This is a genomic window from Lacihabitans soyangensis, assembly GCF_024343775.1.
GTDB lineage: Bacteria > Bacteroidota > Bacteroidia > Cytophagales > Spirosomataceae > Leadbetterella > Leadbetterella soyangensis.
In genome coordinates, this window is the sequence record NZ_RJUF01000020.1 from 1 (window position 1) to 57,671 (window position 57,671).

Below are 57,671 nucleotides of genomic sequence, written 5' to 3' on the forward strand. Positions count from 1 at the left end.
AAGAAGGAAAAACCGCCGAAGAAATCCAAAAAACCTGGGAACCGGATCTTTCAGAATACAAAAAAATGAGGTTGAAGTATGTTTTATATGATTGCGTGAAAAGGTTTGGTTGGAATAAATTGTATTATATTTAACTTCGGTAAAAGATATAAATTTAACTGAAAGAGGGCAAGAGCCTTATTAAACACATCACAGGAATAAATTATGTCATAAATAGCCTATATGAAAAACGTTATTTTACTATTTGTTTTCTTTGCCATTGTTAGTTCTTGCACAGAATCTAAAAAGAAATCCAATTTTGACGTAGCTGAAAGTTCATTTTTAAATCAAAATATAGATAGCCTTTTAAATATAGCTCTTAACCAAGGGTCTAAAAAGGCATTTGATAATGCGGCCTTATTGTTAGACTATTACGATGATATGGATAGATTATTCTTCGCATCCATTATAATGGCTAATAAATATAATTATTCAAAAGCTTATTATCGAGCTTTTATGTGTTTAAAAGAGGGATTTGATACAAACTATTCTAAAATAGAACTCAATAATGATTTGAATTTTTCTTTCGCAAAGTACTATTTGTTAAAAGCCAAAGAAATTGAAAAAAAAGATGAGGATCTTATTTTTTCAATCAATGTTGAATTGAAAACTTCTTTTAAAGAATACCCGTTGCTTCCTAATTCGGAAGATTATTTGCTTTCTGAATTAAAAAAAAGAAAAACCCTTCAATAAACTAATTTGCATTTCTTGATTCAAAAAAAGACTTATAGTCGAAGAAAATCAATCTTGGTTAGTGGTATTTTCCACCAAATTCAAACAAAACCCAGCTCTTCAACCAAACAACAAGCTCACCCTCAAATAAGTATAGCCTTCATTTCCAATGCATTCTGTCGCCAAAAAGCACCTGGGCTGATAAAAACTCCTTTTTCTTTGGGTAGCTCAATATTGGCATATTTGAAAGCCTCATAAATATATTCAGCACAGGTGTATTTTTCGTCATGAAAGAAATTATCAAAACCCCAAAAGCTTCGCCAGAGTATTCGCCAATATTCTTTTCGGTCATATTGTTTGGAGAGATTGTCGACACAAAACTCTTTGACGGCTTTTTGTTTGACTAAGTCGCTGGCCAAAAGTTCATGCTTTGCCCAAGCAACTCTGCCTTTGTAGGGTTTATTTTTTCCGTCATAATCTTTGTAAATAAACGACAAAGGCAACATTCTTACTCCAACTTCCAACACACTTTCAATCAAAAAAACTCTGTCCAATTCCTCGATCCTAACCACCATCCCTACATGGCTCCAAGCCGACTTACTACGCCAACGAATCAAGCCTGAGAGCCAATGGTCGCCTGAAAAAAATAGCAAATCGCCAGTTTTAAACTCACTACGCATGGCCTCATAAAAACGCAAATTTGTCCCTAAAGTTTGATATTCATATATTTTGTCCAGTATCCTTTTTGACTTTATTTGTCTCGCCATGAAACTTTTGGATTATAATTAAAGTTTTAATAGGAGTAAATATAAATTAATTTCGAAATGATTACGGTAACAGAGCAGGCAAAAAATAAAATTTTGGAATTAAAAAGCAAGGAAGGAAAAAACGAAAATCATGGTATCAGAGTTGCAGTAGAAGGCGGCGGATGTTCAGGTTTGATGTACGACCTCGCTTTTGATGCAGAACAACAGCCCAACGATCATATATATGAAGACCAAGGCGTAAAAATATTTGTAGACAAAAAGAGTCTTCTATATCTTATTGGAACCCAACTAGACTACAGCGATGGCCTAAATGGCAAAGGTTTTCAATTTAAAAATCCCAACGCCAGCCGTACTTGTGGCTGCGGAGAGAGTTTTTCGGTTTAGTTTTCATAAAAACATCATCAGTAGGCGGAGAATTTCTTCGCCTTTTTTTGTGGCTTAATAGATAGGTTTTTCAATTTAAATTGTAATTTAGAATCGTAAAACAGAATCACATTGTTTAACGATTTAAACTTCCTCCTTGCCCGACTGGCCTACTTACGTAGTGCTTGCTCGTTTGTGCCTGATTTTACAGCTTAATTCTATCTACTTTTTTAGCTGTCGCATTTACATTTCAACATAAATAAAAAATCATGAACACATTCAAAGATGGGTCGAAAATCCTCGTTATCGGCATGGGAAAAGTTGGCTCTTTGGTGGGGATTTTACTCAATAAACGATTCAAAGTAACAGGTTTAGACAAAAACCCACCACATTATGACCTAACCTTACCTTTTGATGTTCTTGAAGGTGATTGCTCCGATAAGATCTTTTTAGAAAACACCATTCCGGCATTTGAAGCTGTAGTTTCCTGTATGCCCTATTTCCTAAATCTCCCTATCGCTCAAATTTGCCACAAAAATGCCGTTCACTATTTCGACCTGACGGAGGATGTTCCAACCACCCAGGCCATCAGAAAAATGGCCGAATCATCCAAATCTATTATGGCTCCACAATGTGGATTGGCACCGGGTTTTATTGGTATTGTAGGTGCCGATTTGTGCAAAAGATTTGACAAAATCAGAGATATTGAGCTGCGTGTAGGTGCCTTGCCACAATTTCCTAACGGACTCCTCGGCTATTCATTTACTTGGTCTCCAGCGGGTGTAATCAACGAATACATCAATGACTGCGAGGTGATTCACAACGGACAAAAAAAGATGGTGCCAGCTTTGGACGGACTTGAGAAAATATACATTGGCGGCGAGGAATTTGAAGCTTTCAGCACTTCTGGCGGCCTTGGAACCATGTGCGAGACTTATGAGGGCAAAGTAGATACACTCAACTACAAAACCATGAGATATCCAGGGCATTGTAAACTCATGAAATTCCTGCTTTATGAGCTCATCATGAAAGACGACAGACAACAATTAGAACAAATCTTGACCAACGCCAAACCACCTGTACAAGAAGATGTGGTGTATGTCTATGCCGTAGTAGAAGGTTGGAAAAATGGCAAAATCAAACGTGAAGAGTATTACAGACCATTTCAACCGATTGTTATAGATGGAGAGCATTGGCGAGCCATTTCCTGGACTACCGCTGCCTCCATAGCTGCTGTGGTAGAAATGGTAGCCGACGACAAACTCACCAATTTGGGTTTTATTAAACAGGAAGAAATAAATTTTGAAGCTTTTTTGGAAACTACGAATGGGAAATATTTTTTAGAAAGGGATTTATAGGTGGCTTTGCTATTCCACAAAGGTTCACTAAGGAGGCACGAAGTTACACAAAGAAAATAGACGTTATCAAATATAGGAAAAAATTCACAATAAATTGATTGTTAAATCTTTAAAATACAAAGTCCAATTCTTAAAACCACTTAAATTTATGATTTTCTCAAACAAACTCTCTGCGAAACTTTGTGGATTCTTTGTGTGACTTTGTGTAACAACATTCTCCTGGACTTCAAAAAAAACTCATAAAAAAAGGCCTCACGGCCTTTTAATTATACTAATTCCTTTTTCGCTTCTTCTGAAAAACTGAAGACAATGGGCTTCTTTACTTTTTCTTCAAGAAGGGCTATTTCTAAAACCTCCTCCACGTAGTTTACATAATGGAAAGTCAAGCCTTTGGTGTACTCCTCTCCTATTTCCTCCACATCTTTTTGGTTTTTATAGCACATCACTATCTCCTTGATATTGGCTCTTTTGGCCGCCAATATCTTCTCTTTGATACCTCCCACCGGTAACACCTTGCCACGTAGTGTGGTTTCGCCCGTCATGGCAATATCTTTTTTTATTTTTCTTTGGGTAAAAATAGAGGCCATAGAAACCAACATAGTAATACCAGCAGATGGACCGTCTTTAGGCACAGCTCCCTGTGGAACGTGTATGTGCAAGTCATAATTTCCAAATACTCGGTAATCAATTCCCAAGTCTTCAGCGTGAGATTTCAGATATGAAAGTGCGGTTACAGCAGATTCCTTCATTACATCGCCCAGTTGGCCAGAAAGTGTCAGAGCTCCTTTGCCTTTGCTTAAGTTAGACTCAATGAACAAAATATCACCACCAACGGGCGTCCAAGCCAAGCCAGTCACTACACCTGCTAGGTCATTTCCTTCATATAAATCTTTGTCAAATATAGGCTGACCCAATAATCGCTCCACATCAGCTTCTTTGACGTTTGGATTGTATTGCTCATCCATGGCCACAAACTTGGCAATTTTTCTGACCAAACTACCCAATTTATGTTCTAAGCTCCTCACGCCAGACTCTCTGGTGTAACCCTCTATAAGCTTAACAATAGCTCCGTTTGTGATTTTGAACATACCAGGCGTAAGTCCATGAAGCTCAATTTGCTTTGGCAACAAATGCCGCTTGGCTATCTCCACTTTCTCTTCTACTGTATATCCACTCAATTCGATAATTTCCATTCTGTCTCTCAAAGCCGGTTGAATGGTATCTAAAGAGTTGGCGGTGGCTATAAACAAGACTTTAGAAAGGTCGTAATCGACTTCCAAATAATTATCCTTAAAGGCATTATTTTGCTCAGGATCAAGCACTTCTAACAAGGCACTCGATGGGTCTCCACGGTGGTCACGAGAAATCTTATCTATTTCATCCAAAATAAATACCGGATTACTTTTTTTAGCTTTCTGGATATTGTTGATGATTTTGCCTGGCATAGCACCGATGTAGGTTTTTCTATGACCACGAATCTCCGCCTCGTCATGTACGCCACCCAAGGCCATTCTTACGTATTCTCTGCCCAAGGCTTTGGCTATGGATTTACCCAAAGATGTTTTACCAACTCCTGGAGGGCCATAAAGACAGAGTAAAGGAGCTTTCATGTCGTTGCGAAGTTTCAACACGGCCAAATATTCCAAAATTCTTTCCTTTACTTTGGTCAGCCCAAAATGGTCTCCATCCAATATTTTCTTTGCCCTAGTCAAAGAAAAATTATCTTTGCTGTATTCATTCCAAGGCAAATCAACCAAAAGTTCGGCATAGCCCAGAGACACACCATACTCGGGTGCCATGGAGTTCATCCGCATGATTTTGTTGAGTTCTTTGTTGAAATGCTCGTTGATTTCAGGTGTCCATTTCTTTTTGGCTCCTTTGGCACGTAGCTTCTCTACTTCTTGGTCTGGAGAATCCATTCCAAGCTCTTCCTGAAGCACTTTTATTTGCTGACGAAGATAATATTCCTTTTGTTGTTGATCAATATCTGAAGACGCCTTACTTTGTATATCTTTCTTAATTTCAAGCACTTGCACTTCTTTCATCATGTGCTCGAGCAGTTTGGTAGCTTGCTCGTACCCATCAAAGGTTTCCAACAAGAGTTGTTTGTCCGAAATCCCAATGTTAAGATTTGACGACAGAAAGTGCGTCAGAAAATTCGGCGTGTCGATGTTGTTTATAGCTATTTGGGCATCTCTCGGAATCTCAGGATTCAGATTCAAGATATTCAATGCCGCTTCTTTCAAACTAGATATCAAGGCTTTAGTTTCCTTTTTCTTCGGATTCGGAAAATGGTCTTCAATATATGTTACCTTCGCCATCAAATGCGGGTCGGTTTTGGTAAACTCATCTACCTTAAATCTTCTCCTTCCCTGCAAAATGATAGTCACGTTACCATCAGGCAACACAATCATTTTGATAATATGAGCAATGGTTCCTACTTTATACAGGTCATCTTCCGAAGGTTCGTCGTTGGTTTGGCGAGCCTGAGAAATAATACCCAAAGTCTTGTCTCCCTTATATGCTTTTTTTACAAGTTTTGTCCCTTTAGCACGTGTTACAGTTACAGGTATCACTATACCTGGAAAAAGCACGGTGTTTCGAAGTGGTAAAATTGGCAGAAATTCTGGCAGGTTGTTGTCATCTTCCATAACCTCGTCTGGTGGTGAAATCTCAATCATCTCCACACTTTCAATGTTTTTTCCTGAAAGACCTATATTGTTAAAATTATCGAAATCTAGCATGTATGATATGTCAAACTCAATATTTGACGGTTTTATTTCTAAATGGTATAGTTCAATCGGTCAAACCTTATGCCATCAGATAACTTCATGGCAAAATGGCAGACTTTTGTAAAAGTAAATATACAAACGAAAAATTAAACGAGGTAGATTTTGACAATAATCCGATTTAAAGGTATTTTTTTATTGCTTTTTGTCAAACAATTCGCATCGGAACACCCCTCTCAGCCAAATATTGCTTTAAGTCTGGAATCGGAATTTCTCTAAAATGGAAAATACTTGCGGCCAAACCTGCGTCTGCTTTTCCTGCAGTGAAAACATCATAAAAATGCTCCATTTTTCCAGCTCCTCCTGAGGCTATCACAGGTATATGCAAATTTTCTGATACAAAAGAGGTAATATCTAGAGCAAAACCGTTTTTTGTGCCGTCAGCATCCATGGAGGTCAGTAATATCTCGCCGGCACCCAGTTCTTCTACTTGTTTCACCCACTGACGGGTACGTAGTTCGGTCGGTTTTCTGCCGCCGTGCGTGTGCACAATGTCTTCTCCCTCTACATGTCGGGTATCTATAGCCACCACAATACACTGACTACCAAACTCTTTGGCCAATTCATAAACCAGTTGAGGATTTTTAACTGCGGATGAATTTATAGACACTTTGTCAGCCCCTGCATTGAGCAATTTGGACACATCCGAAATACTTCCAATTCCACCTCCTACCGTAAAAGGTATATTGACCGCATGTGCCACTTTGTTCACCAAGTCGAGCAAAGTTTTGCGTTCTTCAACCGTAGCGGTAATGTCCAAAAACACCAATTCGTCGGCACCTTGCTGGGCATAAATGGCCGCCAGTTCCACAGGATCACCAGCATCTCGCAAATCTACAAAATTGGTCCCTTTTACAGTCCGGCCCTCTTTGATATCCAGACAAGGTATAATTCTTTTTGTTAGCATATAAATTTCTCCAGCTCTTTCAAACTAATTTTTCCTTCATAAATGGCCTTTCCCACAATCACTCCAAACACACCTTGCTCATTGAGCTTTTCCAAATCCTTCATCTCACTCACCCCTCCACTGGCTATAATATGTAGGTCAGCAAACTTGGCTTGCATTTTTTCATATAAATCAAAAGATGGCCCTTGCAAAAGTCCGTCCTTGGCTACGTCGGTGCTTATGGTGTACTTTATTCCTTTCTTTAGATACTCTTCAATAAAATCAAAAACCGAAACTTTAGTGGCTTCTTGCCAGCCAGAAATGGCTATCATTTCGTCTTTGGCATCGGCACCGAGTATGATTTTTTCTGGACCGAATTTCTCCAACCAACTCAAGAACATCTCTTGGTTTTTAACCGCTATACTTCCACCAGTGATCATTTTCGCACCAAAATCAAAGGCCTTCTGGATGTCGATATCCGACTGAATTCCACCTCCGAAGTCTATAATCAAATCAGTAGAATTGGCTATTTTCTCCAGAACCTTGTGATTGATAATCCTTTTCTCTTTTGCTCCGTCCAAGTCTACCAAATGGAGTCTTTTTATCCCCGCACCTTCAAACTCTTTGGCTACCTCAGCCGGGTCTTCATTGTAAATTTTCTTTTGTCCATAATCGCCCTGCGTGAGCCTAACACACTTACCATCAATAATATCTATCGCCGGAATTACCTGAATCATAAAGCTAAAAAGTTTTTAAATATTTGTTGTCCTACCTCGCCGCTGATTTCGGAGTGAAACTGACAGGCAAAGAAATTGTCTTTTTGTAAAATCGCCGAATATTCCAACACGTAGTCGGTTTTGGCTACCGTATATTTTGAAAGCGGAGCGTAATAGCCGTGGTTATAATACACGTACGAATCTTCTTTAACTGACTCACATATAGTTGTTTGTAAGTCATAAATATTGTTCCATCCCGTCTGCGGGATTTTAAAACCATCTGTTTTCGGAAATTTCAGAATCGGTATATCAAATACGCCCAAACATTTGGTATCACTCTCTTCCGAGGAATCACAGAGCAACTGCATACCTACACAGGTGCCCAAAAAAGGCTGCTTTAGTGTCGGAATGAGCTCATCCAATCCCGTTTCTTTCAAGCTTCGCATAGCCGAACCTGCCTCACCTACACCCGGAAAAATAATTTTATTGGAATTCTGAATACGCTCAGGGTCGTCTGTCAACTCATATGTGGCACCAATTCGCTCTAGAGCTATGATAACCGACATGATATTGCCCGCGTTGTATTTTATAATTGAAATCTCTGGTCTATTCATTCGGCAAAATTACGGCTCATTTTTGAGCAAACTCACTTTTGGTTTAAAAAATAAAACCCGACTAATTTGTCGGGCCTATTTGTTCGCTAAATTTGTCAGGAAAAAATCTTTTGTGTAATGGATTAATAAACAAGCTGATAATAAACGCTATGATGCTTTCACTTTTGTGAATCAGATGAGAAATTTTGTGTTTTTTGAGAAAAAGTTTTATTAGGAAAAACGCAAAAAGAACTCAAAATCTTCAAACCATAAGAATTTCAGAACCGCTAGTTTTGGTAATAGATTGATTATTAATATTTAATTTGTGCAAAATAAAATATACTTGAGCCAATTCCAAAATATTATCCCAATTAATGTACAAAAAAATAACATTTCAGGCTTAAAAAATTGAAATAATACAATAAAGGCTTCATTAATCTTAAACGCAATTAGGTAATTGTTTTATTAATAAATAAATTTGCTCAATTTTAAACAACCTGTAAACTCCCCTGTTACCAATTAGTAACAGAATCATAAATGGCCATTTCAATTGATGAAATACAGGCTCCCATCATAGAGGAGATGAATAGTTTCGAGAAGAAATTCAGAAATTCTATGAAAACGAATGTGATGCTTCTTGACCAAATCATGAAGTACATCATTCACCGAAAAGGGAAGCAAATCAGACCCATGTTTGTGTTTCTGACTGCCGGCACGGTGGGCCAAATCGCTGACTCTACCTACCGAGGAGCAGCTCTGATTGAACTTGTACACACCGCATCGCTCGTGCACGACGACGTGGTGGACGACTCCAACTACCGCAGGGGATTTTTCTCTATCAATGCTCTTTGGAAAAACAAAATCGCTGTTTTGGTAGGTGATTTCCTACTTAGTAAAGGCCTAGATCTCAGCCTAAAACACAAAGACTACAACCTCATGGAGATTGTTAACAACGCCGTAAAAGAAATGAGTGAAGGCGAGTTGTTACAAATAGAAAAAGCCAGAAAATTAGACATAACCGAAGACATCTATTTCGACGTAATCCGCAAAAAAACAGCCTCTCTGATAGCTTCTTGCTGTGCTGTAGGTGCAGCCTCCACCGGTGCCGATGAAACCATGGTAGAAAAAGCCCGACTTTTGGGCGAAAAAATAGGCATGGCGTTTCAGATAAAAGATGACCTGTTTGACTTCGGCACCGACGAAATAGGCAAACCTACAGGCATTGACATCAAAGAGAAAAAGATGACTTTACCGCTTATATTTGCCCTCAATAACACAGGATGGTTTACGAAAAGGAAGATCATCAATCTCATCAAAAACGAATCTGACAAACCTAACAAGGTGCTAGAAGTAATTGATTTTGTAAGAAGTTCAGGAGGAATAGATTACACCAAAAAAATCATGCAGAATTTCGTAAACCAAGCTTACGAAATCCTCGACACCTTCCCAGAATCCGCCCACAAAAACTCACTTAAAAATCTGGTGCAGTTCACTATAGAAAGGACGAAGTAGGGGTTTTATTGTCAAAGCAGTTTCTACTTTATTTCATTGGTTTTCAAAACGAATTATTTCTTATATTTGATCAAAAGAAATATTTATACACACCAGAATGCAACAATTCAGTGTAAAATTAATTCTGTTTTGCATTTATTTATGAGTTAGCATCTAAACTATCGACACTTTTCGACTACCAATCTGAAAATGAAAAGAACTTTAACAACAAAACAACTTCTTATTGAAGCTGCTGATTTTGTAGAAAGAAAATATGATAATCAACGTCAAAGAATAAATTTTACCGAATTTATCGAACATAACGAGTTTGAACTTGCCCTTGATTCCTAATTAGATTTTGCTGACGAAGTTGAAGACCGTATTGAATATGGATTTTGGCAGAACCTTGAACAAACAGCAAGTAAAATGAAGCTTTCAGACCACGAAAAAATCATAAAACAAAAAATTACTGACTCTCGGTATGATAAAGCAAAAGAATTTAAGCTGAGAAATCCAGAAATAGAATCAGAAATTTACTATTTGAAAGAAAGCCAAGGTGGTCTTTCAACATTTGTTTACAGCGGCTATCGAGGAACATTTTACTTTGAAGGACAATACAACGCTGCAGTTCAAGAATTTATAGGGCAAGTTAAGTGCAATCAAGGAGAAACTGTCAGAACTTTAATGTCTTTTGCTGTACCAGAGGTCCAAATTGGGAGACTGTACGAAGGACTAAAATTTGAAATTACGGAGGGAATCAAGGTTGTGGGAAGAGGTGAAATTATAAAAATATTGCGAATAGACTTGAACAAAACCTTCGTCCGTTCATAGTCTACCTTCAGGGAACTTTGAACCACACGGGAAAGCAATCTGATACATACAATTCATTCCGCAAAGTCCCTGCGGAGACTCTGCTGGAACAAAAAAATAACTTAAAAATTCTACAAATTGTATAATTTTACTTATCTTTGTATTACACAATGCAAAAATGAAAGTAAAAATCATTAGAGTTATCGATGGCCAAGTGGTTGATGCTCAAATAAAACAACCTTCTGGTCTGACTTTGCCTTCCCTTACAGATGGTTGGCGTTTTAATTTCAAAAAACATTCAAAAAATGCGGGCTTTGAGACATACATTTTAGTTTGTGAGGAATCTCCAAGTGTAATTGAGGCTTGTCTTACTTTTCATTTAAGAAACAAAGTTGAACCTTATATGGCCTATATTGAACTAGCTCCACACAATAAAGGAATAAGCAAACGATATGATAAAGTTGCAGCTTGCCTTATAGCTTATGCTTGCAGACTTAGCTTTTTATATGGTATTGAACACTTTAAAGGCTGGCTTGCATTTGATGTAATGGAGCAGAATAAGGAGGATGAATTAAAATTAATGGCTGTGTATTGTCAAAAGTACGGAGCATTAAAATGGGGAGAAACCACGATGGTTATTAGCCCAGAGGTTGGTGAGCAATTAATTGATAAATTTCTAAATTAAATACTATGGAAAATAAAGAAATTGAAATAACAGAAATTTGGAATGATAAAAAAAGTGATTCGCTGAAAGATTTTATAATCAGTCAGTCACAAAAGCTATCTAAAGAACGAAAGCTAAAAAATGACTTATTGGCGATACAATATCAAATTGAGGATTACATAGAAACTGAAACTACATCGGAAAGATTAAGAGTACTTGATTTTGTTAAACTTTACTTAAAAACATTCAATGTAACTCAAAAGAGATTGGCACATTTGTTTGAAATGAAAGACAGTAATCTCCACAAATATTTGATTGGCGAAAGGAAACTGAATGCCAATATCGTTTTAAAACTTAGTTCATTCTCGAATCTAAGTCCGGAATACTGGTTAAGAATAGAGGTCAAAAACGAATTGCTTGAGATTACTAAAGAAAAAGAAAGATATGCGGACTATTCAAAGTACGACTACAGAAACTTGTTTGTAGCAGCCGAAGAATAAGCTTGGTTATTTTGGAGTCTGCCTTTTGGGGACACTTCTGGCTAATCACTAATTTTAATACAAAAAAAGGAAATGAAATTTCTTATTGCCCTTAACGCAATTTTGATAATGGCCATTAATTTATCTGCAAATGCCCAATCTTTAGAAAAGTATCTAAAAGAACTCGATCCTGAGATAATGGTTTCTATGAAACTTCAAAATCAAAAGGGTGAGTTGCTTTTTGAAAAAAACAGCCGTAAGGTGGTTCCGAGTGCGAGTATTATAAAAATACCGATACTGCTGTCCCTGCTGAAAGCGAAAGGGATGAATCTTAACCACAAATATACACCTCTACCAAAGGACATTGTGGGTGGCTCAGGGGATATCCAGTATGAAGTTCCTTTTAAAAAATTCACTTACAATTATTTAGCTCAAAAAATGATAAGTGTTAGTGATAACACTGCCACCAATATTCTCATAGAAAAACTTGGCTCAGAGCAAATTCAAGACAACATAAATAACTGGGGATTAACCAACACCAAGCTCAATAGAAAAATGATGGATTTTGAGGCCATCAAAGCTGGAAAACAAAATTTTACGACTTGTGAAGATATGAACGGTTTGTTACTCAAACTTTTGAACCAACAATTACTCTCCAAAAAATCTGGCAAAAAAGCCATGGAGTTTCTTTTGTCTTGTGAAGACAGAACCACTATACCGAGAAATATCCCCGTAAATATACCCATCGCACACAAAACAGGGACGCTGGACTATGTCCGTGGCGATGCGGGTATAATTTTCTCCAAAAATATTTTGATACTTACCGTGTTTGTAGAAAACTTTGAGAGTCTTGAGCAGGCCGAAACGATTATCGGAAAAATAGCAGAATGCTGCGATAAAGACTTTGGGCAATAAAAAAAGCCCGCTTTCGCAGGCTTTTTCCATATAAATTAATCGGAAGATTCATGAAATCATTTCAATAAAGCAATCAAATCACAAAGGATTTTTTCTGATTCTGTTAGATACAAATCTTCTTCTTTGTCATTCTTACCGCTAGATTTATTGATTTTCTTAACGGCTTTTCTGTTATTTTCTGTTTCTTCTTTCTCTTTCTTACGCAATTCGTAATTCAAAGAATACTCCTTTTTGTCTTTTTGAGATTTGTATTCTTCCAAGTCTACCACAAGCTCTTTCAATGCTTCGTCACTCTTTAAGCGTGACTGAAATTTAGAATCTAACTTACTGATTATCTTCTCGTTGATATTATTAGTTTTTACGAAACCCGCATTTTCCACTTCGTCATAAGGTAGTGCAGTTGGCTGCGAACTCTCACCCATTTCGTCTGCATTAAACGGAGACGGCAAGGCCAAGTCTGGCTCAACACCTTTCAACTGGGTGCTGTTACCAGTAATACGGTAGAATTTCTCGGTAGTTAGTTTCAACTGACCAAAACGCTCTTTCGCTTCAAAACCAACACCTGATGAAACGCCGTTATTCTCCTTAGTTCTAGATGCTTGACGTGGTGAATTCAAGAATTGATCAAGGTCTACCAACTGTTGCACTGTTCCTTTTCCATATGATCTCTCACCTACTATCACACCTCTTTTGTAGTCTTGAATAGCTCCTGCAAAAATCTCCGATGCGGAAGCACTGAATCTATTTTGAAGAATCATAAGGGGACCCGCATAAACCGTTTCTTTATCAGTATCAGACTCTACGTCTACTTTACCACGACCAGTTCTACGTTGAACCACTGGGCCGTCAGGAATAAACAAACCCGAAAGATTGATGGCTTCTGTCAGTGAACCACCACCATTGTTTCTTAAGTCAATCAAAACCCCGTCAACACCCTTCTCTTCAAAATCCAAAAGGAATTTCTTCACGTCTTTGGTGGTACTTTGGAAATCTCCACCCTTGCGAGCATCCTCAAAGTCACGGTAGAACATCGGAATGTCTATTACCCCTATTTTGTACTCTTTTTTATCGTGTTTGATATCAATTACTTCACCTTGAGCTACAGCTTCTTCAAGCTTTATTTTCTCTCTAACAATTCTCAAAAGCTTTGGCTCTGTACCAGTCGGAGCATCTGATGGCAAAAGTTTAAGTCTTACCACAGTACCCTTTTTACCACGAATTAGCTTTACTGCATCGTCGGTCAACCAACCTATAATGTCTTGAAACTCGCCGTCATCACCTTGAGCAACACCCACTATGTAGTCATTTTTGCTACCTTGACCACTTTTAAACAATGGACCACCAGGCACTACATCCACTATCATCACATAATCACCTTCATTTCTTAGAGTCGCACCGATTCCTTCCAGCGACTGACTCATTTCTATATTAAACTGAGCCGCACTACTTGGAATCATGTAAGACGTATGCGGGTCTATAATTTCCGTAAAAGCGTTCATGAAAGTTTGGAAAATATCCTCAGCTCTCCATTTCAAAACTCTACTTTCGTACATGTCGTAGCGTTTGTTCAACGTCGCCACTATGGCACTGTCTGTGCTACCGCTGAGTTTTAAGCCCAATGCTTGGCTCAATATAATTTTATCCCAAACCTTGTCCAATTCCTTTTCGTCTTTGGCCCAAAGAGATGTTGTACGATTTACCTCATAGGTATCATTCGTAGTGAAATCCATTGGTTTTTTCAAAAACTCCTTGATGTAGGCGTGTCTGTTTTTATACTTTAATCTGTAAGCATTAAAAACATCAAAAGGTGCGTTTAAATCACCTGAAAGCATAGCCTCATCTATGGTAAATCTGTATTTTTCAAAAGAATCTATTTCTGCCTTTGTAAAATAGGCCTTCGAGCCATCCACGTTATCTATAAAACTCGACCATATTTTTGAAGACAATGAGTCATCCAAAACGAACTTCCTGTAATGGTAGTTATTGAGGAATTGGGTAACAAATGCTTGAACCTTAGCATGTGAAGCCGTAGGTTTCAGTGGGTCATAGCTGTACTTGGGAGTTTCTGTTTGTGAAAAGGCCAAGAAACTTGAAAGACCCAAAAAAGTAATTAAAAAGCTTTTTCTCATTTTCATAATTTGTGAATGTTCCCTGTTTTCAAGAAACTATTTAACGATTTCAATCAATTCTACATCAAAAATAAGTGCTTGGTTAGGACCAATAGATGGCGGGCCTTGTGGGCCATATGCCAAGTCCGAAGGAATATAAAGTGTCCATTTAGAACCTACTGGCATCATCTGCAACGCTTCAACCCAGCCCTTTATTACTTGTGTAACACCAAATGTGGCTGGCTCTCCCCTATTAACTGAACTATCAAAAACTGTACCGTCTATGAGTGTGCCATGATAATGTACTTTCACTTTATCCGTTTCCAGGGCTTTAGCACCCGTTCCGGCTGTTAAAACCTTATATTGTAAGCCTGAAGCTGTAGTCTGAACTCCAGCCTTTGTTTTGTTTTGTGCTAAAAATGCCTCGCTTTTTACTTTGTTCTCATTTCCTGCCTTGGAGGCTTGATTTTGGAAATAATTTTGAATAAATGCACCACAAGCTTCCGAGCTCATTATGTTTTTAGTGTTAGCTATGGCGTCTTTGATGGCCATCGCCAAAATATCCGCATTGACTTCCAATTTCTGATTTCTTAAATTATCTCCAACATTTATACCTATTGCATAACTAAGTGAATCTAATTTCGTTTTCAAAGATGTTTCTGTTTTGGAAACCGGTGCCTTAACTACCTGAGTTGCGTTTGCCGGTTTACCTGGAACTGTTGCTTTTTTCGTTACCTGAGCTTGGCCAATTAGAACCGCTAATATGTTGATTGTGAAAGTAAAAAATGCAATTTTTGACAAAATTTTCATATGTGTTTTTTAAATTTTTTGAAATATTTTATTGAAATACGTTAGAAAGACAAAAAAACGTAATAATTTTAACATTTTTAACATTAACATTAACAAATTTTTGGTTAAAAGATTTGTGGTATAGTTTTTGAAATTTCCAAAGAACATAATAATAACCTAATAAGATGTCGTTTTTAAAAAACATTACAAATTCCATTTCGTCTGTTTTTAATATATTCAAAAGACCCTATCATTCCTCCACATTAAGCTTTAGAGGTTTATTGCACTCGGCAGCAGTGGCAGTAGCCATTTTTGTTTTTTTGTTTATCCTTCAGCCTTTTGGTCTTGATACAATTAGCGAGTCTGAGAAAACCATAACATTGGCCCTTTGTGGTGGAATTGCTTTTGCGAGCATGTTATTTTGCCAATTTGTACTTCCTCTTTTATTGAAGTCGTTTTACGATGAACACCATTGGACAGGTAGCAAGCAATTGGTGCAGTTTCTAATTATGTCAGCGGTAGTTTCCTTGGCTCTAAATTTTTATCTCAATAAAGTTACTGGTACTGATTTCCCAATAGAGGGTCTGAAAGTTTTTGGATTTAGTATAATTCCGCTGGTTTTGTTGGTTTTTATCCAAGAATCAATGCACAACAATAAATTCAAACAAAAAGCCGAAAACCTCAACAGTGACCTTAAAAACAAAGGTGTGGTAACCTCTGATAATCCACTGAAAGTTTTGGTTTTCAAAGGAACTAATGCAAAGCTAAGTCTCATACCCAATCAGCTAATTTACGCCAAAATCGACAGCAATGTGAGTGAGTTTTATTATCAGAATCCGTTTGGTATTGATAAATCAGTGATGACCATTGATGAAAAACAAGTAAGAGATGAGCTGGTGGGTCATCCACAGTTTGTGAAGTTCTCTACCAATTTGATGCTCAACACCAACGCCATACAAAAAGTAAGTGGCTCAGCGAGAGGGTATGAAATAGCTATTGCGAAAGTCAACGAAGAGGTAAAAGTGTCTGGTAAGTTTAGAAAGAATCTCGAAAATCTGTAAAAAAAGAACATTAATTAATATTACAGAGAAGGGCGGAAAATTATTTTTTTCGCTCTTTTTTTTCGTATACTTTGTTCTGAAATTCGCTTGGACTGATGCTTTTGAACTGATTAAAGGTTCTGCTGAAATATGAGAGCGAATTAAACCCGCATAGAAAAGCAACATCAGATACGCTTTTACCTTCGGTTAGCTGTCGGCAAGCTTGATTTATGCGATATTCATTCAAAAAATCAGTAAACGAAACTCCAAAATTCTTTTTAAAGTAATTACAAAAAGCGGGTAAGGTTAAATTGCTCAAATCAGCCACCGATTGTGTGTTTATAACTTCAGTGTAGTTTTTTTCAACAAATTCAAAAATCCTGAGAACCCTATTTTGATCCTTCGAGAAAATGGACTGTTGGAAAAGGGCATTATTTAGTAATTGAAAATCAGTTTGTTGGGCTAATTTTTGTAAAATATTTATCAAAGCCAAATACCTTTCAAAAGATGGCAAGCTTCTCATTTCTCGAAAATCTTCTGCCAAGGCTTTCTTGGTTTCCGGTGAAAAAGCGACGCCAAATTGTGCATTTTTTAACATTCTATTTACTTTCTCAAACTCTACTGTATCTTGGATAAGTTCTTTTTTGAACTGAAGAACGATTTCTTCATGCCTACCTAAAGCCCCATATCCAAAACCCGAGTGTGGAAGATTGGAACCTATCAAAACTAGGTCACCGCCCTCATAAAAACTAACGTGGTTGCCTACATGTCGCCGGCCAATGCCATCAAAAACAAAAACAAGCTCAATTTCTGGATGATAATGGTAATTCCACAAGAAAACTTCGGGCAGAACATCATGATAAATGACCTTAAATGAGGAGCCTTCGTCTGGAATTATTCTCTCTAATGGTATCAAAATTTGAAAATATTAATACAGTACAAACATTAATTAAATACTTGCAAATATATGGTGTTATTATATTATTTCTTTGCATTAAAGAAATATACTTTCAAGAAATTAACCTATGAAAAAGAACAAAGCGAGTCAATAGACTCGCTTTACTTTTGTCAAAACCTACCAAACCTATGAATCATTTCAAACTGAAAGCATCGCTTTTTTTGAATTACTTTGTTTTTGCTATTTTGCTGAATAGCGTAGGTATTGTTATTTCAAAATCCATAAACGTCTATGGTGTCACTGAGAGCAATGCATCCATTCTTGAGGCCTTTAAAGACCTGCCTATCGCCATAGTATCGTTGTTAGTGGCATCCTTTTTACCTCGTTTTGGCTACAAAAAAGCCATGCTTTTGGGCTTAATTATTGTGTTTTTGGGCTGTATAGGAATGTATCTTGGCAACTCCTTCCTCAGTGCTAAGCTCTTGTTTTTGAGTATCGGCGTTAGTTTTGCTCTTATAAAATTATCGGTTTATAGCCTTATTGGTGAAATTACGAGCTCTTCAAAAGAACATACTTCTTTTATGAGTTCGATAGAAGGTTTTTTCATGGTTGGTATAGCTGCTGCATACTTTTTATTCCCTTATTTCTACAGCGATACAAACATAGACCAATGGTTAAACGTGTATTTGGTGCTTTGTTTCATGATATTCATTTCTTTCATTTTTCTAATTTTTGCAGAAATACCAAAAGAAACATCAATCCAAGAAACATCAATTAAAGAAGACCTGATGGCTTCTTTCAAATTGATTATACTTCCTTTGGTACTGGTTTTTGTGGCATCAGCATTCTTTTTTGTGATGATTGAACAAGGCATCATGACTTGGCTGCCAAGGTTTAATCAGAAAATATTTGCATTTTCGGAGAAACTAAGCGTTCAGATGGCTTCAATTCTGGCCATTTCGCTGGCGGCAGGAAGATTTTTGGCTGGTTATTTTGCCAAAAAAGTTTCATGGGTAATCATCGTCATAGTGTGTTCGGTAGTTTCTATCCTTATTCTATTCTTTGTTTTGCCACAACTAAAAACCTCCACAGAAGAGGTCAAAATGATAAGTTCATTATCAGATGTGCCTTACCTAGGTTTTGTATTGCCTTTGATAGGACTGTTCATTGCACCGATATATCCGCTACTCAATTCGGCTGTTTTAAGTAGTTTGCCCAAAAAACTTCATTCGGCTATGTCGGGTTTGATTATCATATTTTCAGCCTTGGGAGGCACCATCGGCTCTCGAATAGTCGGTACACTTTTTGAGGCCATGGGAGGCGTAAATGCGTTCTATTTCCTGTTTATTCCCATAGTTCTGCTCATTGTTTTTGTGTTGAGAATACAGACAATTATCAAGAAGCAAAGCGTTTAGTAACACACAATTTTAGAAGAAAATGGAAACAATAGTAGATCAAAAAGACCTTTTTGAGGCCGTGCAGCTTTCTGGGATATTTCCAGATTCCAAGACATTCCCAGACATGGTTGCTCTTAAAAATGTAAAAGAGATAGCAGAGGAGTTTGATAGAACAAAGAATATTTCATCATTTAATTTAAAAGAATTTGTGCTTGAAAACTTCAAGACTGTCGTTCCGAGTGAGGATACATTTATAACAGAAAACAACGACCAACCTGAACAGCATTTGCACAGACTTTGGAGACATTTGACAAAAAAAACAAATCCTGAAAATACGAATTCAACTTACATAGGCTTACCCCATGATTTTGTAGTGCCTGGTGGACGCTTTCAGGAAACTTATTATTGGGACAGCTATTTTACGATGCTCGGTTTGATTATCTCAAAAAAATATGATCTAGTGGAAGGTATGATTGAAAACTTTGCTTTTCTGATAGACCAATATGGCTTTATACCAAACGGAAATCGGACCTACTTCTTGAGCAGATCACAACCGCCTTTTTTTAGCCTGATGGTGAGTTTACTTGACCGATTTGAATCAAATAAAAAACCTTTAGACTTTGTCAGCCAATTAGAAAAAGAATATGATTACTGGATGACGAAAAGAAGCATAGTTATGCCAAATGGCGAAACTCTAAATCGCTATGATGATAATGACGCTACGCCAAGACCGGAGTCATTCATAGAAGACATAGAATTGGCAAAAGAAAGCAATCAACAGCCAGAGGAACTTTATAGAAACATTCGGGCAGCCTGTGAATCTGGTTGGGATTTCAGCAGTCGTTGGATGACAGACAACAACGAGCTGGCCACGATAAAAACGACCTCGATTGTACCTGTTGATTTAAACTGTTTATTGTACAATCTTGAATCGCAATTGTCAATTTTACAACTTTCTAGAAGCCAAGAATTCAAAGAAAAGGCTGAAAACAGAAAAAAAGCCATATTGAAATACTTCTGGAATAAAAATCAAAACTTTTTCTGCGATTATGATTTACAAAACAATTGCACCAGAGAAAATCTGACCCTGGCAGGCGTCTTTCCACTTTATTTTAACTTGGCAAACATTACTCAGGCCAATGCTGTTGCTGAGATTATAGAAAGACTATTTCTTAAAAAGGGAGGATTGTCAACAAGCACCATTGAGAGTGGACAACAATGGGATGCTCCAAATGGATGGGCTCCTTTGCAATGGATGGCCTACATCGGACTAAAAAACTATAAATTAAACTCTCTAGCAAAACAAATAAAAACCAACTGGATGGCTCAAAACGAGGCTGTATTCTTCAAAAGTGGTAAATTCACTGAGAAATATAATGTAGAAAGCACTTCAGAAGAAACTGGTGGCGGTGAGTATCCCAATCAAGATGGTTTTGGGTGGAGCAATGGTGTGTACTTGGCTTTCAAAAGCGAAATCTAAAACACTTTCATCCATTTATTTTGAGCTTTCATAACAAGTTCAATAACATCTCTAACAGCACCTTTCCCGCCGATATTTGGAGTAATGAAATCACAAATACCTTTGACTTCTTCTGTGGCATCAGCAGGACAACAAGCCAAAACCTTGGTGTTTTTCATGAGCAAGTAGTCAGGTATATCGTCGCCTATGAAAAGGACCTCTTCTTCTTGAAGATTGTTTTTGGCTATGTATTCTTGAAAAACCGAAAGTTTCTGATCGGTACCTACGGATAAATAAACATCTTGAATTCCCAAACCACTTAGCCGAGTAGCTATGCTTTTTTGTTTACCTCCAGAAATAACCGCCATTCTGTAGCCCGACTTCACGGCTATCTGAACAGCATATCCATCCCTGACATTAAATACTCTTTGAACATCGCTTTCGCCTACCAGCAAGGTGGCATCGGTAAATACGCCGTCAACGTCGAAAACAAAAGTTGTGATTTTACTTAGTTTAGATTTTAGTTTGATATCCATAAAGTCTTTAAATTGACTGCAAAATAAACAAAAAACGACGGTTACCCGTCGTTTTTTGTTATAAAATCCGTATTGAATTAGGCTTTACCTTTATTCAACTCATCTTGCCATTTCTTCAATTCGTCCCATTTGCCATCTCTTGCCAAAGCAGACTGTTGTGGCCAAGTAGTAGGGTCGTGCATTTGAAATCTTGCACCTGCAGCGTCTAGTATTTCTTTCAACTTTTCAGCAGAAGTGGCAGCCAATTCTGCAAATGTGTAAATACCTGCATTGTTGCACAATTCCTCTATTTTAGGCCCTATTCCTTCTACTATTTTCAAGTCATCCTTTTTGCTGGCCACCGGAGCTGCTGCTGCTGGAGCTACAAAAGCTGCCGCTACTGGGGCTGCTGCTACCGCCGCTACACTACCTAAATCAACATTGGTTGAAGCCGAAACTTTTGACTTTCTGCATGCCTCCAATTCTCCTTCCAAGAAATTGATTCTGTCTTGTAGTTCGCTTGCATGAGATTTTAACCTATCTCCAAGCAATTTAGAGAGAAGCCACCAAAGCAATAAACCTAAGAGTAACGCGAATAAAAATATATCCCAAGGGAAACAATTGAATAAACATTTAAGATTTTCCATTTAAATTAAAATTTTTAATATTGAATTATTTAATAAGTCTGATTGAAACTCGTCTATTTTTTGCTTTATTTTCTGGCGTATCGTTTTCAGCGATTGGCTCACTTTCACCTTTGCCGATTACAGTTAGTCCAGCATCAGCAAAACCGTCTTTTACCAAAATAGCCTTAACAATACCCGCCCTTTTCTCCGAAAGAGCAATATTTGAGGCATCGTCTCCATCGCTATCGGTATGACCAGTAACACTTAGTTTTTCATTCGGATTTTTCTCCAAATAAGCTTTGGCAGTGGTCAACCAAGTGTTGATTTCTTCCGTTCTGTTTATAGAAGATTTACCTGATTGAAAATAAACATCAAGAGGTTCAAAGAGAACTTTTTCCTCAGGAGTGAGATTAGCTTGAGTCGTGTCTTCAGCTTGAACAGTTACCGTATCTGTAACATCTGGTGTTGCTACAACTTCGGAAACAATGGCCTTTGGCTGACAATCAGGGCAGTAGTCTTTCCTGTTGCAGTTCCAGAACCAACTGAAAAGCAATGACCCTAACAAAATCAGCAGCGGAATCAATAATCTATTCATGATTAAGATAAGGGGTTAGTTATAAAACGATTTAATAATACAATTTAAAACAAAAATTAATAAAGTCAATAATTAAGACCTCTATTTTGTTAAAAAGTAACAGAAAAATATTAAACGGCATCTATTAATAATCAATACTTTACCAAATACATTTTTTAAAATGTCCTTTTTACCCTCCAAGAAAGAATAAAGCACAAAAAAAGGAAGCCTTAAAAGACCTCCTTTAAAAATATTATTCGAAAGAAAATTATCTGTTCATGGTCATCAAAAACTCTTGGTTAGTTTTGGTTCCTTTCATTTTTGAAAGTAGAAATTCCATGGTTTCCATTGGGTTCATGTCAGCCATGTATTTTCTCAATAACCAAACTCTCTGCAACTCGTCTTTGTCCATCAACAAATCCTCTCTACGCGTACCCGAAGCCAGAATATCAATAGAAGGATAAACTCTTTTGTTGGCCAATCTACGATCTAACTGAAGCTCCATGTTACCAGTTCCCTTGAATTCTTCAAAGATAACTTCGTCCATTTTTGAACCAGTGTCTATCAAGGCTGTGGCTACAATAGTCAATGAACCTCCATTTTCTATTTTACGAGCAGCACCGAAGAATCTTTTCGGCTTATGCAAGGCATTGGCATCCACACCACCAGAAAGAATTTTGCCCGACGAAGGCATAACAGTGTTGTAAGCACGAGCTAAACGGGTTATTGAATCCAAAAGTATAACTACGTCGTGACCTGATTCCACCAATCTTTTAGCTTTTTCTAGAACCAAATTTGACACTTTTACGTGCTTCTCGGCAGTTTCATCAAAAGTTGAAGATATAACTTCTGCCCTTACGCTTCTTTGCATATCTGTAACCTCCTCTGGACGTTCATCTATCAGAAGTATTATCAAATAAACCTCCGGGTGATTGATGGTAATGGCGTTGGCTATTTCTTTCAACAAAACAGTTTTACCAGTTTTAGGCTGGGCAACAATCATACCTCTTTGGCCCTTTCCAATTGGAGAAAATAAGTCCAAAACACGGGTAGACATGATGTCTGACCTTGTGCTGAGGTTAAGTTTTTCCTGAGGAAATAATGGAGTAAGGTATTCAAAAGGAATTCTATCACGGATTTCCTCAGTTGTCTTTCCGTTTACAGATAATACTTTAAGTAATGCAAAATACTTCTCCCCATCTTTTGGCGGACGGATAGAACCATGTATGGTATCACCCGTTTTTAGTCCAAAAAGTTTGATTTGAGACGGCGAAACATAAATATCGTCTGGACTGGCTAAATAATTATAATCTGCAGAACGTAAAAAACCGTAGCTTCCTTCGCTCATGATTTCTAATACGCCAATATTTTCAATTAGACCGTCAAATTCCTTAACAAGATTATTGAATTGTTTTTTGATTGAACGACCGTAATCTTCCTTTCTTTTGGCATCTTGTTTTTGTTCATTCGTCAGGACTTCCTCGCCTGGCAATCCTAAATCCTCATCCGTAATGTCTGGAATTTCCTCTATTAAATCTGAAATATCTATTTCGTCCGATAAATCTATATCGTTAATTTCGCTAGAATCAGGCTGTATATCAAGCCTTTCAGATTCCTGCAGCTTGTTCTCTTTAGGTGTATCAACCTTGCGGTTATCTGGTTTTCTATACTCAGGTCGCTTAAATTCTGCAATTATGGGTTTAGCCTCCTCCTTTTTCTCCTCAACTACTTGTGGAGTCAGCAGCTCTGGAGTTTCGGTTGACATGGTGTCTTCTACAACCACTCTCGTAATTCTCTTTCTTAATCTTGGACCTTTATCTTCAGGTTCCATTGAGAGCGGATTTGCGGCCGGCTTCTCTGGAAACAAAGACTCCGTTTGTGTTGGTTTTACTTTTGTTGGTTTTGGAGCTTTAACTTCTACTTTTTGCTCCGACGTGACAGGTGTCTGCTTATCAATGATTTTTTGAATAATGTCCTTTTTGGCTGCTCCTTTGTCAAGTTCAATGCCTAATTCGGCTGAAATAGTTTTTAGTTCTGACAGAAGTTTTAGCTTCAAATCTTCTTGGTTATACATAGAAATTTTGTTTTGGAAAAACAATGAAGGTTGTTAAAGTACTTATGAATACATTAAAACGCTTGGTTTGAAAAAAACTTGATTATTTCGGATTTTGAAATTACGAATCGGAAGAAGTCCGTAGCAGTAATTTTGATTTCGTATGCAATTTTAAGCATTAAAATCTTTAGGAGCAAAAAAAAGAACAAAAATATTACCTATTACAACACTTCACCCTCAAAAACAAAGATCGCGGGACCGTTTAATAAAATTTCGGAGAATTTCTGCCCACGCTGAAAACTCACTCCGAGCTTACCTCCAAGAGTTTGAATATTTAGTTTTTGTGATAAACCTTTCTTTTCCGAAGATGCAATGGCGGCAGCTGTAACACCAGTTCCACACGAATAGGTCTCATCTTCAACGCCTCTTTCGTATGTTCTGACTTTTATATTTTCGTGGTCAATGATTTGTACAAAATTCACATTTACACCGCCTTTACCAACCCAATAATCGCTGTATCTAATAGCCGCTCCTTTTGTTTTCACATCCAAGTTGTCTAAATCTTCTTCAAATATAACCAAATGTGGCGAACCAGTATTTAGAAAATATCCGTTCGTTTCATCAAATATTTCCTCCACATCTATCATACCCAACGAAACTTCTCCTTGATCAACAGTCGCATGATGAGGTCCGTCTACCGCTATAAATGTAGCCTGTTTTTCAAAAATACCTAGATCCGAAGCAAATTTAACGGCACATCTTCCTCCATTACCACACATGCTCCCCTCCTTTCCATCTGCATTGAAATACCGCATTTTGAAATCAAATCCATCGGCGTTTTCAATCAAAATCAAACCATCAGCACCAATACCGAATCTTCTATGACATAAGAATTCCACATTTTTTATAGAATCGTCAAATCCTCCTTCGCGGTTATCAATCATCACGAAGTCGTTGCCAGTTCCTTGATATTTAAAAAATTTGGTCATCTATGAATGTTTTGTATTTCGGTTGTAAAATTAATACTTTTTAAAATGAAAAAGTTCAAGTTTGTGAAGTTTGTGGTGGTAGAACGGTGAGGTGTTTCAAGTTTGTGAGGACACAAAATTGGGCGGTGTGAAGTTTGTGAGACACAAACTTGGGCGGTGTGAAGTTTGTTGGGGACACAAACTTGGGCGTGTTAAGTTTGTGAGGACACAAACTTGGGTGGTGGAAAGTTTGTGAGTACACAAACTTGGGCGGGGACACAAACTTGGGCGTGTTAAGTATGTGGGGACACAAACTTGGGCGGGGACACAAACTTGGGCGTTTTGAAGTTTGTGAGGACACAAACTTTGGCCAAAAAAAAAGTCACCTCAGGGAGATGACGTTTTTTGCACAAATTATGAAAAAGCTATTACTTAAAATTATTAAGCAATGTTACTTACTTTTTTAGTTCTTTGATTCTCGCAGCTTTACCATGTTTTCCTCTTAAGAAATACAATTTAGCACGACGAACCTTACCTCTTCTAAGAACTTCGATTTTGTCAATACTTGGAGACAAAACTGGGAAGATTCTTTCTACTCCAACACCGTTAGAAATTTTACGTACTGTAAAAGTCTCACCAGGAGTACCGAAGTTTTTTCTTTGAATAACAACACCTTGGTATAACTGAATACGCTCTTTGTTTCCTTCAAAAATCTTAACAAATACGTTTACAGTGTCACCCGCCTTGAAATCAGGAAGTCCAGCTCTTGAATTGCTATACTCTGATTCTACAAACTTAATTAAATCCATTTAATAAAAAAATTAATAATAAAAAATTTATTGAGAGTAAAGAGGCTTCTTTTAGGCTAAAAGAGGCGTTTACGGAAACGAGGTGCAAATATAATACATTTTAACAAATTAAAAAATTCACCATCAGATTATTATCAATTTTTCTGCTAGGAAAAGGGCAAAATTTGAGAGTCTATGGCATTATTGCTCGAGAAAGAAAGAAATTGCCATAAAAGTTAAACTAACAGATCGGTTCTGAATTTCGTTATGTAGGCGAAATAAATTTGTGTAGTATATTTTTAATAATCTGGCTCAAAAAACTCAAAATTCAATCGGAATACCTTCAAGAGCGGTTTCTTCGTCGGGTAAAATTTCGTTATTGTCCCAAATGCCAGTCAGTAGCGTTTCGGAATATGAAAATGGCAAACCATTTTCGAGCATGAGCTGGTTTGCTTCAAAAGATTCGTATTCATAATTGTGAAATTGATACGAAAACTGCCCATCGGCATCGTCCAAAATCAAATACCAAACTCTTGCTGTACCATCGTTAGCGGGCATTCCGATTACGCCTGCATTGAGCCAATATTTTCCATCTTGTACATCGGCGAAAGGAAGTCCGCAATGTCCTGCTAAAATCACGTCGGCATCTGTTTGGCCGAAATTATGTTTTTTTAATGCCCAATCAGTTGATTTAAAGACAAATTCAGAGATATTATCGTAAGAACCGTGAATAACATCAATTTTTTTATCGGCATATTCAAAACTAATTTTTTCAGGTAATTGCCCTAAAAAAGTCATATTTCGTTGGGTCATTCGCACCATGGCATACGGAAACCATTGTTTCGAGAAAATATCGCAGCGACTGCCTTCCTCAAAATTGCAACCGCAGTCGTCCGTTCCGTTGATAAGATTTTGCTCTACATTCCCTTGAATCCCGTGAATTTTCCAATCTTCTATAAAATCCAAACACTCGCTTGGGGCTGCACAATAGCCCACAATATCGCCAGTAGAAATAATATTGCTGGGTTTTATTCCTTCGACTTGGGCAATTCGATATAATTCTTCCAAGGATTGGTAATTGGAATAAACTCCGCCAAAAACCAAAACTTTTCCGCTTAATCGACCAATATTTTTAGTTAGTTGACTCAATTTTTTTCTTGAATAAAATCGGTAATAAAAAAACAATAAAACACGCAATCGTACCAAAGAGATTGATGCTCAGTAAATCAGCATATTTGCCTTCTGATAAGAGCATAAACGTTGGTATTGGATAAAAAACTAACCAAAATCCGAACACCACGCCCAAGAGTACTGAGGCAAAGTATGAGATTTTGGGTGCGTCGAGATTCCAGAATACAAATATAGGGGCTAAACCCATCACCATGGTTCCGCTGATGGTTGTAGCCGATAATATTTCGGGATTAAAGAAAATCGGAATTGTACCAAAAACCGCAATCGCAATCATAGTGAGGCGAGCTTTTGAAACGCTAATGCCTTTTTCGTTAAGTAAATCTATATGCACCAATTTGGCGGTTGAAGTAAATGTAGAATCAATAGTGGCTGCCGCCGATGTGAGCATGATAGTATTCATAACCAAAAGCAAAATCGTGCCGAAAAACTTTGCCACACCAATAGTTGCAGGAGCTTCTAAACCTCTCATTTTGGCAAAAATTCCTACAAAACTAAACAATATGATACAACTCGCCCCGATGACCGTTGCCCAAAGATAAGATTTGAGCGTAGTTTTTGGACTCGCAATAAAACCTCGGTCAGTAAGAATTGGGTCATGAAAAGGATAACTTAAAACTTGAATCAATGCCACCAATAATAAGTTAACTCCTTGAGCCATCGACCAGTCGCCACTTTGCACAAATGTTTTTATGCCACCATCGGTTTCTGGGATAATAATGCCTAAAATTATAACCATCAATAGCACAAAAAATGCCATCTGAATTAAATCGGTGATAATGGAAGTTCGCATTCCGCCTTTGAGTGTGTAGGCCAGCGTGAGTAAAGTAAAAACTGTCAACGAAGCAAAATAGGGCATACTACCTTTTTCGCCAAAATAGCTCCCGACAATCATGGTATTCGACCAGATTTCGTTGAGCAATCGAAAACCTATCAGAATCGTGAAAAGAATGATGGCCCCTTTACCGTATTTGGTCTGTAAAAAGTGATGAATGCTTTTGTATTGCCCTTTGGTTCGCATTCGATAAATGATAACACCCGCTACCAAAAACGACAAGTAATAACCAGCGTAGGCCACTCCGCCTACAATCCCAAACTGATAGCCTAAATCGGCAGCGTTGGTAATGGATTTGGCAAATAACCAACAAATAACCAAACTACTCGTGAGCAAAAAGGCACTCGGTGGCGTGTCGTTGTGGCTTCCTCTAAAAAAATCATTGACTTTATTCGACCACGGAGATACCCAAAACAGCACGACGTTGACCGCTATCAAGATTATCCATTGCCACGTAAGTGTACTCATAAGGTTTATATTTAACGGTGTGTTTTGAAAAACTAAACCTCGAAGGGGCGAAAAAATTATAGACCGCCGAAGCGACATCATAAAATTATTTCATCCCTTCGGGATTCCAAATATTTGCAACTACTTCCTTTACTATAATAATATCATCCCTTCGGGATTTTTTAACACATAAGTGAATAGACAATTAACTCGCTGTGGACTTGCCGACCATTGACTGTGGACTATTCTCAATTATCCCACCAAACTGGTGAATTGATGCTGTTTTTATTAGTTTTCTCGGCTGCTGCTTTGAAGTTTGCGTTGTTTAGGGCATCTTCGGTGGTTGGGTAAGGCATACGAACAGGAATCAAGCTTTGATTCAAACTTCCTGAAATGGTTTTAAGTTTCGGGAAACCAGTGCGGCGGTATTCGTTCCAGCCCTCGTATCCGTTGATAACATTAGCAATCCATTTTTGCGTAATTATCTGCTCAATTGGGTTGGCATTAGCTACTTTATAAGCCGCTGGACCAGTTTTTAAGTAATTTTCTGGCAAAACCGAATACCAATAATCGAAGGCTTGTTTTACACCCGTTTCGTAGAAGGTCTTAGCATCGGCACTGATGAAGCCTTTTTCGGCTGCTTCGGCCAGTAAGAAATTCATTTCAAAACTTGTCAAGAAATTGGCTTTCAAACGACCTGCATCTTCTCTGAAAATTCTCCCCGAAAAAGAATAGTTTCCGACCGAAATAGAAAGTTTTGAAGCATCTGGGCCACTTAATAAGCCTTTATAAACATTGGCGTTATTGGCCGTTGGGCGGAATAATACTTGTTTGCGTGGGTCGTCGAGTTTGGTCAGAATTTCATCCATCGTTTCTGACATGATGAACAAATTGAAGTCACCGATACGAGCCGTTGCCATTCTAAAATTATTGGGTTGCGAAGCCGTAAAGGCATAAACCGCATTTTGAGTAGCATCTATGATATAGTCTCCGCCAGCAAAAATTTGTTTCAACTGCTCTGCCACATTTTCTTTGCCTGATGCACGCATCAAATATTTGAATTTCAATGAATTAGCAAATCTTCTCCATTTAGTCAAGTCACCGTTGAAGATGATATCTCCTTGCAGTCGTGTCGCTCCTTTATAATTCGTAATAGCCGTAATTGCTGAATTTAGGTTATCAATGATTCCATCTTTTCCTAAATAAATGTCTTTTTGAGCATCGTATTTTGGCGTTACGTTTCCACTTTTTCCTATCAAGGCTTCTGAGTAAGGCACATCGCCATAAAGGTCGGTCAACACTCCTGTCAAATACGCTTTATAAATCAACGCTGGGCCTTCATACACTCCAAAAGCGGCATTTGCTCTTGATTTTGCCAACAAAATTTCATTATCACGCAGGTTTTCGTACAAAAACGGCCACGGATTTCCACCGTATTGTGGTTCGGTCAAGCTGTGGCGGTCGAATAAATTAAAGTCGATAGCAGTGAACTGTTGCCCCAATAAATTACCCGCCACAAAGCCTTCATACGACATTTGGTCGGCAAAGTCGAACAGCACTTTACGAAGCAAAAGCTCGGGCTGCACATCAACTGGGGCAGTTGGATTAATGTTGAGTTTCTCGAAATCTTGCGTACAGCTCAAACTGCTCACAAACAAGATAGCAATGATATATTTATTAAATTTCTTCATGTCTTTAATGATTTGAAAACCTTAGAATGTAATGCTCAATTTCACACCAAAACTACGGGTAGTTGGGTAGCTCATGTCTTCTACGCCCGACATCAATTTTTGTCCTTGAAAACCAAACTGCTCAGGGTCGAAGTGCGGTATTTTGCTGAAAGCGTAGAGATTACGGCCAATCAACGAAACATTGATGCTCTCTATACGATTTTTGAACCAACCTTTTGGTAATTCGTAGCCAATCAGCACCTCACGGAGTTTCAGATATGAAGCATCGTAAGTGTTATTTTCTTCGTGGTTGCGGTCGTAATACATTCTGTAATAAGTTTCGGCACTCACGGCCGTTGTATTTGGCTGATAATTAGGCGTTTCGGCCGTTCCCATATTTACTACACCTTTGGCAATGATACCTGCCTCGGGGCGGTTCTCTGTTTCGATGAGCTGACCACCCACGGCAGCCAAAGCCAAGGTACGAGAGACCACTTTTCCGCCTTGACGCCAATCGAACAAGAAACTCATTTGGAAATTTTTGTAGCTTAGAGTATTATTAAATCCTACCATAAAATCAGGCGTATAATTGCCCAACTTTCTGAGGTTATTATCAACAATGTATCGGCCGTCTTTACCAATGATAAATTCGCCTTTATCGTTTTTCAAATAGCCCGTTCCGTACATATCGCCCATGCGGCCACCTTCTTTTACTTGGTACCAAACCGTTTGATTGACGTTATCATAAATTCTGTTGTAGGCCAAAGTGATAGTTTGCCCAGGAATCGGCAATTTTTCTACGATATTCTGATACGTCGAGAAATTGAAAGTACTTCTCCAAGAAAAATCATTAGTGCGGATTGGAGTTAAATCAAGTACAACTTCAACACCTTTGCTTCTAACGGCTCCGCCATTGATACTTTGCTGACCATAACCCGAAGAAACGGCAATCGGCAATGAAATAATCTGATTTTTATTTAATGCGTTAAAGTACGTTACATCGAGTTTGATTTTATCATTCAAGAATCGCACATCAGCCCCAAATTCGGTCGAACTAATGCTTTCGGGTTTTAGATTAGCATTTGAGATTTGGTTTTGGTCGGTGAAAGTCGGTAAACCACCTACTGGCGTACGTGCCACGAATGTTCCGATGGTTTGGAAAGGATTAGTATCATTTCCAACTTGTGCATAACTCGCACGGAGTTTCAAGAATGAAATAGCCGTTGGTAATTTAACCAAATTTGAAACCACTAAACCTGTCGAAACTGACGGATAAAAGAATGAAGTATTGGCCGAAGAAGTAGCAGTTGCCAAAGCACTCGACCAGTCGTTACGGCCAGTAATATCTACGAACAAGAAATCTTTAAAGCCGAATTTAGCGATTCCATATAAACTATTGATGCGTTTGGTACCAGCCGCTTGGAAATACTCCAAAGGCGAAGCTGCATTCGACAAAGCATAAACTCCAGGTTGTGCCAACGAAAGTGTTTGAACTTGTTCGTTGGCTACTCTTTGGTCCATTCTATTACCACCTGCCGATACATCAACGCTGAAATTGCCTAAGTTTTTGCTATAATTCAACAAAAAGTCGGAATTGATTTCACGATAAAAGACATTTTGTTCGGCATAAGCACCAGTTTTGAAACGGTTTGAGCTGTATGCACGACGGAAAGTACGGTCTTCGTTTTGGTAGTCCATACCCGTACGAACCGAAAGCGATAATTCGGGCGTAAATTCATAACGAGCCGAGAGATTGCCAAAAACACGGTCACGATTGAAGGCGTTGCGGTTTTCGTAAAGTGTAAAATAAGGATTATCAAAAAATGTGTAGTTATAAGAAAATTGTTGCACATTTTCTAAACCTGGCTGCCAGTAGTCTTTCAGCGGTTCAATATTATTTGAGCGTCCAAACCAGCCAACCAAAGCATAGTTAATATTTTCAGAACCATATTTAGTAGCAGGACGATTACTACTTCCCGAATTAATATAACTAATATTTGAGGTAATTTTTAGCTTAGAAATTGGCATAAAATTGAGAGCCGTAGAAACCGTTCGACGCTTCAAATCTACTCCTGGAATATATGATTGGCTATTCAAATCGGTCATTGAAAGGCGGAAATTACCTTTTTCGTTGCCTGCCGAAATGGCTAAACTATTGATTGAAGTGCGGCCAGTTCCGTAGAAATCTTTGAGGTTATTCGGGTAAGCCACAAAAGGCGTTGGCGTGATAGGCAAACCACCGTGAATGGCCACATCGCCTGCTCTTACAGTTTGTCCGTTTGGTAAAGTTACGGGGCTATCATATTGCGGAATTGAAAGCCCAGTGTTTAATTTTGGTCCAAAACTATAAGTGATATTATCGTTGATACCTCCACCGAGGCCGTCTTTGTAAGCATATTGCCCGCTATTTCCTAAACCATAAGAATTCTGAAAAACAGGTAATTGAAAAGGAGTTTCGAGATAATTTGACGTATTAAATGATACTCCCAAACCTTTCGATTTTGCTCCTGATTTTGTCTTGATAATCAAAACACCATTCGAGGCACGAGTTCCGTAGAGAGCTGCCGCTGATGGGCCTTTTAGTACCGTAACCGATTCAATATCGTCGGGATTTACCTCCATTCCTCCGTTCCCGAAGTCAACTTCCATGAAGCCGTTAGCATCGTCGTTTACGTTATTTACTACTGTATTGTTATTAATCGGAATTCCATCAACCACAAATAGGGGATTGGCATTCGTAAAAGACGATTCTCCTCTAATACTTATACGTGTGGTTGAACCTACGCCCGTTGAGCCGCCAGTGATGGTTACGCCCGCCACTCGGCCCGCCAAATTATCCAAGAAATTAGTCGATTTTACGCGGCTAACTTCCTTAGCATCAATCTGCTGCACGGCGTATCCCAAGTTTTTTGATTGACGCTCCAAGCCTAAGGCCGTAACTACGACTTCGTTTAATAATTGACCAGGTTTAAGAGAAATGTTTACTTCGTTAATGCCCAAAATTACAATTTCTTGCGGTTCGAATCCTACCGAGGTAACTTTAACTTTGGCAATTTTATCATTGATAAGTAATTCAAAACTACCATTTACATCTGTTACCGTACCAATTATTTTCTTCCCATCAACCGCACTAATGCTGACACCAGCAATGGATTCATTGGTTTCTGCATCAATAACTTTTCCGGATAACTTTCTTACATTTTGGGCATAAACCCCAAAATAAATCAACTGGCTGAAAAAAATCAGGAATAAACTGATCTTAAAAGTATTATTTCTACTCATAAAATTGATATTTAGGCGTTTTCAGAAACACCTTTGAAAAAATTTTTCTTAGAAATGATTAAATGTCTGAACGAAATTAGGCAACTTCTCCACCACAAGAACTTCCTGCACCAGCAGTACAACCATAGCAGTGTTGGTTGATAATGATCGAACGGTTACTCAATTCTTCATAATCGAATTCGCTGATATGTTGGGATTTTGCGGCAACTTTCAGATCTAACATTTGATTAAAATCACAATCATATAAATATCCATCCCAACCAATAGAGAGGGTATTTCTGCACATCACATTGGTAGCTGCCACAGGATTGTAAGCCTCAACCAATTTTTCCATGTAGGCTCCGTAATTTCCACTAACCAACAGATAATCAAGATACCTACTAATTGGAATGTTAGTTATTGCATACAAAGAGTTAAAAACAATTCCGAATTTTGAGCTCAGCACCCTTTTAAATTCTTTTTCCAAACCTGCTTGTCCAGCGGGTAGGAAAGCACCTGCAGGATTATAAACCAAGTTGAGTTTCAAGCCTGAACCTTCTATCCCATAACCAACCTCGTTGAGCATCAAGAGTGCTTTTATAGAATCTTCAAACACACCATCTCCTCGTTGTGAATCAGTACGAGAAGCACTTGTGGCAGGTAAAGAAGACACGACTTCTATACGGTTTTTCTTGAAAAATGAGGGTAAATCATGGTATTTTGGATTGGCCAAAATTATTGTAAGATTACAGCGAACAATAATATTTATATTGTCATCTACTTTTCTGATTTCCTCAATGAACCACCTAAAGTTGTGATTCATTTCTGGAGCCCCACCGGTCAGGTCTAAGGTAGTAAATTTGTATTTCCCGATAATATCCACACAGTGTTGCATGGTTTCTTTCGTCATTATTTCCTTTCTATCGGGGCCAGCGTCTACATGGCAATGTTTGCAGACTTGATTGCACATTTTCCCTACATTTATCTGGAAAATTTCCAACTGTGTGGGTTTTAATGGAAATAAGCTTTGGTCAAGTAGCTTGTCTCTAAAGAGCGGTAATTTCTTTCCAATTCTCTCTTCATCATTAAGTACCTTTAGCTGAAAAGCTGATTCTCCTAATTCGCTTTTTTGAGCTTTTAGTGATTTAACTGGGTTCATTGTATTCAATCAATTAGGTAAAGCTACCTACATAGTAACTTCTTTTGCTTTGTTTATCATTTGTACACTATGTACGAGTTTTACTCCTGCTGCTAAGGCCGCTGCCACATGAACTGCCTCCATCATTTCATCTTCGGTACACCCTTTTTGAATAGTATCGGTAGTGTAGGCATCTATACAATAAGGACATTGCATGGAATGAGCTACCGCCAAGGCAATAAGGGATTTTTCTCGTTCGGTAAGTGCACCATCTTTGAAGGTTTCGCCATAATATTTAAAAAAATCTTTGGCTAGGTCTTTAGCACCAAACTCTCCGATTTTTCCAAACTTTGGAAGGTCCTCTGAATTGTAATAACTGCTCATTGGAGTAATTGTTAATTGAGTGATATACGAATATTTATCCACAAAGGATTAAAACTACAAATAAAGTCATGATTTTAAATAAGAAATGTAATTCAGCTTACAATAGAACCATTTCTTCAAAAATCCTATTTAACGCATCCATCGGTTGCTGGCAATACCCTGGGTGTATTTCGGAAGCTTGTATAATGGTACTTCGGCGTGCGGTTAGCCATCTGAAACGTGAGGCCAAGTCTTGCTTACCGATAAGCCCTGAGTCAGGAGTGCCCTGACATATTTTTTCAAATGACTGAAGATGAATCTCCACTTCTGTCAAATCCTGTTTTGGAAATAAGGCCAAAATTCTCTCTTTATTTACTTGAAAAACAAAATCAAGGCTTTTCAGACTTTTGCAATACAATACCACACCAATATTGATATATTCGCCTCTTTCGACTCTCGGTACGAGCCTGATGACCGCATATTCATATAAGTGCTTTTCTTGCATTTTCTATTTGTGTTTCAAAAATTTCGGAATTTTCCAGTCTTTTGAGAAGAAAACTTAAATACAAGTTTTTATTTGCCGCTTCAGTTTCGGGAATCCAAGTTTCGGGAACTAGATTTACTACTTCCTGCAAAAAATCAGGAGTTAAAACTGACCTAAAAAATGCTTTGGTTTGGTTCACTTCAGAAGCAAATGGCAAAAGCACGTGGTCCTTAATCTGCAAAAATGGCTTAATGGCTTGCTCTTCCCAAGTCTCAGGATTGTGGTGAAAATATAATGAAGCACCGTGATCGATGACCCAAAGCTGTTTATTCCAAAATAACATGTTGGTATTGCGAGCCGTACGGTCGATGTTCATCAAAAACGCATCAAGCCAAACTATTTTAGTGGCCAACTCGGCATTTACAGTATTGACAACGGCATCAAAAGTGATTGAACCCGACAAATAATGTAAACCTAGATTGAGCCCCGTGCTAAATTTTAGTAAATCTTGAATTTCCTCGTCTGGTTCGGTTCGTCCAAAGCCTTCTGCTAGTTCGGCGAAAACCAATTCTGGCACCAATAGGCCAAGTTTACGAGCAATTTCTGCTCCAATAAGGTCTGCAATAAGAGCTTTTGTACCTTGACCAGCCCCTCTGAATTTGAGGGCATACATAAATCCGTCGTCGGCCTCCACAATGGCTGGCAAAGAACCACCCTCTCTAAGTGGAGTGATGTATCTGGTGATATTTACGGTACGGATTTGTGGCATTTATTTACATTTTCACTCTACCCCAACCCAAGGTTTTTACCATCCAATTGGGAAGCGGATTTTGAGTTTTACGTTTTTTGAGGTTGATATACCAACCAATTTTTTTCAGAATCGGCACTTTGTGGGTTTCTACGAATTCTATCAAGGTACCATCGGGGTCTTCAATGTAGGTAAATCTTCCTGCGGCATCGCCCATGTCAAACGAATTTGCACTATCAACCACGAAAGGATAACCGTTATCAAGTAGTTTTTCACCTAGTTTGTCCATATTCAAGGCATCAAAACAAAGGTGTATAAAGCCCAAATCACCCCAACTGCGGCCTTCCATGATGGTTTTTCGATCGGTGGTGTCCAATACTTGTACGAGTTCCAATTCAATGTTTCCGAAAAGTCTAGAAAATGCACCTTCTTCGGATTGACTTTTTCTTAATAAAACTCTTCTAAACTGTTTGTCAGCAGCACCAAGCCCAGCAAAATCTTCAAAAACACCAGTTTTGTCATATACCAAAGTATCGATTCCTAAAATATCCTTGTACAATTTCAAGGATTTTTCGATGTCACTCACACCTAGAATCACTCCTAGTACTCCACCGGTGTTTGAAAGGGAGTTCAAAAACCAAGAATCATCATCTACCAATTGCAGTTGATTTCCATAATTATCTTTTAACCAAGCGGTTGGTCTATTCTCGGGGGTTCTAAGAGTTGGTAAAGATTTGGTCTTTGAAAGCGTCAACACATCTTGACTTTTTATTTTTAAGGTAAAAATCCCCAAATCCCCCAGTTTAGGCTCAAACGCACATGGTATCGGTAAAGGATTTTTAGATTCCCAAATCTCGGCTCCACCGCCACCAGCCATGTTAACAGCCAGAATAGCCCTACGCCTTCTGATGTTGCCATTGGTGTATCTCACCATCAATTTTGCATCTGCTATATCATCAAAAACTGGCACATCAAGCCCCAGATTTTTATTATACCATTTGAACGATTCACCGGCGTCAGGCACACCTATTCCCACCTGTTGAATACCAGAAATCAAATTTTCACTTTTAGACATTTGTAGTGTTTTGAAATTTTGCCTAAAAATAATAGATAAATCTGAGTGTAGGTCTGAAAAAGCCAGTAAAGGGAGGGAAATTAAACTTTTTGAGTCATTGGCACATCGCTAATAGTCCAAATTCAAGGCCTTGGTGTAGTTTTCTTTAATTTGTTGTGGCGTGGCATTATCTTTCAAAAAAGCCCGCATGGCGGCGAAATTCGCTAATTGTATCCTCCAAAAACCATTCTTTTCATACTTCCGGGCAGAAACAATTACCGATTTTTTTGATATTCCAAACTTAAATTTCGCTTGTGCTCTTCTAAGAAAATCGTAGTCCTCCATGATAACGTATTGTTCATCAAATCCGCCCAATTCCAGAAAATCTGCTTTTTTCAGAAAAAGCGTTTGGTCTCCTCCCCTGCACCAAAGAAAATTTAATCTTGTAAAAAAGCTGTTTATTTTCAATAATACATTTTTTGATTCAATGATTGCTCTGAAACAGCCTAACTGAGCAAATTGTAATACTTTTGTTATTTCAGAGACGTAGTTTTTTGGTAAAATTGTGTCTGCATGGACGAAAAACAGTATATCTCCTTTGGCCAAATTAGCTCCGTAATTCATTTGACTGGATCTTGAATTACAAGGTGTTTTAATATATCTCACCTCATAAGCAGCTAAAGTTTCTTTCAAGTTATCTGTAGAATTTACAGAATCTAAAATCAAAATTTCTATAACCTGGTCTCCTTTGCCCTCGATAATTCCCTCAACCGTCTTTTGAATGGATTTGGATTCGTTATAAGTAGGAATTAAAATACTGACCGTCATTTTCGATTAAAAAATTTGCCGAATATAGCTACATTAAAGCTATTTTTGAAAAAAAAGCAATTGATGAAAATTTTATCTACGTATCAAACAAGAGATCTGGATGAATATACCATAAAAAATGAGCCCATTCCATCTATTGATTTGATGGAAAGAGCGGCTCAGGCTTTTGTAAACTCATTTGTTTTGAAATATGACAATACCTTCAAAACGGTTATTTTTTGTGGAATTGGCAATAACGGAGGGGATGGTTTGGCAGTTGCCAGAAAACTTCATCAATTAGGTTACGATGTCCAAACCTATGTTTTGGGTAATTCCACCAACGGCTCAATAGATTTTCTAGAAAACCTAAAAAGACTCCAAAACCAAAGTGAAGTAATCAAGCTCTCAGAAAATGATGAATTTCATTTGCCAAAAAAAGAAAAGAGTGTAATCATAGACGCTATTTTTGGTTCAGGGCTCAATCGCCCGATTGACGGATTCTTGGCCATTGTAATATTAAAAATCAATCAAACTGGTTTACCAATCGTATCCATCGATATTGCTTCTGGTTTGTTTTCGGACACCCATTCACCACAAAGTGCTGTAATTCAGCCAACTTACACCATTACCTTTCAATATCCAAAATTGGCTTTTTTTCAACCAGAGAATGAAAAATCCGTTGGAAGCTGGGAAGCTGTGGATATTGGCTTGTCGCAAGATTCTATCCGAGAAGCTAAGACAAAATACTATTACACCAGCTCTGCAGAAATAAGGCCGTTAGCAAGGTCTAGTTTTTCGCACAAAGGCACTTTTGGGCATGCTTTTTTGGTTGCTGGAAGCTATGGAATGATGGGAGCCGCAGTACTCGCCACCAAGGCTTGCCTGCGATCGGGCGTAGGTAAAATCACCACTCACGTTCCCAAAAAATGTGTAGATATATTACAAATTTCTGTTCCAGAAGTAATTGTGGATATAAGCCATAATGATTATCACTTCGATGGCATTTGGAATTTCACGAAATACGACGCCGTGGCAATGGGACCAGGAATTGGTCTTGAAAACATTGATAAGTTTGAAGAATTTCTAAAAAAGACGCCAAACAAAAAACTTATCATTGACGCAGATGGCATAACATTTTTGGGTCAAAGGCCAGAATTATTAAAGCTTTTGCCCAAAAACACCATCCTGACGCCACATCCAAAGGAATTCAAGTCCTTGATTGGAAGAGGTTGGGAAAATGATTTTGAAAAACTAGAAATACTTTCTGAATTTGCAGTTTCAAAGAAAATAATCATCTGCCTGAAAGGCAAAAATACGGCTGTGGCTCTACCTAATGGAGAAATTCACTTTAATTCTACTGGTAATTCAGGCATGGCCACTGCAGGTAGCGGAGATGTGCTTACGGGTATTATCCTAAGTTTTCTTGCACAAGGTTACCCACCAGAACAAGCTGCCATTCAGGGAGTTTACGAACATGGATTAGCCGGAGACCAAGCGGCAAAAAATCGTTCAGAAAGATCAATGATTGCTAGCGATATTATTGAAAATTTGAGATAAGTAAATAATTGAATTCTTTTTTTTATTTTTGTTTCATATAATTCCGAAACTGATGAGTAATCTATTAGACCGAATCACAATCATGCCAGACATTTGTCATGGAAAGCCAACTATTAGAGGCATGAGATATCCTGTCGAGATGATTTTAGATTTATTGTCATCAGGAATGACTTTTCAAGAAATTATTGATGATTATCCAGCAATTGAAATTGATGATATCAAAGCCTGTCTTTCGTTCGCTTCGAAGATGACCGATGTAAAAATACTAAGCAATGTGGCATGAAGTTTTTAGTAGACGCTCAATTGCCTTACGGAATAAAGCAATATCTAAATTCAATTGGATTTGACGCAATACATACCAACGACATTCCTTTAAAAGAAAAAACACCCGATTGGGAAATAAACAAAATATCTGTTGAACAAAATAGGGTTGTAATTACCAAAGATAAAGACTTTCTAGACTCTCATCTTTTAAAAAACATCCCTAAGAAGCTCATTCTCATAACAACAGGTAACATTCGGAACAAAGAACTCTTCCATCTGCTTATCAATAATTTCAATCAAATTTTTGAGCTTTTAGTCCATCACAACTTAATAGAAATCAATACTAAAGAAATCAATGGAAATTAAAAAAATACACCACATCGCCATTATTTGTTCCAACTATGAGAAATCTAAAGATTTCTATGTCAACAAATTGGGCTTAGAGATATTAGCAGAAGTGTACCGAAAAGAAAGAGACTCCTATAAACTCGACTTGGCACTTAATGGCGAGTATATTATCGAATTATTTTCATTTCCAAATCCACCTATACGGCCAAGCCGCCCCGAAGCTCGTGGTTTACGCCATTTAGCCTTTATGGTTGAGAATGTAGAAAAAGTCAAGTCTGAATTAGAAAGTAAAGGTATCGTTTCAGAACCCATCAGAATAGACGAATTTACAGGAAAGAAATTTACTTTTTTTGAGGATCCCGATGGTTTGCCTTTGGAAATTTATGAGGGGTGAGACCAAAATTGAACTAAAAGTTGCTAAAGGATTATTTATTTGCTAAATAGTTTTAATTTTGTTTATCAAAAAATATTTATGGAAAGGATAACATTTAACCCAAATCAATGTGGTGGAAAACCCTGCATTAGAGGTATGCGTATTAGAGTAGTAGATGTTTTGGAGCTATTGGCTGCTGGTATTTCCATTAATGATATTATAACTGAGGAACTTCCTGACTTGGAATATGAAGATGTGGTAGTGTGCCTAAATTACGCAGTTTCTAAGCTCAATCATCCGGTTATCAAAGCAGCATAATGATCATTCTTGATTCCCATCTACCACCAAGTTTGGCTCCGCGGATCATAGAAACCTACAATATCGACTGCTTTTCAGCCACTTACCTAAACTTAAGACATGCCGCTGACTTAGATTTGTTTCAGTTTGCGAGAACCAATAATGCTATTTTTATAACCAAAGACGATGATTTCTTAGAGTTAAACAGCAGATTCGGCAGTCCTCCAAAAATCATTTGGCTCACTTGCGGGAATACATCAAAAAAACGTCTCAAAGAAATGTTTGTATCTCATTTTCATCAGGCAATGGAGCTATTAAATAACTCAGATATTGTTGAAATTTCAGGAATCTAAAATTTAATTATGACCTCAAACTTAGCCCAAATCGACTCCCCTTCTCTACTTATTTTGAAAGAAAAAATTGAGGGCAATATTGATAAAATGATAGCCATTGCTGGTGGAGATTCCAGCCGATTAATGCCGCACATCAAGACCAACAAAATGGAAAATGTGGTACGAATAATGATAAGCAAAGGCATAAGAAAATTTAAGGCGGCAACCATAGCTGAAGCTGAACTTGTTGCCATGGCCGGAGCCGAAAAAGTACTCATATCCCACCAACTTCTAGGCCCAAAAATAGACAGATTATTAAGCTTAATTGTAAAATATCCAAACTCAAAGTTTGCCTCTTTGGCCGATTGCAATGCCGTGGTTGACGAAATCTCTGAAAAGTTTTCTTCCAAAAATATAATAGCAGAAATCTATTACGATATAAATAACGGCATGGATAGGTCGGGCCATGAAATTGATGAACAATTGGCCAATGATTTAAAATATGCAGCCTCCAAACCTTCCATAAAACTTTCAGGATTACAAGTTTATGATGGACACATTCGTGACGATGCTTTTGGTGAGAGAAAAGCCAAAATAGAGGCTGGAATGAAAAAAGTTTATGAAATATTGGCTGAACTGAAACCTGAAATTGGTGATTTAGAGGTTATAGCTGGTGGAACTCCAGCCTTCACATCACATGCTTCTGAAATTTCTCGCACGCTAAGTCCCGGCACTTGTGTTTTGTGGGATTGGGGTTACGGCGATAAATTTGCAGAACAAAACTTTGAGTTTGCGGCATTGGTGATGAGTAGAATCATTTCAAAACCAAAACGAGGGATTATAACAACAGACATGGGCCACAAAGCCATTTCTTCTGAAAATCCGATTGACAAACGTATCAGATTTTTGAACCATGACGACCTCAAATTGGTTTCACAAAGCGAGGAACACGGAGTGATAGAAACCCCAAATTGGGATAACTATAAAGTTGGAGACATACTTTTAGGTGTTCCTTATCATGTGTGTCCAACTGTGAATCTCTATGATGAGGCTCAAGTAATTGAAAACTCTCAGTGGACTAACACTTGGAAAATAGAAGGAAGAAAAAGGAAAATAAACGTATGATAGGCGTATCAAAAGACAACAAATTGAAGAAGTTAATGGTGGTGGGCGATAAGGTTTTGATAAAGCCCAAAAATCCAAAAGATAAAACCAACTCGGGACTTTACCTTCCGCCAACTGTTACAGAAAAAGAGGATGTGCAATCAGGCTATGTGGTGAAGGTTGGCCCTGGCTATCCATTGCCCAATACAGCCGAAGAAGAACCGTGGAAAGCAACAGAAGAGAAAGTAAAATATATGCCTCTGCAAGCAGAGGAAGGGGATTTGGCTATTTATTTACAACGCCACGCCATTGAGATTCAGTACGAAAGCGAAAAATATGTGATAGTTCCGCAGGCCTCCATTTTACTTCTGGAAAGAGCGGAAGATTTATTTTAAGTAGCTCGATTTTTCAAATCGAGTATTTTAATCTCTATAGATAATTGGTGTTTTTTGACAGCGATTTGGAAAATCGCTTTACGTGTGAGCGGCGATTGTTGCGATTTAGGAAAATCGAACTACTTTTTGAGTAATCCTTTGGTGTAGTCGGCTTCGTCCATCAATAATTTGGGAGGAAAAACTCCTTCTAGGCGGTTTACCAATTCACCATCTGGACTAAAAAACAAGTAGGTTGGAAAAGCATTAACCATATATTTTTGTACAAGAGCTCTTCCAGGTACATCCTCAGCGTTTACTCTGTAAGCTATAAATTCGGCGTTGAACTTTTTAGCTACTAGACTATCCGAAAAAGTTGTCTTGTCCATGATTTTGCAAGGTCCGCACCAAACAGCATACACGTCCATAAAAACCATTTTATTTTCTGACTTCGCTCTTTTCAAAACATCCTCAAAACCAATTTCCTGCATTTTTAAGAAATTCATCTGTTGGCCAGAAACTTGGCTCAAACCAGCCATAAAAACCAACCCAAAAGCAATATTCTTTTTTAGAAAAATCATAACACATATTTTATCTGACAAATCTGGTAATAATTGTTAATAAAACCTCTTTTTAAAACCTTTTTTAGGGTAATTTTGTAATCATTTTACAAAACAAAAATTTCGGAAATGCTCAGAGCATACTTAGGCCAAATCGGCCATATATTGGTTATACTAGCTTTTATTTCTGCGTTAGTTGCCACCTATACTTACTTTATCAGTGCCAAAAACAACAGCAAAGACTCTGATTTCTGGCGTTCAATTGCCCGTAAATCATTCTTTTTACATACTTTTTTTGTAATTGGCGTTGTACTAGTCCTTTTCAGTATCATCTTCAACAAATATTTTGAGTACCATTACGCTTGGGATAATGCCTCGCTAAGTTTACCATTGGGCTATGCTATTTCATGTTTTTGGCAGGATCAAGAAGGCAGTTTTCTTCTTTGGATGTTCTGGAATGTTATTCTTGGCGTTGTTTTGATATTTTGGTTTAGAGACAAAAAGAAAAACTTTCTGCATTTCGAAAGTCCAATGATGGCAATTTTCTCGGCAGTTCAGGCTTTCTTGACCAGTATGATAGTTGGGGCGGTACTTTTTGGTGATTTCAAATTGGGTAGTTCGCCGTTTTTGCTTTTGAGAGAATCTATGCCCAATTTACCAGTTTGGACCACAAACCCAGACTTCATACCAAAGGACGGAAACGGTCTAAATCCATTACTACAGAACTATTGGATGGTTATTCACCCTCCTACCCTGTTTTTGGGATTTGCCACTACATTAATACCGTTCGCATTTGCATTGGCTGCTCTTTGGAAAAAAGACTACAGCGATTGGACAAAAATTGCCCTGCCATGGTCTCTAGTCTCAGGTGTTATTTTGGGAACAGGTATAATGATGGGAGCCATTTGGGCTTATGAAACTTTGAATTTCGGAAGTTATTGGAGCTGGGACCCAGTAGAAAATGCGGTTTATGTACCTTGGTTGGTTTTGGTGGCCAGTATTCACACCATGCTAATTGCTCGTAAGAGTTCTTCAGCTCTTAAAATTACTTTCATTTTAAGCATTGCACAGTTTATTTTAATACTTTACAGCACCTTCCTCACCAGAAGTGGAATCTTAGGAACTTCATCTGTCCACTCATTTACAGACCTCGGTCTCTCTGGTCAGCTACTCATTTATCTGTTATTCTTTGTTGCAGGAGCAGTTTTATTGATGGCCTTAAGGTGGAAATATTTACCAAAAGACAACAAAGAAATCTCTACCTACTCCACCGAATTTTGGATATTTCTTGGGGTTACGACACTTACTTTGGCAGCCTTCCAAATTACGTTAACAACTTCAATACCAGTTTATAACAGCATTGCCGAATTGTTTAATTACAAACTAAACATGGCTATGCCAACGGACCCATTGAAACACTACAATACATTCCAAATGTGGTTGTTCATTGGAGTGATTATTCTTACTGGCATTGCACAGTTTTTTTGGTGGAAAAGGGTGGACAAATCTTCTGTAAAAAAACTGCTGAATCCTTTGATAATCACGCTGTTGATTTCGGCTATCGCTATCACAGTTACAGGTGTAAACCATTGGCAATATATCATACTATTAACGGCCGGTATTTTCTCCATAACCGCCAACGCAACAATTCTTTTGGATATTATCAAAGGCAATTTTAAAGTTGCTGGAGGAGCCATTACTCACATCGGGGTAGCATTGATGTTGATCGGAATCATGTATTCATCTGCCTACGAAAAGGTCATTTCGGTGAATTTAGCAAATGAAAAAATATTCAAAACCGAAAAAGACAACAAAGAAAACGTGTTGTTGTACTACAACCGCCCCACTCAGATTAACGATTTTACGCTTGATTATCGTGGCGAATTTGTGGATGTTCGTAACGTTCCTGGCTACATAGAAAAGAAATTCATCCAGCCAATACCTGAAAGTGATTTCAAGGGCATAGCGAAAGCAGACATCATGGATGGTGACAAATTATATGTAAAAAGAGGTGATACCCTAGAATACGAGGCAGAAAACACTTATTATCAGGTTAATTATCAGAAAAAAGGCGAGAAAGATTTCAACTTTTATCCAAGATATCAGATAAACCAAAAAATGGGAAATGTGGCTTCGCCACATATCAAAAAATACTGGAATAAAGACATTTATTCTCACGTAAATTACGTGACCACCAACGAAGACAAAGAATGGAGTGTGCCTGAAAACTATTCGGTAGCTATAAAAGACACATTCTTCTTGAATGATTTCGTAGCGATTCTAGATAATGTTTCTCCAGTGAATGAATTAGACGGATTACCACTTCAAGCGGGTGATGTGGCCGCTCAAGCCACTTTGAGAATACTTGAAAGAGACGGTGAAAGAATCATGAAACCGATTTTTGCCATTAAAAACAGAGAAGTGTGGAGCAAGCCAGTAATCAGTAGCGAATTGGGCATCAGAGCACAGCTATTGGCAATAAACCCCGAAACCGGCAAGTTTACATTCGCCATAAGTAGAGGCGAAAAAGAATACATTGTATTGAAAGCACTCGAAAAACCACATATCAACTTACTTTGGTTGGGTACGGCTTTGTTAGTAATTGGTATGAGCATAGCCTCTGCGAGACGATTTAGAATAGCCTTGAAATGATAAGGAACTGGGTGAAAATATTGTTTTATGTTGTTCTTATTCTGCTGAGCATTTTTGTTTGGGAGAAAGTAAAAACTTTGAGTTTTTTTAAGGCCGACGAAGTAAAAACCACTCACAATATTGTCATAAGGGAAATAGTAAGTTTGGGCAAAATGGAATTGGTCAAATATTCCTTCCGAGATGTGGTTGAACAAGAAATCATCCGAGATTTCCTACCTGACCCCAAAGCCATTTTGATAGTTCAGGGAGTGGCTGTGGGTTGTATAGATTTAAGTAAAATTACTGAAAAAGATTTGGCCAGTTCTGGAGATACCTTAGTTATAAATCTGCCAAATCCAGAAATTTGTTACCATAAAATAGACCATTCAAAATCTAAAATCTACAAAACAGATTATGCTTTTATGAACGAGGCAGTTTTGTTAGACGAAGCCTACCGAAAAGCCGAAGAACAAATTCTAAAGTCGGCCTTGGATTCAGACATTTTGGAACAAACTAAAAAGAATGCAGATTTGATTCTTAAACCATTGATAGAGAATATTTCTTCGAAAAAAGTAGTAATAAAATACCCACTCTCGGGAGATTTGAAAAGATTAAAATGAATTATCTGACGGTTTGTCATAGTTTCTTTTTTCAAGAAACCATATCCGTAGCTACTTCAAACATCTTGTTTTCAGTTTTTTATAGATTTAAACAAAATCAATCTCATCTGTCAATTTGACCGTAAATCCCTAAATTTGTAATTGCTGCACTATTCTTGTAAACAAAACGTTGAAATTCAGTAAATTTGCATTTCATTAAAATAGACATTTAAGAACTTAAGATATAAACATGTTCAATTTTTTAACAAAGAGTATTGCCAAGGTTTTTGGCACAAAATCAGACAAAGACATAAAAGCACTTAGCCCCTATGTCGAAGCAACTAATGAAGAATTTAGGAAACTTGCCGGACTTACCAACGACCAGTTTAGACAAAAAACGGCCGATCTGCAGCAATACATAAAAGACAAACTTGCTCATATTGACAACGAAGTGATAGCATTGAGAGCAAGTTCGGATAATAATCCTGACATGCTGATAGACGAACGTGAATTGATATTCAAGAAAATTGACGAATTGGAGCTTAAGAGAAACGTTGAACTTGAAGAAGTTTTACTTGAAATTCTCCCAAAAGCATTCGCCATAGTAAAAGAAACAGCACGTCGGTTCAAAGAAAATAGCACGCTCGAAGTTACAGCAAGTCATTTGGATAGAGAATTGGCCATGACCAAACAACACATCCAAATAGAAGGTGATAAAGCCATTTGGAAAAACGAATGGTTGGCCGCAGGAAATCTCATCAAATGGGATATGGAGCATTACGATGTTCAAATTATAGGTGGTGCCTCACTTCATAAAGGCAACATCTCGGAGATGGCCACTGGTGAAGGAAAGACTTTGGTGGCAACATTTCCAGCTTTCTTAAATGCTTTGGCTGGAAGAGGAGTACACATAGTAACGGTCAACGACTACCTTGCTCGACGTGACTCTGAGTGGATGGGACCGATATTTGAATTCAATGGCATAACTTGTGATTGTATTGATATTCACCCAGCCAATTCTTACGCGAGAAAAAAAGCCTACAATGCAGGCATTACTTATGGCACAAATAACGAGTTCGGTTTTGATTACCTGAGAGACAACATGGTCAATGACCCAACAGAATTGGTTCAGAGACCGCACCACTACGCCATGGTGGATGAAGTTGACTCCGTTTTGATAGATGATGCTCGTACGCCATTGATTATCAGTGGACCAATGACCAAGAAAAACGATGACGAACTTTTCAATACCCTCAAACCACGTATTGCTCAAATTGTAGAGGCCCAAAAACAATTGGTGAGTGGATTCTTGGTAGAAGCCAAGAAATTAATTGCCGAAGGTAAGAAAAAAGAAGGCGGATTGTCACTTTTCAGAGCACATAGAGGTTTGCCTAAAAGTAAGCCTTTGATAAAATACTTATCAGAAACTGGTAACAAAAAACTTTTGCTCGAAACTGAGGCAATTTATTTGGCTGAAAATCAGAAATTGATGCCTGAGGCCGATGCCCCTTTGTATTTTACGATAGAAGAAAAAAACAACTCCATTGAGCTTACTGACAAAGGTTTAGATTTTCTATCTTCACATGATTCTGACGCCAATTTCTTTACAATGCCAGACTTAGGCGTTGAAATGGCGGCTATTGAAAAAATGGACATCAGCAAAGAGGATAAAATCTTGAAGAACGATGAACTGATTAGAGATTATTCAACTAAAGCTGAGCGTATTCATGCAGTAAACCAGTTATTGAAAGCCTACACGCTTTTTGAAATCGACGTTGATTACGTCTTGATGGATGGCAAAGTGAAAATTGTTGATGAGCAAACGGGTCGTATAATGGATGGCCGTAGATGGTCTGATGGATTACACCAAGCGGTAGAGGCCAAAGAAAACGTAAAAGTGGAAGACTCTACACAAACTTATGCGACCATTACACTTCAAAACTATTTCAGAATGTACCACAAACTTTGTGGTATGACTGGAACCGCTGAAACCGAAGCTGGTGAATTCTGGAAAATATACAAGCTCGATGTTATTTCTATTCCGACACATAGAGACATCATTAGAGATGACAGACAAGACAAAGTTTACAAAACTGTAAGAGAGAAATACAATGCTGTTGGGGATGAAATCCTTGAAATGGTAAATATTGGTCGCCCGGTGCTGGTGGGTACTACTTCTGTAGAAAACTCCGAGCTTTTGAGTAGAATGTTGACTATCAAAAAGATTCCTCACCAAGTACTTAACGCAAAACAGCACGCTCGTGAGGCAGATGTAGTTGCCGAAGCTGGTAAACCAGGAACTGTAACCATAGCCACCAACATGGCGGGTAGAGGTACTGACATTAAACTTACCCCAGAAAGTAAAGCAGCAGGTGGTTTGGCCATCATTGGTACTGAGCGTCATGAGTCTCGAAGAGTTGACCGTCAGTTGAGAGGTAGAGCTGGACGTCAAGGTGACCCAGGTTCTTCACAGTTCTTTGTGAGTTTGGAAGACAACCTGATGCGTATGTTCGGCTCTGACCGTATAGCCAAGGTGATGGACCGTATGGGTATGGAAGAAGGCGAAGTTATTCAGCACTCTATGATTACCAGCTCCATAGAAAGAGCCCAAACCAAGGTAGAGGAAAACAACTTTGGCATGCGTAAACGTCTGATTGAGTACGATGATGTGATGAACATCCAAAGGGATACGATTTATAAAAGAAGAAAAAATGCCTTGTTTGGCGATAGATTAGCACTTGACATTGCCAATATTATATACGACACTTGTGCGGATTTGATAAAAAGTACACAAGGAAATTATGACGAGTTTGAGGTAAGAGCCATGCAACGCCTCGGAATGAAACCTGAAATCACTGAAGTTGAATTTGCTAAAGGAGGTTCTGCCCTTATCCATAAATTGTATAACCAAGCAGAAGCCCATTACAAGCAAAAGAATGAGGCCATCAGAAAAAATATCACTCCAGCTTTAAGAAATGTTCTGAACGACAGACAAGCCATGGAAGGTGAGCCATTTATGGCCATTGTGGGTGATGGAAATCATCACATAGCTATTTATGTGGATTTGAGAAAAACGGTAGAAACTGAAGGCAGGGAGTTGATATTAGAAATGGAAAAAAATATCTCTCTCAACGTAATTGACTCTGAGTGGAAAGAACACTTAAGAGACATGGACGACCTGAAACAGTCAGTTCAGAACGCCTCTTATGAGCAAAAAGACCCGTTATTGATTTATAAATTTGAGGCGGTTGAATTGTTCCAAAATTTCTTAAAGAAAGTAAATACGGAGACGGTAGGCTTCTTGATGAAAGCCAATGTGGCCGAAATGAGATTCCAACAGGCCGCTCCTGTACAAAGCTCTAATAAGCCAAAACTCTCTACAAACAGAGCCGAAGGTGCCGAAGAAGGTGCAAAACCACAAATGCTTGCTCCTGCTAAATCGCAAAAAGTGGCGAATAGAAACGACAGAGTTAACGTACAGTACAGAAACGGCGTGGTTAAAAGAGACGTAAAATTCAAGAATGTTGAAAACGATGTCTTGAGCGGCGATGCTGTATTGGTGGATTGAATTTGAATCAATTTAATAATTTCAATGAAAAAGGAGGCTAAAGCCTCCTTTTTCATTTAGTTAATCCGCTCCACCATATTCCACCACCTTCGCTTTAGACTCTAACACTACTCCATCAAATTCTTTCAAAACTATGTCTAAAGTTTCGAAAAGTTCATCTTTATCGAGAGTCTGTACTAGTTTCATACGATATTCTTTAAAATGCGGAAGTCCTCTGAAGTAATTTGAGTAATGCCTACGCATCTCTAACATACCCAGTGTATCGCCTTTCCATTGTATTGAAAACTTAAGATGTTGCCTTGCAGCTGCTACTCTTTGCTCCATGGTAGGTGCAGGAAGATATTCTCCTGTTGCTAAAAAGTGTTTAATTTCATTAAAAATCCAGGGATACCCTATAGCAGCACGACCAATCATAATCCCATCCACCCCGAATCTGTTTTTATAATCCAAAGCCTTTTCAGGTGAATCAATATCGCCATTACCAAAAATCGGAATTTTGATCCTTGGATTATTTTTTACTTTGGCTATCAATGTCCAATCTGCTTCGCCTTTGTATAATTGTGCACGTGTACGTCCATGAATACTCAATGCCTGTATGCCCACATCTTGTAATCTCTCAGCTACTTCCTCAATATTCTTGGTGCTTTCGTCCCAACCTAAACGTGTTTTTACTGTTACCGGTAGATGTGTGGCTTTCACCACTTCTTCCGTCATTTTGGTCATCAATGGAACATCCTGCAATAGTGCCGCACCAGCACCTCTACATGCCACTTTCTTCACCGGACAACCGTAGTTGATGTCAATAAGGTCAGGATTTGCACCTGTGGCAATTCTGGTACATTCGGCCATCGTATCTACGTCACTACCGAATAGTTGAATTCCGATAGGACGTTCGTATTCGAAAATATCTAACTTTTGTACACTTTTATGGGCATTTCTGATCAAACCTTCTGATGAAACAAACTCCGTGTACATCATATCAGCACCGTTTTCTTTGCATACCTGACGAAACGGTGGATCGCTCACGTCTTCCATCGGTGCCAACAAAAGCGGAAATTCACCTAATTCTATATTTCCTATTTTTACCATTGTAAACTATTGAACCACAAAATTACGACCGTTTGTACATAAATTTATGATTTTCAGAGATAAATGACAGATATTTGCATTTTAAATAGACAAGTTTAGCCTAGCTGTTATGGATTTTCTACAATATTTACAAACAACCAAAGAAAACAAACCTGGTACTTCGCTCCTGATTTTGTTTGTCATTTTGCTCATCTCGCTGGTTTTGGCCCAAATAGTGGCAGGTGGACTGATGATTCTAATGTCAGGAATTGAACTAAGTAACATTGGCAATCTAATTGATGTACTGATGACCTCCAAAAACGGTTGGTGGGCCATGATGCTTTCACAAGGTGTTGCCTCTATTTTCACTTTCATTCTACCGGGTTTATTGTTTTGGTATGCTGTGGAAAAAAAGCAATTCAGTGACCTGAGTTTTAAAGCATTACCTTCAATTCAGATATTTGGTTTCGTCATACTCATTCAGTTATTCTTCAGTCCATTTAGTGGTTGGGTCCAGAGTTTAAACGAGAAAATGCAACTTCCTGCTAGCCTCGAATGGCTGGAGTTGATCATGAAAAGCATGGAAGATAGTGCAAAAACACTTACTGATTTCCTTACAAAGTTTGATTCTCCAATACAATTGGTTGTCGCATTAATTGTTATCGCCGTGATAGCAGGAGTAGGTGAAGAATTGATATTCAGAGGATTAATTCAAAGAAAATTACTTTTAGGAATCAAGAACTACCATTTAGCCATCTGGATTTCGGCTATCATATTTAGTGGTATTCACATGCAATTCTACGGCTTTTTCCCAAGAATGTTCCTTGGAGCCTTATTTGGCTATTTGTATTATTGGTCGGGAAATATTTGGGTACCAATATTCGCCCATATATTCAATAACGGCCTTGCGGTAGTGCTTATGCACATGGTAAATCAAAAGAAAATTTCTCCTGAAATAGAGAAGCTTGATACAATACCTTTGCCCTATGTTGCTATCTCAGTATTGTTATTTGCAGGCTTAATGTATTTGTTCAAGAAAAAATATACAGAAGTAGATAAAGCATAGTAAACTACTCTAGATTACATTCCTTAAAAGCAAAAAAGACTTTAATCCGATGGATTAAAGTCTTTTCTTATAATAGAATATTCTTAATTGTTCAACTCTATATCGTCCCCGTTTGAATCTAAGAAATGATAGTCAACCATTCCCAGTGATGAGTCTTTGATGAGATTAATCCACTTTTTATACTTAAAGAACCACTTCATTTGTTTTGAAATTAATCCCTCTTTGTAATATGCATAAATAAACGGATGGAGAATGATGCTGATTTTCTTCTCGTTTTGTTTTGTCAACAAATACTCCAAGTTGTTTTCTATGAGATCAGTAACGGCTATACTTGCCTGTATGGTACCCGTTCCGCTACAAGTTGGACAAGTTTCTCTCGTAACCACATTCATCTCAGGACGAACCCTTTGACGTGTAATTTGCGAAAGTCCAAACTTCGAAATTGGTAAAACTGTATATTTAGACCTGTCGGTCTTCATTTCGTCTTTGAGAGCTTCGTGTACATCACGCTTGTTCTCTACTTTCTTCATGTCTATGAAGTCCACCACTACTATACCACCCATGTCTCTCAGACGCAACTGGCGAGCAATTTCTACGGCGGCTTCTTTGTTAACGCTCAATGCCGTAGCTTCTTGATCTACCTCAGAGGTAGATTTATTACCGCTGTTTACATCAATTACGTGTAGAGCTTCGGTATGCTCGATAATCAAATAGCCTCCACTTGGAAGACTTACCGAACGCCCGAAAAGAGATTTCAACTGTTTCTCAATACCGTAGTGCTCAAAAACTTTGGTTTTACCACTGTGCAACTTGAGAATTTTCTCTTTTTGAGGAGCAATATTTTGCAGCAATGTACGCATGCTGTCGAAAGTCTCTTTGGTATCTACTACGATAGAATCGAAGTCGTCGTTGAGCATGTCTCTAAGTATAGAGGCGGCTCTGTCCATTTCTGAAACTATTCTATCTCTCGGCTTTGCATTTTTGAGTAGCTTTAGACCATTTTCCCATTTCTCGATACAGTTCTCCAAATCTCTTTGAAGATCTACAACTTCCATATTTTCGGCAACTGTTCTCACAATTACCCCAAAATTCTCAGGCTTCACAGAGGACATCAACTTATGCAGCCTTTGTCTTTCTTGCTTGCTTGTGATTTTTTTTGAGATATTAATAGAATTGCTGAAAGGCACCAAAACAATGTAACGACCAGCAATAGAAATGTCACAAGACAACCTTGGGCCTTTAGACGAAATGGGTTCCTTAACCACCTGCACCAAAATAGGTTGATTCTTAGACAAAACATCTACTATTTTCCCTAATTTATCAATTTGTGGCTCGGACTGAAAATTCTTGAGTTTAAGACTTACTGGCCTTTTGGCTATAACGTCTTTGGTAAACTTGTTGAGAGACTGTATATTAGGACTTAGATCATGGTAATGCAAAAACGCGTCCTTTTCATAACCAATATCTATAAATGCGGCGTTGAGACCTGAAACCACCTTTTTTACTGTACCAAAATAAATATCTCCAACAGAAAACTGGTGCTCGGTTTCATCAAAATGGTATTCGATTAGCCTTTTGTCTTGACATAAGGCTATTCTATCACCTTTGGGTGTGGCAGAAATATATAATTCGTTGCTCAAAATTGAGTAAGAATTAAAAGTTTAAAAAATAATTTGCTTTTAAGATTCAAAAACATGCTGAATGACATGACAAAATTGCTACGAATCGAATAGCAACAAGTTGTAAAAGAACAAAAAAGTAAGCAGAATAAACAATATCTGCTTACTTAAATGTATTTGTAAGAAAAATTATTTCTTCTTGTGACGGTTTTTTCTAAGACGTTTCTTTCTTTTGTGAGTCGCCATCTTATGTCTTTTTCTCTTCTTTCCGCAAGGCATAGCTTTAAAAATTTATATAATATTGTAAAATTCCTTATTCGATTTTTTTTCGAACCGCAAAGATAGTGATTACTTTAAACTATTCAAAGTTTTTGTAATTTCATCTTTCATAACGGCATCGATGTTTTGCTTCAACACATCATTTAAAAGTGCCTTAGCTTCTGGCTTTTTGTCTAGTTCTATCAAACTGTAAGCCAAACCCAATTTAGCATTGACATTTGTTGGGTCTATTTGTAAAACATTCTGAAACCTTGCAGCTGCTTTGTCGTACTGATTAGACTGCATCGAGAGACCACCCAAACTCATGATAGCGGGTATGTACTTTGGCTCTTGATCCAAAACTTCTCTTAACATCGTGATGGCCTTCATTGGTGAATCGGATCCGACATAACTCATCGCCAAGTTTGTTTTGGCGTGTAAATCAGCGGGTTGCAAGGCCAGAACTTTATTGTAGGCCTGTCTTGTTTTTTCTACCAAGAACTCCATATTTGCAGGGCTCAAGGCAAGATTAAAACCCTGAAAATAAGCATCTCCGGCTAGTGTCCAATTCTCAACAGACGGGTTGTTTAAAGCGATTTTCTCGAAATAAAAACCAGCACTGTCAAATACTGACTCTTTAGAATATAGTTCTGCAATTTCTTTTAGAACCTCATTTTTAGAAGTTGAAGCTGAGAGTTTTGTCTGTAAAGACTGCAAAAGTTTTTCAGAATCACCTGAAAGTTTGTGTGCAGCCTCCTTTGAGGCCTTGACACTATCAGGTTTTGATTCTTGAACGGTTTGAGCAACATCTTTCACTACAGACTTAGGCCTGGTAAATAAAAAAGCGAAGCTCGCTATTCCTATTAATACAATTATCAGTAAATGCGTTTTCTTGTTCAAACCGTTCAAATCAAAATTATTTTACATTTGTTTTAACCTCTTCAACAAACTCTTTTGAAGGCTTAAAACTTGGGATGAAATGAGCTGGAACTGTTACAGTAGTTTTTTGAGAAATGTTACGTGCTTTTTTCTCTGCTCTTTTTTTGTTCACAAAACTTCCGAAACCTCTTACATAAATGGCTTCTCCACTTGCCAAACTGTCTTTAACTGTTTGAAAAAACGCCTCAACGGTGATTGAAGTAACTGCTTTGTCAACTCCTGTTTTGTCCGAAATAATCGAAATAACCTCTGCTTTCGTCACGATTTATTAAATTTACTTGTTAAAAAATTATTATTTAGCTAAATGAATTTAGATTTAGGACTGCAAAGATAGAGGTTTAGCGAGAATTCTCACAAAAACTTTTATCTTTTTTTTTATAATTTATTAGTTATTAAGTAGTTAAGCGACGATTTTCATACTTAAAAAAAATCAATAAACAAAATGTTTGCAAAAAAAATTATCTCTTGGTATTTAAAAAATAAGCGTGATTTACCATGGAGAAACACTGATAACCCGTATTATATTTGGCTTTCAGAGATTATTTTGCAACAGACCAGAGTTCAGCAAGGATTGCCCTATTATGAGAAATTTGTTGAAAACTTTAAGACTGTGGAAGCATTGGCGGCCGCAAATGAAGGTGAAGTACTGAGACTTTGGCAGGGCTTAGGATACTATTCAAGGGGAAGGAATCTGCACAAAACAGCCCAAGTGGTGGTGCGGGAATATGGAGGACGGTTTCCTGACAACTTCAAAGATTTACAAAAACTAAAAGGAGTGGGTCGCTATACCGCGGCTGCAATAGCCTCCTTTGCTTTTAATGAGTCTGTGCCCGCAATAGATGGAAATGCTTTGCGTGTGCTAACACGGTTCTTTGAGATTTTTGACCCAATCGATAGTCCATCAGTTCAAAAAAACATATTTGATATTGCAACTGATTTGATGAAAAATGTTGATGCCGGAAATTATAACCAAGCCGTAATGGAGCTTGGAGCAACGGTATGCACACCCAAAAATCCGAATTGTGAAGAATGCCCAATAAACATCGAATGTAAAGCTTTTGAGAACAAAAGCGTGAGTCAGATTCCGATCAAAGCAAAAAAAACCAAAGTGAGTCAGAAGTTTTTTCAATATTTTGTTTTCGAACATAAGGGTAGATATTGGTTAAAAAAACGAGCCGATAACGAAATTTGGGCCAATATGTATGATTTCTATCTCGTCGAGAGTGAAAATCTTGATTATCACGAAAACCTAGAAAAGACTATTGAAGAGTTCAATATTGAGGTAGAATCAGTTAAAACTTACCCAGTAGTCAACCATATTCTTACACATCAAAAACAACAGATTGCTTTTACAGAAGTAAAATGTAAATCTGCTTCAACAATCGGAAATGGAAACTGGTACACCATAGAAGAACTTGACGACCTGGCGAAACCGAAAATAATTGTTGACTTTATTCAAAATCTAAAAAAAGGTTAGATTTTTTCTATTTTAAGAATTTTAAACTCCGTACGTCTGTTGCGTTGGTGTTCGGCCTCGGTGCATTGAACACCATCACTACAAGCATTAAGTGGTTCTGACTCGCCCTTTCCCACCGATTTTACTCTGGATTTATCAATACCACGAGAGGTAATGTATTTAAAAACTTCCTTTGCACGGCTTTCAGAAAGTCTTAGATTTATAAGAGAGTTTCCACGCGTATCGGTGTGAGATGACACCTCAATTATCATGTTTGGATATTTTTTGAGTGTGTTTACCAATTTATCCAAGTCCTTTTTGGCATTTTCCCTAATCTTATAAGAGTCTGATTCGTAGTAGATATTCTCAAGTTTAATCACGTCGCCGACCTTATATAGTTTGGTGTCGAATAGATTAAGAGAAAAAGTTGGCTTCTTTACTTTTTTACCAAAAAGTGTTTTTCTCACTGACTTCTCTATGATTTCAGAACTTGAGCCAAAGTCATCTTTCATTGCTATAAGTTCATAGTCACACTCGAGGTCACGCTTAAATTCGTAACTACCGTCCTTTTTGGTGTACATTTCTTGCACCTCGCCTGTGCATTTATTAATGAATTTCACCTTGACAGCAGCAATAGGCTCGCCGCCCTCACCACCGGTTATAACACCTCTGAAAATATTAGAATTGCCACCAACAGTACGCTTCTGTATTAATTCTCCACGTTTTTTAGGTGTTTCTACTTTTGCAATATCTTGCGGTATGATTACCTCTTTTTTCAGAAACACCTCAAGAACTCCAGGCTCGTAGTCAGATGCATCTATGTTTGAATAGTTTTTTGTTTGAGAGATGTAACCTTCTTTGGTAAAATTAAAAACAAAATCCTTGTCGGCCTCTAGACATAACTTAATAGTGCCCGATGCATTGGTTGTGGCATTTTCAACACTGCCTTTTACCGAAGAAACGCCATATTCAAAAACCATTTTGTCTAGAGGCTTCTTGGTGTCTTTGTCGAAAACATTAACTACTAGATCTCTACAACCAAACTTTGCACCTACTCTGTTGAATTTATAGATGTCATCGTCAGAACCGCCACGCTTTCTGTTGCTGCTAAAATATCCAATGGTTCTTTCTTGATCAGTGATTATGCCGAAGTCGTCATTGTTAGAGTTGAGCGGAGCTCCGAGATTTCTGACCATACCCTTTGCCATTCCTGAGATAAGATCAGTTTTAATTGTGAACATATCCAGGTCACCGAGTCCTGGAAGGCCATCTGATGAAAAGTATAGATTTCCACCTTCGTCTATAAATGGGAACATTTCGTTTCCAACCGAGTTAACCTTCCCTCCCATGTTTTCGGGTTTCGACCATGCTCCGTTTATAAATCTCGAAATATAAATATCTGTACCGCCATAACCGCCCGGCATGTCTGACACAAAATAAAGAAAATTATCCTTTGAATTGACAGACGGGTGACCGCAAGAATATTTATCATCATTAAAATCTAACTCT

55 protein-coding genes (1 of these 55 running past the window's edge) are annotated in these 57,671 nt (G+C 37.9%); 25 read left to right on the top strand and 30 right to left on the bottom strand.

Going from position 1 to position 57,671, the window contains the following annotated elements; translation table 11 throughout:
• Positions 1-222 precede the first annotated feature (222 nt).
• Complete coding sequence (locus EGI31_RS08765) at positions 223-732, top strand: hypothetical protein (RefSeq protein WP_255036849.1); 510 nt, start codon at positions 223-225, stop codon at positions 730-732.
• 122 nt (positions 733-854) lie between these two features.
• On the opposite strand, the gene EGI31_RS08770 is transcribed toward EGI31_RS08765, so the two are convergent.
• Entirely contained in the window at positions 855-1,478 is a 624-nt protein-coding gene (locus EGI31_RS08770; protein WP_255036850.1) for a C40 family peptidase, read from the bottom strand.
• Positions 1,479-1,535: 57 nt separating this feature from the next.
• Here EGI31_RS08770 and EGI31_RS08775 point away from each other — a divergent pair, with 57 nt between their 5' ends.
• Both EGI31_RS08775 and EGI31_RS08780 read left to right on the top strand, forming a co-directional pair.
• A complete protein-coding gene (locus EGI31_RS08775) occupies positions 1,536-1,862 on the top strand; it encodes a HesB/IscA family protein (protein WP_255036851.1) in 327 nt (108 codons plus the stop codon).
• A 248-nt stretch (positions 1,863-2,110) separates the two neighbouring features.
• Positions 2,111-3,199 carry a saccharopine dehydrogenase family protein gene (locus EGI31_RS08780; protein ID WP_255036852.1) on the top strand — a complete coding sequence of 363 codons (1,089 nt, stop codon included), beginning with the start codon at positions 2,111-2,113 and terminating at the stop codon, positions 3,197-3,199.
• Positions 3,200-3,465: 266 nt separating this feature from the next.
• Here the strand turns inward: EGI31_RS08780 and lon are convergent, their stop codons facing one another.
• From lon to hisH, 4 genes are all read right to left on the bottom strand, one after another.
• The gene (gene lon, locus EGI31_RS08785) at positions 3,466-5,943 is read right to left on the bottom strand and encodes an endopeptidase La (protein ID WP_255036853.1); all 2,478 of its coding nucleotides are present in this window, start codon (positions 5,941-5,943) and stop codon (positions 3,466-3,468) included.
• A 193-nt stretch (positions 5,944-6,136) separates the two neighbouring features.
• Positions 6,137-6,895 carry an imidazole glycerol phosphate synthase subunit HisF gene (gene hisF / locus EGI31_RS08790; protein ID WP_255036854.1) on the bottom strand — a complete coding sequence of 253 codons (759 nt, stop codon included), beginning with the start codon at positions 6,893-6,895 and terminating at the stop codon, positions 6,137-6,139.
• A complete protein-coding gene (gene hisA, locus EGI31_RS08795; protein WP_255036855.1) occupies positions 6,889-7,611 on the bottom strand; it encodes a 1-(5-phosphoribosyl)-5-[(5-phosphoribosylamino)methylideneamino]imidazole-4-carboxamide isomerase in 723 nt (240 codons plus the stop codon). Before hisA ends, hisF begins: the two co-directional genes overlap by 7 nt.
• Positions 7,608-8,204 carry an imidazole glycerol phosphate synthase subunit HisH gene (gene hisH, locus EGI31_RS08800; RefSeq protein ID WP_255036856.1) on the bottom strand — a complete coding sequence of 199 codons (597 nt, stop codon included), beginning with the start codon at positions 8,202-8,204 and terminating at the stop codon, positions 7,608-7,610. Before hisH ends, hisA begins: the two co-directional genes overlap by 4 nt.
• 516 nt (positions 8,205-8,720) lie before the next feature.
• Between hisH and EGI31_RS08805 the strand changes: the two genes are divergently transcribed.
• From EGI31_RS08805 to EGI31_RS08830, 6 genes are all read left to right on the top strand, one after another.
• Complete coding sequence (locus EGI31_RS08805) at positions 8,721-9,695, top strand: polyprenyl synthetase family protein (RefSeq protein ID WP_255036857.1); 975 nt, start codon at positions 8,721-8,723, stop codon at positions 9,693-9,695.
• 189 nt (positions 9,696-9,884) lie between these two features.
• Positions 9,885-10,025, top strand: a complete 141-nt coding sequence (locus EGI31_RS08810) for a hypothetical protein (protein WP_255036858.1) — start codon at positions 9,885-9,887, stop codon at positions 10,023-10,025.
• A gap of 75 nt (positions 10,026-10,100) precedes the next feature.
• Positions 10,101-10,505, top strand: a complete 405-nt coding sequence (locus tag EGI31_RS08815; protein WP_255036859.1) for a hypothetical protein — start codon at positions 10,101-10,103, stop codon at positions 10,503-10,505.
• Between the two features lie 157 nt (positions 10,506-10,662).
• Positions 10,663-11,169 carry a hypothetical protein gene (locus EGI31_RS08820; protein WP_255036860.1) on the top strand — a complete coding sequence of 169 codons (507 nt, stop codon included), beginning with the start codon at positions 10,663-10,665 and terminating at the stop codon, positions 11,167-11,169.
• A gap of 5 nt (positions 11,170-11,174) precedes the next feature.
• Positions 11,175-11,648 carry a helix-turn-helix transcriptional regulator gene (locus EGI31_RS08825; protein ID WP_255036861.1) on the top strand — a complete coding sequence of 158 codons (474 nt, stop codon included), beginning with the start codon at positions 11,175-11,177 and terminating at the stop codon, positions 11,646-11,648.
• Between the two features lie 72 nt (positions 11,649-11,720).
• Positions 11,721-12,542 (top strand): serine hydrolase, encoded by an 822-nt coding sequence (locus EGI31_RS08830; protein ID WP_255036862.1) that lies wholly within the window; start codon positions 11,721-11,723, stop codon positions 12,540-12,542.
• Positions 12,543-12,598: 56 nt separating this feature from the next.
• On the opposite strand, the gene EGI31_RS08835 is transcribed toward EGI31_RS08830, so the two are convergent.
• Both EGI31_RS08835 and bamJ read right to left on the bottom strand, forming a co-directional pair.
• Positions 12,599-14,671, bottom strand: a complete 2,073-nt coding sequence (locus EGI31_RS08835) for a carboxy terminal-processing peptidase (protein WP_255036863.1) — start codon at positions 14,669-14,671, stop codon at positions 12,599-12,601.
• 36 nt (positions 14,672-14,707) lie between these two features.
• Complete coding sequence (gene bamJ / locus EGI31_RS08840) at positions 14,708-15,460, bottom strand: BamJ family beta-barrel-assembly machinery protein (protein WP_255036864.1); 753 nt, start codon at positions 15,458-15,460, stop codon at positions 14,708-14,710.
• Positions 15,461-15,624: 164 nt separating this feature from the next.
• Between bamJ and EGI31_RS08845 the strand changes: the two genes are divergently transcribed.
• Positions 15,625-16,500: a hypothetical protein gene (locus EGI31_RS08845; RefSeq protein ID WP_255036865.1), complete on the top strand. Its 876-nt coding sequence runs from the start codon at positions 15,625-15,627 to the stop codon at positions 16,498-16,500.
• A 40-nt stretch (positions 16,501-16,540) separates the two neighbouring features.
• On the opposite strand, the gene EGI31_RS08850 is transcribed toward EGI31_RS08845, so the two are convergent.
• On the bottom strand, positions 16,541-17,395 hold the full coding sequence (locus tag EGI31_RS08850; protein WP_255036866.1) for an AraC family transcriptional regulator: 855 nt from the start codon (positions 17,393-17,395) through the stop codon (positions 16,541-16,543).
• Positions 17,396-17,565: 170 nt separating this feature from the next.
• Between EGI31_RS08850 and EGI31_RS08855 the strand changes: the two genes are divergently transcribed.
• Complete coding sequence (locus tag EGI31_RS08855; protein ID WP_255036867.1) at positions 17,566-18,792, top strand: MFS transporter; 1,227 nt, start codon at positions 17,566-17,568, stop codon at positions 18,790-18,792.
• A 22-nt stretch (positions 18,793-18,814) separates the two neighbouring features.
• Complete coding sequence (locus EGI31_RS08860) at positions 18,815-20,254, top strand: trehalase family glycosidase (protein ID WP_255036868.1); 1,440 nt, start codon at positions 18,815-18,817, stop codon at positions 20,252-20,254.
• Here the strand turns inward: EGI31_RS08860 and EGI31_RS08865 are convergent.
• From EGI31_RS08865 to EGI31_RS08940, 16 genes are all read right to left on the bottom strand, one after another.
• Positions 20,251-20,769, bottom strand: coding sequence for a KdsC family phosphatase (locus EGI31_RS08865; protein ID WP_255036869.1), 519 nt, complete (start codon positions 20,767-20,769; stop codon positions 20,251-20,253). The genes EGI31_RS08860 and EGI31_RS08865 overlap by 4 nt on opposite strands.
• 77 nt (positions 20,770-20,846) lie before the next feature.
• Positions 20,847-21,395 (bottom strand): helix-hairpin-helix domain-containing protein, encoded by a 549-nt coding sequence (locus EGI31_RS08870; protein WP_255036870.1) that lies wholly within the window; start codon positions 21,393-21,395, stop codon positions 20,847-20,849.
• A gap of 25 nt (positions 21,396-21,420) precedes the next feature.
• Positions 21,421-21,969, bottom strand: coding sequence for an OmpA family protein (locus EGI31_RS08875; protein WP_255036871.1), 549 nt, complete (start codon positions 21,967-21,969; stop codon positions 21,421-21,423).
• Positions 21,970-22,216: 247 nt separating this feature from the next.
• Positions 22,217-24,022, bottom strand: a complete 1,806-nt coding sequence (gene rho / locus EGI31_RS08880) for a transcription termination factor Rho (protein ID WP_255036872.1) — start codon at positions 24,020-24,022, stop codon at positions 22,217-22,219.
• A 200-nt stretch (positions 24,023-24,222) separates the two neighbouring features.
• Complete coding sequence (gene dapF, locus EGI31_RS08885; protein WP_255036873.1) at positions 24,223-24,990, bottom strand: diaminopimelate epimerase; 768 nt, start codon at positions 24,988-24,990, stop codon at positions 24,223-24,225.
• A 434-nt stretch (positions 24,991-25,424) separates the two neighbouring features.
• Positions 25,425-25,778 carry a 50S ribosomal protein L19 gene (gene rplS / locus EGI31_RS08890; RefSeq protein WP_255036874.1) on the bottom strand — a complete coding sequence of 118 codons (354 nt, stop codon included), beginning with the start codon at positions 25,776-25,778 and terminating at the stop codon, positions 25,425-25,427.
• Positions 25,779-26,078: 300 nt separating this feature from the next.
• Positions 26,079-26,906 (bottom strand): metallophosphoesterase family protein, encoded by an 828-nt coding sequence (locus tag EGI31_RS08895; protein ID WP_255036875.1) that lies wholly within the window; start codon positions 26,904-26,906, stop codon positions 26,079-26,081.
• Entirely contained in the window at positions 26,890-28,248 is a 1,359-nt protein-coding gene (locus EGI31_RS08900; protein WP_255036876.1) for an SLC5/6 family protein, read from the bottom strand. Before EGI31_RS08900 ends, EGI31_RS08895 begins: the two co-directional genes overlap by 17 nt.
• 227 nt (positions 28,249-28,475) lie before the next feature.
• Positions 28,476-29,918 (bottom strand): SusD/RagB family nutrient-binding outer membrane lipoprotein, encoded by a 1,443-nt coding sequence (locus tag EGI31_RS08905; RefSeq protein WP_255036877.1) that lies wholly within the window; start codon positions 29,916-29,918, stop codon positions 28,476-28,478.
• Positions 29,919-29,939: 21 nt separating this feature from the next.
• Positions 29,940-33,179 carry a SusC/RagA family TonB-linked outer membrane protein gene (locus EGI31_RS08910; RefSeq protein ID WP_255036878.1) on the bottom strand — a complete coding sequence of 1,080 codons (3,240 nt, stop codon included), beginning with the start codon at positions 33,177-33,179 and terminating at the stop codon, positions 29,940-29,942.
• 76 nt (positions 33,180-33,255) lie between these two features.
• Positions 33,256-34,317, bottom strand: a complete 1,062-nt coding sequence (gene arsS, locus EGI31_RS08915; protein ID WP_255036880.1) for an arsenosugar biosynthesis radical SAM (seleno)protein ArsS — start codon at positions 34,315-34,317, stop codon at positions 33,256-33,258.
• A 27-nt stretch (positions 34,318-34,344) separates the two neighbouring features.
• The gene (locus EGI31_RS08920; protein ID WP_255036881.1) at positions 34,345-34,680 is read right to left on the bottom strand and encodes an arsenosugar biosynthesis-associated peroxidase-like protein; all 336 of its coding nucleotides are present in this window, start codon (positions 34,678-34,680) and stop codon (positions 34,345-34,347) included.
• A gap of 97 nt (positions 34,681-34,777) precedes the next feature.
• Entirely contained in the window at positions 34,778-35,164 is a 387-nt protein-coding gene (locus tag EGI31_RS08925) for a DUF3037 domain-containing protein (RefSeq protein ID WP_255036882.1), read from the bottom strand.
• Positions 35,142-35,912: a HipA family kinase gene (locus EGI31_RS08930; RefSeq protein ID WP_255036883.1), complete on the bottom strand. Its 771-nt coding sequence runs from the start codon at positions 35,910-35,912 to the stop codon at positions 35,142-35,144. The genes EGI31_RS08925 and EGI31_RS08930 overlap by 23 nt, the downstream gene beginning before the upstream one ends.
• Before the next feature lie 4 nt (positions 35,913-35,916).
• Complete coding sequence (locus EGI31_RS08935) at positions 35,917-36,966, bottom strand: VOC family protein (RefSeq protein ID WP_255036884.1); 1,050 nt, start codon at positions 36,964-36,966, stop codon at positions 35,917-35,919.
• Between the two features lie 108 nt (positions 36,967-37,074).
• Entirely contained in the window at positions 37,075-37,773 is a 699-nt protein-coding gene (locus tag EGI31_RS08940; RefSeq protein WP_255036885.1) for a TIGR04283 family arsenosugar biosynthesis glycosyltransferase, read from the bottom strand.
• A 63-nt stretch (positions 37,774-37,836) separates the two neighbouring features.
• Between EGI31_RS08940 and EGI31_RS08945 the strand changes: the two genes are divergently transcribed.
• The 8 genes from EGI31_RS08945 (at position 37,837) to EGI31_RS08980 (ending at position 42,422) form a co-directional block, all read left to right on the top strand.
• Entirely contained in the window at positions 37,837-39,309 is a 1,473-nt protein-coding gene (locus EGI31_RS08945; RefSeq protein WP_255036886.1) for an NAD(P)H-hydrate dehydratase, read from the top strand.
• A 52-nt stretch (positions 39,310-39,361) separates the two neighbouring features.
• On the top strand, positions 39,362-39,592 hold the full coding sequence (locus EGI31_RS08950) for a DUF433 domain-containing protein (protein ID WP_255036887.1): 231 nt from the start codon (positions 39,362-39,364) through the stop codon (positions 39,590-39,592).
• Positions 39,589-39,939, top strand: a complete 351-nt coding sequence (locus EGI31_RS08955; RefSeq protein WP_255036888.1) for a DUF5615 family PIN-like protein — start codon at positions 39,589-39,591, stop codon at positions 39,937-39,939. Before EGI31_RS08950 ends, EGI31_RS08955 begins: the two co-directional genes overlap by 4 nt.
• On the top strand, positions 39,929-40,315 hold the full coding sequence (gloA2, locus tag EGI31_RS08960; RefSeq protein ID WP_255036889.1) for an SMU1112c/YaeR family gloxylase I-like metalloprotein: 387 nt from the start codon (positions 39,929-39,931) through the stop codon (positions 40,313-40,315). The genes EGI31_RS08955 and gloA2 overlap by 11 nt, the downstream gene beginning before the upstream one ends.
• A gap of 78 nt (positions 40,316-40,393) precedes the next feature.
• Entirely contained in the window at positions 40,394-40,612 is a 219-nt protein-coding gene (locus tag EGI31_RS08965) for a DUF433 domain-containing protein (RefSeq protein ID WP_255036890.1), read from the top strand.
• A complete protein-coding gene (locus EGI31_RS08970) occupies positions 40,612-40,944 on the top strand; it encodes a DUF5615 family PIN-like protein (RefSeq protein ID WP_255036891.1) in 333 nt (110 codons plus the stop codon). Before EGI31_RS08965 ends, EGI31_RS08970 begins: the two co-directional genes overlap by 1 nt.
• 9 nt (positions 40,945-40,953) lie before the next feature.
• Entirely contained in the window at positions 40,954-42,048 is a 1,095-nt protein-coding gene (locus EGI31_RS08975) for a D-TA family PLP-dependent enzyme (protein ID WP_255036892.1), read from the top strand.
• Positions 42,045-42,422: a co-chaperone GroES gene (locus tag EGI31_RS08980; RefSeq protein ID WP_255036893.1), complete on the top strand. Its 378-nt coding sequence runs from the start codon at positions 42,045-42,047 to the stop codon at positions 42,420-42,422. The genes EGI31_RS08975 and EGI31_RS08980 overlap by 4 nt, the downstream gene beginning before the upstream one ends.
• Positions 42,423-42,541: 119 nt before the next feature.
• Here EGI31_RS08980 and EGI31_RS08985 read toward each other — a convergent pair whose 3' ends face one another.
• Positions 42,542-42,979, bottom strand: a complete 438-nt coding sequence (locus EGI31_RS08985) for a thioredoxin family protein (RefSeq protein ID WP_255036894.1) — start codon at positions 42,977-42,979, stop codon at positions 42,542-42,544.
• A gap of 108 nt (positions 42,980-43,087) precedes the next feature.
• On the opposite strand from EGI31_RS08985, the gene ccsA reads away from it, so the two are divergent.
• From ccsA to secA, 3 genes are all read left to right on the top strand, one after another.
• Positions 43,088-45,610, top strand: coding sequence for a cytochrome c biogenesis protein CcsA (gene ccsA / locus EGI31_RS08990; RefSeq protein ID WP_255036896.1), 2,523 nt, complete (start codon positions 43,088-43,090; stop codon positions 45,608-45,610).
• Complete coding sequence (locus EGI31_RS08995) at positions 45,607-46,209, top strand: DUF4230 domain-containing protein (RefSeq protein ID WP_255036897.1); 603 nt, start codon at positions 45,607-45,609, stop codon at positions 46,207-46,209. Before ccsA ends, EGI31_RS08995 begins: the two co-directional genes overlap by 4 nt.
• A 229-nt stretch (positions 46,210-46,438) precedes the next feature.
• Complete coding sequence (secA, locus tag EGI31_RS09000; RefSeq protein ID WP_255036898.1) at positions 46,439-49,756, top strand: preprotein translocase subunit SecA; 3,318 nt, start codon at positions 46,439-46,441, stop codon at positions 49,754-49,756.
• Between the two features lie 60 nt (positions 49,757-49,816).
• Here secA and dusB read toward each other — a convergent pair whose 3' ends face one another.
• The gene (gene dusB, locus EGI31_RS09005) at positions 49,817-50,845 is read right to left on the bottom strand and encodes a tRNA dihydrouridine synthase DusB (protein ID WP_255036899.1); all 1,029 of its coding nucleotides are present in this window, start codon (positions 50,843-50,845) and stop codon (positions 49,817-49,819) included.
• Between the two features lie 109 nt (positions 50,846-50,954).
• Between dusB and EGI31_RS09010 the strand changes: the two genes are divergently transcribed.
• Positions 50,955-51,890 carry a CPBP family intramembrane glutamic endopeptidase gene (locus tag EGI31_RS09010; RefSeq protein ID WP_255036900.1) on the top strand — a complete coding sequence of 312 codons (936 nt, stop codon included), beginning with the start codon at positions 50,955-50,957 and terminating at the stop codon, positions 51,888-51,890.
• 83 nt (positions 51,891-51,973) lie between these two features.
• Here the strand turns inward: EGI31_RS09010 and EGI31_RS09015 are convergent, their stop codons facing one another.
• From EGI31_RS09015 to EGI31_RS09025, 3 genes are all read right to left on the bottom strand, one after another.
• Positions 51,974-53,530 carry an Rne/Rng family ribonuclease gene (locus tag EGI31_RS09015; RefSeq protein WP_255036901.1) on the bottom strand — a complete coding sequence of 519 codons (1,557 nt, stop codon included), beginning with the start codon at positions 53,528-53,530 and terminating at the stop codon, positions 51,974-51,976.
• 327 nt (positions 53,531-53,857) lie between these two features.
• The gene (locus EGI31_RS09020) at positions 53,858-54,676 is read right to left on the bottom strand and encodes a tetratricopeptide repeat protein (protein ID WP_255036902.1); all 819 of its coding nucleotides are present in this window, start codon (positions 54,674-54,676) and stop codon (positions 53,858-53,860) included.
• Between the two features lie 7 nt (positions 54,677-54,683).
• The gene (locus EGI31_RS09025; protein WP_255036903.1) at positions 54,684-54,968 is read right to left on the bottom strand and encodes an HU family DNA-binding protein; all 285 of its coding nucleotides are present in this window, start codon (positions 54,966-54,968) and stop codon (positions 54,684-54,686) included.
• Positions 54,969-55,148: 180 nt separating this feature from the next.
• Between EGI31_RS09025 and mutY the strand changes: the two genes are divergently transcribed.
• On the top strand, positions 55,149-56,183 hold the full coding sequence (gene mutY, locus EGI31_RS09030; protein ID WP_255036904.1) for an A/G-specific adenine glycosylase: 1,035 nt from the start codon (positions 55,149-55,151) through the stop codon (positions 56,181-56,183).
• On the opposite strand, the gene EGI31_RS09035 is transcribed toward mutY, so the two are convergent.
• Positions 56,180-57,671, bottom strand: the 3' portion of a protein-coding gene (locus tag EGI31_RS09035) for an OmpA family protein (protein ID WP_255036905.1). It continues 1,040 nt past the right edge of the window; 1,492 of the gene's 2,532 nt are visible here — the last part of the coding sequence; its start codon lies off the right edge, out of view; the stop codon is at positions 56,180-56,182. The genes mutY and EGI31_RS09035 overlap by 4 nt on opposite strands.

Coding starts and splice junctions, on each gene's coding strand:
- EGI31_RS08765 (WP_255036849.1), top strand. CDS start 223: ATGAAAAACGTTATTTTACTATTTGTTTTCTTTGCCATTGTTAGTTCT.
- EGI31_RS08770 (WP_255036850.1), bottom strand. CDS start 1,478: ATGGCGAGACAAATAAAGTCAAAAAGGATACTGGACAAAATATATGAA.
- EGI31_RS08775 (WP_255036851.1), top strand. CDS start 1,536: ATGATTACGGTAACAGAGCAGGCAAAAAATAAAATTTTGGAATTAAAA.
- EGI31_RS08780 (WP_255036852.1), top strand. CDS start 2,111: ATGAACACATTCAAAGATGGGTCGAAAATCCTCGTTATCGGCATGGGA.
- lon (WP_255036853.1), bottom strand. CDS start 5,943: ATGCTAGATTTCGATAATTTTAACAATATAGGTCTTTCAGGAAAAAAC.
- hisF (WP_255036854.1), bottom strand. CDS start 6,895: ATGCTAACAAAAAGAATTATACCTTGTCTGGATATCAAAGAGGGCCGG.
- hisA (WP_255036855.1), bottom strand. CDS start 7,611: ATGATTCAGGTAATTCCGGCGATAGATATTATTGATGGTAAGTGTGTT.
- hisH (WP_255036856.1), bottom strand. CDS start 8,204: ATGAATAGACCAGAGATTTCAATTATAAAATACAACGCGGGCAATATC.
- EGI31_RS08805 (WP_255036857.1), top strand. CDS start 8,721: ATGGCCATTTCAATTGATGAAATACAGGCTCCCATCATAGAGGAGATG.
- EGI31_RS08810 (WP_255036858.1), top strand. CDS start 9,885: ATGAAAAGAACTTTAACAACAAAACAACTTCTTATTGAAGCTGCTGAT.
- EGI31_RS08815 (WP_255036859.1), top strand. CDS start 10,101: ATGAAGCTTTCAGACCACGAAAAAATCATAAAACAAAAAATTACTGAC.
- EGI31_RS08820 (WP_255036860.1), top strand. CDS start 10,663: ATGAAAGTAAAAATCATTAGAGTTATCGATGGCCAAGTGGTTGATGCT.
- EGI31_RS08825 (WP_255036861.1), top strand. CDS start 11,175: ATGGAAAATAAAGAAATTGAAATAACAGAAATTTGGAATGATAAAAAA.
- EGI31_RS08830 (WP_255036862.1), top strand. CDS start 11,721: ATGAAATTTCTTATTGCCCTTAACGCAATTTTGATAATGGCCATTAAT.
- EGI31_RS08835 (WP_255036863.1), bottom strand. CDS start 14,671: ATGAGAAAAAGCTTTTTAATTACTTTTTTGGGTCTTTCAAGTTTCTTG.
- bamJ (WP_255036864.1), bottom strand. CDS start 15,460: ATGAAAATTTTGTCAAAAATTGCATTTTTTACTTTCACAATCAACATA.
- EGI31_RS08845 (WP_255036865.1), top strand. CDS start 15,625: ATGTCGTTTTTAAAAAACATTACAAATTCCATTTCGTCTGTTTTTAAT.
- EGI31_RS08855 (WP_255036867.1), top strand. CDS start 17,566: ATGAATCATTTCAAACTGAAAGCATCGCTTTTTTTGAATTACTTTGTT.
- EGI31_RS08860 (WP_255036868.1), top strand. CDS start 18,815: ATGGAAACAATAGTAGATCAAAAAGACCTTTTTGAGGCCGTGCAGCTT.
- EGI31_RS08865 (WP_255036869.1), bottom strand. CDS start 20,769: ATGGATATCAAACTAAAATCTAAACTAAGTAAAATCACAACTTTTGTT.
- EGI31_RS08870 (WP_255036870.1), bottom strand. CDS start 21,395: ATGGAAAATCTTAAATGTTTATTCAATTGTTTCCCTTGGGATATATTT.
- EGI31_RS08875 (WP_255036871.1), bottom strand. CDS start 21,969: ATGAATAGATTATTGATTCCGCTGCTGATTTTGTTAGGGTCATTGCTT.
- rho (WP_255036872.1), bottom strand. CDS start 24,022: ATGTATAACCAAGAAGATTTGAAGCTAAAACTTCTGTCAGAACTAAAA.
- dapF (WP_255036873.1), bottom strand. CDS start 24,990: ATGACCAAATTTTTTAAATATCAAGGAACTGGCAACGACTTCGTGATG.
- rplS (WP_255036874.1), bottom strand. CDS start 25,778: ATGGATTTAATTAAGTTTGTAGAATCAGAGTATAGCAATTCAAGAGCT.
- EGI31_RS08900 (WP_255036876.1), bottom strand. CDS start 28,248: ATGAGTACACTTACGTGGCAATGGATAATCTTGATAGCGGTCAACGTC.
- EGI31_RS08905 (WP_255036877.1), bottom strand. CDS start 29,918: ATGAAGAAATTTAATAAATATATCATTGCTATCTTGTTTGTGAGCAGT.
- EGI31_RS08910 (WP_255036878.1), bottom strand. CDS start 33,179: ATGAGTAGAAATAATACTTTTAAGATCAGTTTATTCCTGATTTTTTTC.
- arsS (WP_255036880.1), bottom strand. CDS start 34,317: ATGAACCCAGTTAAATCACTAAAAGCTCAAAAAAGCGAATTAGGAGAA.
- EGI31_RS08920 (WP_255036881.1), bottom strand. CDS start 34,680: ATGAGCAGTTATTACAATTCAGAGGACCTTCCAAAGTTTGGAAAAATC.
- EGI31_RS08925 (WP_255036882.1), bottom strand. CDS start 35,164: ATGCAAGAAAAGCACTTATATGAATATGCGGTCATCAGGCTCGTACCG.
- EGI31_RS08930 (WP_255036883.1), bottom strand. CDS start 35,912: ATGCCACAAATCCGTACCGTAAATATCACCAGATACATCACTCCACTT.
- EGI31_RS08935 (WP_255036884.1), bottom strand. CDS start 36,966: ATGTCTAAAAGTGAAAATTTGATTTCTGGTATTCAACAGGTGGGAATA.
- EGI31_RS08940 (WP_255036885.1), bottom strand. CDS start 37,773: ATGACGGTCAGTATTTTAATTCCTACTTATAACGAATCCAAATCCATT.
- EGI31_RS08945 (WP_255036886.1), top strand. CDS start 37,837: ATGAAAATTTTATCTACGTATCAAACAAGAGATCTGGATGAATATACC.
- EGI31_RS08950 (WP_255036887.1), top strand. CDS start 39,362: ATGAGTAATCTATTAGACCGAATCACAATCATGCCAGACATTTGTCAT.
- EGI31_RS08955 (WP_255036888.1), top strand. CDS start 39,589: ATGAAGTTTTTAGTAGACGCTCAATTGCCTTACGGAATAAAGCAATAT.
- gloA2 (WP_255036889.1), top strand. CDS start 39,929: ATGGAAATTAAAAAAATACACCACATCGCCATTATTTGTTCCAACTAT.
- EGI31_RS08965 (WP_255036890.1), top strand. CDS start 40,394: ATGGAAAGGATAACATTTAACCCAAATCAATGTGGTGGAAAACCCTGC.
- EGI31_RS08970 (WP_255036891.1), top strand. CDS start 40,612: ATGATCATTCTTGATTCCCATCTACCACCAAGTTTGGCTCCGCGGATC.
- EGI31_RS08975 (WP_255036892.1), top strand. CDS start 40,954: ATGACCTCAAACTTAGCCCAAATCGACTCCCCTTCTCTACTTATTTTG.
- EGI31_RS08980 (WP_255036893.1), top strand. CDS start 42,045: ATGATAGGCGTATCAAAAGACAACAAATTGAAGAAGTTAATGGTGGTG.
- EGI31_RS08985 (WP_255036894.1), bottom strand. CDS start 42,979: ATGATTTTTCTAAAAAAGAATATTGCTTTTGGGTTGGTTTTTATGGCT.
- ccsA (WP_255036896.1), top strand. CDS start 43,088: ATGCTCAGAGCATACTTAGGCCAAATCGGCCATATATTGGTTATACTA.
- EGI31_RS08995 (WP_255036897.1), top strand. CDS start 45,607: ATGATAAGGAACTGGGTGAAAATATTGTTTTATGTTGTTCTTATTCTG.
- secA (WP_255036898.1), top strand. CDS start 46,439: ATGTTCAATTTTTTAACAAAGAGTATTGCCAAGGTTTTTGGCACAAAA.
- dusB (WP_255036899.1), bottom strand. CDS start 50,845: ATGGTAAAAATAGGAAATATAGAATTAGGTGAATTTCCGCTTTTGTTG.
- EGI31_RS09010 (WP_255036900.1), top strand. CDS start 50,955: ATGGATTTTCTACAATATTTACAAACAACCAAAGAAAACAAACCTGGT.
- mutY (WP_255036904.1), top strand. CDS start 55,149: ATGTTTGCAAAAAAAATTATCTCTTGGTATTTAAAAAATAAGCGTGAT.